We start from the raw sequence: 50,772 nt of genomic DNA on the forward strand, positions 1-50,772 counted from the left end.
CGTCACCTCGCCGAGGATGTGGAACTTGTCGGTGAGATGATCCTTCTCGGACGGCTCCTCGCCGCTCTCCCATTGGAACAGCACGACCTGGCGCGGCCGGGCCATGGTCGGATGGGAAACGGACTGGATCAGTTCGCCGTCGCGGCCGGGGACGGGAGCCGGCGTCACCACCACGCCGTCGCTGCGCAGCGCCATCAGCCAGGCGAGCTCGGACGCGATGGCGTTCCGCGAATGGTAGCCTTCGCGATGGACCCGCATTGCCCAGCGGCGATCGGAGCCGGCATCGTCGACCCGATAGGTCGCGTTCTCCGAGAGGTTGATCAGCGCCGGCGGCTCGCGCGCCGCGATGCCCCAGCTAGCGAGCGCCGCGGCGGCAAGATCCGCGAGGTGACGGAGCTGCTCCTCGTGGGGAAGATCGTCAAAGGGCGTCATCGGTCGCTCGCCGCGCGGCTTACGCCGCCTCGCGGCGGCCGTTTGAGGAACGGCGCGCCGGCCCGAGCAGCGTCGCGCGCGCCTGGCCGACGGCGGTATCGAGCCGGTTCAGTACGTCATCGCAAAGCGTCTTGTCGAGGAGGAGGCCCGGCTTGAACTGGAGGGCGCGGGGATCGAGCGCCGAATAGATCGCCCATATGCCGTTCGCGTAGCAGCTCCGCATGACCTCGACCGCGCCCTGCGGGTGATCGAATTCGAGCCCGAGGATCAGGCCGCGCTGGCGGATGCCGACGAAGAAATCCGGATGGTGGGCCTGGATGTCGTTGAGGCCCTGACGGAGGTAATGCGCGATGTAGTGGCACTGCGACCGGGTCTCGGGCCGCGAGACGATCTCCATCACCTTGTGGGCGGCGATGCAGCCGAGCTCGGCGCCGCCGAAGCTCGACATGTGGCCCCAGCCGTCCTCGTTGAGCCAGGCGGCCGACTTCTCGTTGGCGACCACCGCGGCGATCGGATAGATGCCGCCGGAGATGCCCTTGCCGGTAACCAGCATGTCGGGCACCACGCCATAGGTGTCGATGCACCACATCTCGCCGGACCGCATCAGCCCGGTCTGGACCTCGTCGGCGATGAACAGCGTGCCGACCTTCTCGCACATCTCCTTGATCGCCTTGAGGTAGCCGGGGATCGGCATCGGGAAGCCGTAGGTCGCCGGGATCGACTCGATGATCACGCAGGCGGCGTCGCCCTTCATGATCTCGGCCTCCATGGCGTCGAGATCGTTGAACGGCACCTTGGTGACCTCGTCCTCGGTCGCCTCGGAGAGGAAGAGCTTGGAGAAACGGTCGTCGCCGACCTTGACCGCGAGGCCGGTATGGCCGTGATAGCAGCGCTGCAGGCAGATGATGCGCTTGCGCTGGGTCGCGTGGCGGGCGCTCTTCAGCGCGATGTCGATCGCCTCGCCACCACCCGAGGCATACATCGAGTAATGCAGCCCCTCGGGGGTGTGCTTGGCCAGCATCTCGGCGAGCTTGGTTCGCATCAGCGCCGGGAAGTGGTGGTTGCCGATGTCGAAATGCTCCATCCCCTCCTTGACGGCGGCGATGACCTCGGGATTGCGGTGCCCGAGGCTGTAGATGCCGCCGTTGAGGTGAAGATCGATCAGGCGGCGGCCATCCATGTCGTAGAGGTAATAGGCCTCGCGGCGATCGATGACGAGATCGACCCCGACGCGCTGCCATTCCAGCGTCTTGCCGGGATTCCAGTATTGCATGGTCCTGGCGATGAAGTCGTCCTTGGCCTTGCTCACGACGCCATCTCCCGTTCGGTTGTCGCCCGCACCAGGCGCGCGGGCCTCTCCACGCCATGGACACTAGGCCCCCCTCCCCGCACCGACTTGACACAAGCGGGGAAGGAATTGACACCAAGGGAGAGGGTTTCGGGGCACCCCGGAAAACGGAAGGAAAGACCATGATTCTCGAGGGACGGGTTGCGATCGTAACCGGCGCCGGCTCGGGCATCGGCCGCGCCGGTGCCCTGTTGATGGCCCGTGAAGGCGCGGCGATCGTCGTCGCCGATCGCAACACCGAAGCCGGCGAGGCGACAGCTCGCGCGATCACCGAATCCGGCGGGCGTTCGCTCGCCGTCACGACGGATGCCGGCAAGGACGCCGACCAGGAGCGGCTGGTCTCCGAAGCGATGGAGGTCTATGGCCGCATCGACATCCTCCACAGCCATGCCGGCGTACAGGTCGAGGGACCGCTCGAGGAGGTCGATCCGGAAGGCATGGACCTCTCCTGGCAGATCAACGTGCGGGCCCATTTCCGGCTGATCCGGCTGGTCATGCCGATCATGCGGGAGGCCGGCAAGGGCTCGGTGATCGTCACCTCCTCGAATTCCGGCGTCCTCTACGACCACGAGATGATCGCCTATGCGACCTCGAAGCATGCGGCGGTGGCGATGGTGAAGCAGATCGCCATCGACTACGGGAAATACGGCGTGCGGGTCAACGCGCTTTGCCCGGGCTGGGTCGACACCCCCTTCAACGACGCCTTCACCCGCCAGATGGGCGGACGCGAGGCGCTGCAGGAATACATCCGGGGCCAGATTCCGCTAGGCCGCTTCGCGACGGTCGACGAGATCGCCGAGTCGATCCTCTACCTCGCCTCCGACCGGTCGTCCTTCATGACCGGCCACGCGCTGGTCGTCGACGGCGGGGAATGCATCGCCTGACCTAGCTCGGCTTGAGCTCGGCCACCTGCGCGGCATCGAGGTAGCGGACGGCAAGCCCGCGGGTGATCATCGCAAGCCGGGCCGCCTCCTCCAGCTCCTCGATGGCGAAGACGGCGCGATCGAGATCGCCCGCCGAGACCACCGGACCGTGATTGCCGAGGAGCACGGCGGCGCTCGGCGCCGTTCCCTTGATCAGCGTGATCACGTCGCTCGAACCCGGCCGCGTATAGGGCACGACGGGGACGCGTCCGACCCGCATGACGACATAGGGCGTCATCGGCGGCAGGGCATCCTCCGGATCGACATCGGCGAGGCAGGAGAGCGCGGTCGCATACGTGGAATGGAGGTGGACCACGGCCCGGGCCGAGGGACGCGACTCGTAGAAGGAGAAATGCAGCGGCAGTTCCTTGGTCGGCTTGTCACCGGAAACCGGATCGCCATTCAGGTCGAGCTTGGAGAGCCGATCCGGATCGAGGAAGCCGAGGCAGGAATTGGTCGGCGTGAAGATATAGCCGTCGTCGAGCCGGGCCGAGATGTTGCCGGACGAGCCGCCGGTCAGCCCGCGCTCGAACATCGAGCGGCCCCATTTGACGATACCGGCGCGGATCGCAGCTTCGCTCATGGGGTCTCCATCGCCCTGAGGGCCTTGTCGAAGAAGTCGGGAGCGCCGAAATTGCCGCTCTTCAGGGCGAGCCCAAGCACAGGATCACCGTCGCTGACGAGGGCCGGGACGCCGGGATCGATCTCGCCGCCTATCCGCAGGCTGTCGAGATGGAGCGCGGTGATGACCGCGCCGGACGTTTCGCCGCCACCCACGGCGATCCTGCTTACGCCACGCGCGACGAGCTGGCTCGCGAGCTCGCCGAAGAAGCTTTCGACCGCTTCCGCCACCCTGGCGCGTCCGAAACGCTCCTGCACCGCCGCCACCGCCTCCGGCTCGGCGGTCGAGGTGACGATCGGCTGCTCGGCCAAATGGCTCTCGACAAAATCGAGAGCGCCGGCCACCGTCGTCCGACCCTCCACCAGGTCTTCGGGAAGGACCGTGAGGGCCGGATGGCTCTCCGCGTAGCGGGCGACCTGCCCGCGCGTCGCGGTCGAACACGAGCCGGAGAGCACGCAGCCGGGCCCGGCCACCGCCGGAACCCTGGTCGCGGTCCCGCCAAGCAGCCCGCGTTGCGCGAAATTTCGCGGCAGGCCAAGCGCTATCCCCGACCCGCCAGTGATCAGCTTCGCGCCATCGAGCGCCTCGCCAAGCGCGAAGAGGTCGTCGTCGACGATCGCGTCGGCGACGGCAAGCCGACGGCCCTCCGCCGCTTCCGCCGCGAGTGCCGAACGGATGGCGCCGGCGCCGGCTCGTACCGCCGGATAGGGCACGAGGCCGACCCCGAGGCTTGTCTGACGCCCCAGCCAGCGAACAAGATCCGGGTCGGTCATCGGATTGAGCGGGTGCGTCTCCATGCCGGATTCACTGAGGAGCCGGCCGTTGACGAAGAGATGACCCTGGTAGAGCGTGCGGCCTGTGGTCGGAAAGGCCGGACACACCACCGCGACATCCCCACCGAGCGCCTCGAGCAGGGCCTCCGCCACCGGGCCGATATTGCCCTCGGGCGTCGAATCGAAGGTCGAGCAATACTTGAACAGGAACTGCTCGCAGCCCTGCGCCTTCAACCATTCGAGCGCGGCAAGCGACTGGGCCACCGCCTCGTCCGCCGCGATCGAGCGCGTCTTGAGGGCAACGACTCCGGCTTCGCAGTCCTGCGGCGCCGGCCTCGTCGGCACGCCGACGAACTGGATCGTCACCATCCCGCCCTTGGCGAGGGTATTGGCGATGTCGCTTGCGCCGGTGAAATCGTCGGCAATCACGCCCAGTAGCATTTCGTCCCCCCTGCGACGGCCGCTTGGTGCGCCTGCACCGGCCCTCCCCTCATTTCCCTCAAGTACCCCGGGCGTTCCACCAGGAAACGCAGGACTTCCACTATCCGCGGCGCAACCGTCATTCCATCTCCCCTCTTGTCGGACCCTCTCCGTCTCCGAAATCCGGCAGCCGGTGCAGGTGTCTGGCTATCACGAACCCAACCGGCTCCGATAGATTGAGCGGCGATCCCGTCCGCATCGGCCCCGATCGCAAACGGGATGTATCCCGCGACTGGCGGCCCGGCGATCGTTCGCTATATTTCTCCGTAGAGACCCTGCCCCGGCCGGCCGATGCTACGGGCGAGTTCCCCGCAGTAAGCTGGCAAACCCCCGAGGAGACTGTAATGAAGCGCTCATCTGCAAAGACCAAACGCGCGGCCCCCCTGCGCACGCCATCCGGACTCGGCGCCAACGCCACCAGGGACATCGCCGCCGCCCTGACGACGCTGCTCGCGGACGTCTTCACCCTCTACATCAAGACAAAGAATTTTCATTGGCACCTTTCCGGCCCCCGCTTCCGGGATCTTCATTTGCTTTTTGACGAACACGGCACCCAGATATTTGCGATGACCGACGACATCGCCGAGCGGGCCCGCAAGGTCGGCGGGCCGACGCTGAAGTCGGTCGGCCAGATCAGCAAGCTGCAGCGCCTCCCCGACAACGACGCCGACTTCGTCACGGCGAAGGACATGGTCGCCGAGCTCCGCGATGACAACATGCAGCTGGCGACCTTCCTGCGCGAGACCCACGCGGTCTGCGACGAGCTAGGCGACGTGGCGACCGCGAGCCTGATCGAGAACTGGATCGACGAGACCGAGCGCCGCATCTGGTTCCTCTTCGAGATCAGCCGCGACGCGGCCGATTGAACAGGCAGCCGGCGCCGCTGCAAGTCAGGGAGTGTGCGATGACGAAGGTGACCTACGAGATCGTCGAACATGATGGTGGCTGGGCCTACAAGGTCGGCGATGTCTTCTCCGAAACCTTCCAGACCCGCGACGATGCGCTCGATGCCGCCCGCCAGGCGGCGATGGAGCAGCGGATGCCGGGCAACACGACCGGTATTTCCTGGGAAGACAAGGAAGGCAAGTGGCACGACGAGCTGGCGGCCGGCAATGATCGGCCCGAGACGGAGGTCAAGGACTAGACGGAGAGCCGGGCCCGCGCATCAGGCGGCCGCCCGGCTCATGTTTTGAGCCTTGCCAACAGGAGCTCCGCCGCGCGCTCGGCAAAGGCATTCGCATTGATGTCGAGGTCCATTTCGACGACCTCGACATTGCCGTGGAGCTCCGCTTTCAGGGCGTCGAACAGCGCTTCGTCCGCGGCCGGGTCGTGGAAGGGCTGTCCTTCGACGTCGATCAGCGAGACGCCCTTCTTCGGCACCATGACAACCGTCGGCCCCTTGGCGCGGGCGAGCTTTCCACCGATGATCCGGCCGAGTTCGGCATTCTCCTCGACGGTCGTGCGCATCAGCGTGACCTGCGGGTTGTGGCGATAGAAGGTCCGGTCCCTGAACGTGTCGGGGATAGTCTCCGGCGCCCCGAAATTGACCATGTCGAGCGCGCCGAGCGAAACGACCTGCGGGACGCCGGCGGCGCCAGCCGCCTCGAGCCTTCGAGGGCCGGCGCTGAGCACGCCGCCAACCAGCTCGTCCGCCAGTTCGGTCGTCGTCAGGTCAAGGACTCCGGCGATGAAACCCGCGCTGACCAGCTCTTCCATGCTGCGTCCGCCGGTCCCCGTCGCATGGAAGACCAGCACCTCGTAGCCGGCCTCCTCCAGCACCTCCCGCGCCCGTGTCACGCAAGGGGTGGTGACGCCGAACATGGTGGCTGCGATCAGCGGCTTGTCGTGGAGGCCGGAGGGGGCTTCGGCCTTCACCATCCCGGCGATGGCCCCGGCGGCGTTGGTCAGGATCCGCATCGACAGGCGATTGATGCCGGCAATGTCGACCACCGACGGCATCATGGTGATGTCCTTGGCGCCGACATAGGCGCTGACGTCGCCGGAGGCGAGAGTCGAGATCATCAGCTTGGGCACGCCGACCGGAAGCGCCCGCATCGCCGCGGTGCCGACCGCCGTACCGCCGCCGCCGCCCATCGAGACGATGCCGTCGATCCGGCCTTCGTCATACAGCCGTGCGACGATCGCCGCGGCGCCCTCGCTCATCACCGTGACGGCGCGGCCCCGGTCCCGTTCCTCCACCAGCCGCGCAAGGTCGGCGCCGCCGGCTTCCGCCACCTCCGCCGCCCGGATATCGGGGCTGAACGAGGGAGAGCCGAGAATGCCGGCATCGATCACCAGGGTCGAGACGCCCTGCGTTTCGATCCGCTGCTTCAGGAAGGCGAATTCCTCGCCCTTGGTGTCGAGCGTCCCGAGAATTGCGACGACCTTGTGCGTCATGGCACCATCCCTCCCTCTTTCGAATCCCAACCTAACAGAGAGACGCCGTGAACCACCTCTTTGATCAGATTCGCGATCGCATGCCCGAGCCGGCGAAACCGTTCATGGACGTCTTCGGCCGGGGCGTTCTCAGCTACGGCGACATGCTTGCCGACACCGCCCGCCTTGCCAATGCGCTCGTCGAGGCCGGGGTCGAACCGGGTGACCGGGTCGCGGCCCGGGTCGCCAAGAGCCCGGAGGCAATCCTGCTCTACCTCGGCTGCGTCCGCGCCGGCGCGGCCTTCCTGCCTCTCAATACCGGCTATACCCTCAGCGAACTCGGCTATTTCTTCGGCGACGCCGAACCGCGTCTCATCGTCTGCGATCCCGAGATGGCGAAGGATATCCGTTCGGTCGCGCCGACCACGACGGTGGAGACCCTCGACGCCGCCGGCCAGGGATCGCTGACCAGACGCGCCGCCCAGTTGTCTCCCGACTTCGCGGACGCCGCCCGCGGCCCCGACGACCTGGCCGCCATCCTCTACACCTCGGGCACCACCGGCCGGTCCAAGGGGGCGATGCTCACCCACGAGAACCTCGCCTCCAATGCCCGGACGCTGGTCGACTACTGGCGTTTCACCGGCGAGGACGTGCTGATCCACGCCCTGCCGGTCTTCCACACCCACGGCCTCTTCGTCGCCACCAATACGATCCTCTTCGCGGCCGCGTCGATGATCTACCTGCCGCGTTTCGATGCCGATCAGATTCTCGCGGCGATGCCGCGGGCGACCAGCCTGATGGGCGTTCCGACCTTCTACGTCCGGTTGCTGCAGCAGCCGGGCCTGACCCGTGAAACGGCAGCGCATATGCGGCTCTTCGTCTCCGGTTCCGCACCGCTGCTGGCCGACACGCACGCCGCCTGGCGGGAGAGGACCGGCCACGCCATCCTCGAGCGCTACGGCATGACCGAGACCAACATGAACACGTCGAACCCCTATGACGGAGAGCGGGTCGCGGGCACGGTCGGCTTTCCGCTCCCCGACGTCGCGCTGCGCGTCACCGATCCGGAGACCGGCGCGCCACTCGCCGATGGCGAGATCGGCATGATCGAGGTGAAGGGGCCCAACGTCTTCGCCGGCTATTGGCGGATGCCCGAGAAGACCCGCGCCGAATTTCGAGACGACGGCTTCTTCATCACCGGCGACCTCGGCCGGATCGACGACAGGGGCTATGTGTCGATCGTCGGGCGCGGCAAGGATCTCGTCATCAGCGGCGGCTTCAACGTCTATCCGAAGGAGGTCGAATCCGAGATCGACCAGATCGACGGCGTGGTCGAGAGCGCCGTGATCGGCTTGCCCCATCCCGATTTCGGCGAGGCCGTCACGGCGGTCGTCGTGCGGGAAACCGGCGTCGATCTGGAGGAAGCCGATGTCTGCGCGCCGCTGGCCGAACGGCTCGCCCGCTACAAGCAGCCCAAGCGGGTGATCTTCGTCGATGAATTGCCGCGAAACACCATGGGCAAGGTCCAGAAGAACCTGCTGCGCGACCGCCTCGCCGATCTCTACGCCGCATCCGCTTCGTAGTCGGGCAGCGCGATGTTGTCCCTGAGCCCCCGGCCGATGGCGAGATGGGCGATGAACGGAATGCCCAGCATCTTCGATATCTGGTTGCGAAGGAACAGCCCGAGCTCCGAACTCGGCGCAAACGCGCCAGCGAAGCCCCTGGCCGCCTTCTGCTTCTCGAGGATGAATGGGCGCATCAGCGCCTCGTAGCGTGAGAAGGCCGCGACGTGGTCGTCGTCGGCGCGGTGAAGCTCCCCGGCAAGGACGTAGGCGGCGATCATCGCCAGCGCCGATCCCTCGCCGGCAAGCAAGGACGCACAAAAGGCGGCGTCGCCGGCCAGCGCCACACGGTCCGAATGCCAGCCATCCATCCGGATCTGGCTGACCCTGTCGAAATAGAGCGAGTCCGCCGCATCGAGGGCGGCAAGGATCGGCCCGCACTCCCAGGCGCCGTCGGCGAAACGGGCCGCGATTGCCGCCTTCTGATCGTCGACATCGGCCGGCATTTGCCGATCCTCGTCAATGTAGACGAAGAGGATCAGCGTATTGTCGCCACGCATCGCGAACCGCGCCACCTGACGCCCGACCTCGGTGTACATGACATAGACGAGTTCGTCGCGCGGCCGGTAGCCGGGAACCTCGAAGGCCGCGACCTTGTAGCCGAGATAATCCTCGAACCGGTCCTGGGGTCCGAAGGCGAGCTCGCGCACCCTCGAATGCAGGCCGTCGGCGCCGATCACCAGATCGAAACGACGTGGCGCGCTCCGGGCGAAGGAGACATCGACGCCCTCCGGCGTCTCTTCGATCGCGGCGATGCTGTCACCGAAGACCGCCTCGACCTTGCCGTCGATGGTTCCGTAGATGGCGGAGGCCAGGTCGCCGCGGCGCAGGCTGACATAACGGTCGCGGGTCGCCTCGCTGAAGACCTCGGCGGAGAAACCGCCGCTCCGCCGGCCCTCACCGTCGACGAAACGGACCTCCTCGACGAAATAGCCGATGTCGCGAAGATGAGGCGTCAGCCCCATCTTCCCGGCAATGTCGTAGCCGGCGCCCCAGAAGTCGATGACATAGCCGCCTGTCCGCAGGTTCGATGCATGCTCGACAAGCGTCGGCTCATGTCCGTAGCGCAGAAGCCAGTATGCGAGTGTCGGCCCGGCAATGCCGGCGCCGCTGATCAGTATCTTCACTGCGGTATCTCACGGCCTTCGGTCAGGTCGCGAAGTGTCTCGCGATATCGATGCGCCTGGCAAGCTCGCCCTCCTCCTCGACGCGATATCCCGGCCGTCAGCTCGACATCCGCGAGAATTTCAGGTTCCAGATCGCCGACAGGACCCTTGCCGTATCTTCGGCTGTGGGCCGCGGCGGATCGACCGTCTCGGGCAAGGCAGCGATGTCCGAGGTATCGAAAAGCTCATCACTGTCGAAGCAGGCCCGGGCCAGCGCGCGATTGCCGGCCTCGAAATGCGAAAGGAACGTTTCCGCCTCCGCCCGGCTGACCGGCTTGCCCCGCCCCGGAAAAAGCTCGCCGGCGAGCGCGCCCGTTCCCCTGAGGCCGGCCTTCTCATAGCCATGCTGCCCCCAGGCAAGGTTGAATTGCCGCAGGACCTCGAGGGCGATCGGATCGAGCGACGCGTTCTCCGCCTCGATCCTGAAGGCCTCCGCTGCTGCCTGTTCGAACAGGCCGGAACGGGACAGGAAGTCGACGACCACGTCGCCGGAGAGCAATGCCGACCGATCGAAGCGATGGATGTGGAACGACTCCATCGGGAAGACCGATGTCCACAGCCGGAATATCCGATGGAAGTCGAAAGCCAGGAAGTCGCGCCCTCCTTCCTCGAAAGGCGGGAAGACATTCTCCCTGATCCCGCCGACCTTGATGACGGTCGAATACATGCTGCGCATCAGCAGGTCCTGCCGCCGGATGTAGAAGTGGATGTCGATCGCCTCGAAGAAACGCTCGATAAATGCCTTCAGCCGCTCGACCTCGGCGGCATTCTGGAGCCGCGACAGATGCTCGTTGACGATGACGACCGTTCCTGTTCGCTTGCGGCAGGTCTCCATCTCCTTCGCGAAGTCGCGGCGGAAGCCCTTGCGGAACTTCTCGATTGCCGCGTCGTCAGTCAGGCCGAGCCGGCGCTTGCGGATGTCGAGCCGGTCATTGTCCATCGCGAAGCAGGAAATCTTGACGTGCCTCTGGCCGTGGAAGAGCTCCGGATAATGGATCTTCCGGGCGGCGAGCAGGCCGCCATTCTTCGTCAGCGAACGCTGGATCGAGGTCGTGCCCGTCTTCTCGGCGCCGATGTGAAGAACGCATCTCATTCCGCGTCGCGCCCCGATCACTCAGCCCATGCCCGACACGCCACGCTCGATCGCCGCGCCAAGCGCGGCGATTTCCGGAACGATGGCGAGCCAGCGCCTGTCGACGTCGTCGAGATAGGCGATCGCCGTCTCGTCGCCGACCAGCGACCAGTAGTCATTCGGGTCGGCGGCGAAAGGCGGAGACGCCTCCATGGATGCGATCTCGCGCGCGGTGGCGACGATCCGGCGGGCCTCCATGCTTCGAACGGCTTCCGAGCACAACCGCCTGACCGGGGAACGCTGGCGGATCGCGGCAAGCGGCAACCGGGGAAACACCAGTCGCGAACGTGGCCGCGTCGAGAAGTTGACGACCATCGTCCCCGCCGCGAGGCCGTAGGCGAAGAGGCGGGCGCTCTTGGCCTCCAGGCTGCGGAGGGTGAGGTTGCCGCGCAGCGGATCGGCCTCCCCCTTCCCGTAGAAATGCGTCTCCTTGTCGTCGTAGATCATGTCGCAGGCATAGAAGCCGACCATCGCGGGCGTCAAATACCGCACCGCCCAGTAACCGGCGTTGAAGGCCATCGTCGACCCCGAGAAGAGCAGTCCGCCGGCACTTCTGACATGCTTGAGGTAGTTCACCTCGCGGACCAGGTCCGCCGGATAGTCCTGCGGCGGGCGATTCTCATCGGGAAAATTCCGCGGGAAGACGACATAGTCGAAGTCGCTCCTGATCCGCCAGGCATTGTTGATCGCCACCCTCACCAGGCCGTCGAGATCGACATCGGCGAGCGCTGCCGCTTCCGGCGCGCTGCCGGCGAGCAGCACGACACGGCGACGCGTCAGGGCCGACCAGAGCCGCGGCCCCGAGGTCGACGGGAAGACGGCGTCGGCGCGCGATGCTGCGGGCTTTCCCATCAGGCGGCGGACTGGCGCCGTGCGATCGCCTGCAACTGGCGATAGATCGCATATTCGGGCTCGAGCGCCGCCTTTACCCTGGCGATTTCGTCCTCGTCCATCACCGATGTGATGCTTCGCGGCGACACCTTGGAGACGTGGACCTTGGAATAGAGCTTGTCCGCCATCGCCGGCTCGACGTTACACACCGAGCAGATTTCACCGAGGAAGGCGTCGGTGTCATCGATTTCCCTGACCACGCCGATATTCTTCTCGATCCGGTCGACATAGTCGGGCGACTGGAAATAGTAGACGTAGTTCCAGCGCAGATGCCGGATACCGGCATAGGCGAACAGCGCGGCCGACTTGAGCCTCTCGTCGTCGGAGACGAGGGCCCGCAGCAGTTGCTGCGGCTCGCTGAAAAATGAAAAGGAGATCGCCTCCGGCGTGTTCCAGATGTGGTTGCGGCGTGGTCGCCCCATCCGCATCCGGCTCAGGAACCCGCTGACCATGCGCTCGACCGGATCGCGGATCACCACATGAATGCTGATCTCGGGAAATTGCTGGAGAATATGCTCGACGGTCCAGGGATGATTGAACTTGGTCGGAACCTTCTCCGCGCCGATCGTCTGCGTCAGCTTGTTGAGGAACTGGCCGATCCCCGAGCCTCCGGTTTTCGGGATATGAAGATAGCCACTCCGCTTCGAGCGAGCCGCTTGCAGCCGCAGATTCTTCTCGTAGCTTTTCTTCATTAAGATCAACACCTTGGCGCAAGAGACCCGGCTCACTCGCGGCTGCAATCTGCCAAACTCGCCGTGGCGTTACAAGGCGGGAGGCGTCGGGCTCGTGCCTGTTCCCGCGGATTCCGCTGGAAGCAGTGGCGGAAATCCGACCCGCACCGATTGCACATGGCAGGGCGCCGGAATACGAAGGCCCGTCGGCCGCCGCCTCCATTCCGGCCGACGGCCAGCCCAGAACAAGACACCCGGTTCGATGATCGTCAGCTACGAGAAGAATTTCATCTTCATCAAGACCCGCAAGACGGGCGGAACCAGCGTGGAAATAGCGCTGACGCCGTCATGCGGCCCCGACGACATCCTCTCGCTTATCACCCTCGAGGACGAGCATCTGCGGCTTCAGGACGGACGGGTCGCGGCGCGCAACTATGTCGGAGACCGGGGCCTCGAAACCAGAATCGAGCGGGCCATCCTGAAACGGAAGCCGGGCCGGTTCCGGAAGCTGCGGAAGCAGGCGATCGGCCAGGGGGCGCTGACCAACCATTCCTCCGCCTCGAAGATCAGGAACGCCATACCGCGGGAATTCTGGGACAAGGCCTTCAAGTTCACGATCGAACGCCACCCTTACGAGAAAGTCGTCTCCGGGGTCTATTGGGGCAGCCGCCACCAGACCGAGAAGAACATGGTCGAGCTGCTCGACGAGAAGGTGGCGATCCGGCCCGAGGATCTCCGCCTTTACTCGATCGACGGCGAGGTCGTTGTCGACGAGATCCTGCGGCAGGAGACACTGGCCGAAGACCTCATGCGCATTTCCGACAGGCTCGGCCTCGACCTCCCGGCGACGCTGCCAAACGCCAAGGGCGCGCATCGCGCGGACCGCCGTTCGGCGCATGACATCCTCAGCCCCGCACAGAAGAAGGTGATCTACGAGCGTCACCGCCGGACGTTCGACCTACTTGGCTATCAGCCCTAGCAGCCCGCGCTTCCTGCCGCGACGCTCCGCCGGCCGGCCCTTTCGGAGGGCCTTCTTCTGCTCCTTCGCCCCCCGGACAAACGCCGCCGCGGCCATCGCGACCGCCGCCTCCGCCACCGCGCCGTCGTCGAGGCTTTCGGTCGGGGCGGCGGAAGCGGAGGATTCGAATATCTCCCGGCCATCGAAGAAGTCGGCCGACAGGTTCCGGATCTCGTCGGCAAGCGCTCCATGGAGGTCCGCCAGCTGTCCGGCGCTCAGCCGCTCGCCCTTTCCGGCAAATCGCTTCGATACGTAGGTCCGGAAAAACACCGGCCGCCGCTCTTCCCGCGCCGCGTAGTGCCGGTTGATCCTGAGCAGCAGGGCCTGACCGAGCGGAGAGATCGAGCGATTGGCGGAAACGACACGCTGATCGGCACTCGCCGAGACATCCATGTCGAGGAAGGTGGCGCAAAAGTCCTCGACAACATCACCGCCGCGAAGCCGCTTGCGGCTGAATTCGCGGAGGTCGACCGAATCCGGGCCGAAGGCATTGCGCCACGCCGCGAGTTTCGTCCAGTAGGAAAGCGTCGGGCCGAGTGCCGCGACGAATTCGTCGAGGGATTTCGTACCGCCCATCTTCAGGTGCTGCGAATACGCGCTTTCCGCGAAGCTCGCCGGGTCCCGCACATAGGCGACGACCCGGACATGGTCGAAATAGCGGTCGAGAAGCGCCTTCAGCTCCCTTATCTGGTCGTCCTTCAGAAAGATGTAGAGTGCCTCGTCGGAAATGACGATCTGCCGGGCCTTGGTCTGCCGCAACTCGCTATCGAATTCCTCGAGGAACCGATCCCGGAAACGCTCCCGCTCCTCGCGGGACTTGAGACCGAGGATGCGATCGAAGCCGGTCATGGATCGATCGACCGGCAGTATCGAGAGCGTCAGCCCGACATGGCGCACCACCACCCGCTCGCCATGCACCCGCCCCGCACGAGGATACAGAACCCCATGCTCCATCAGCCGGGCGTCATGATTGGCCAGGAATTTCTGGATCGAAGAGGTTCCCGTCTTCGTCGTCCCGATATGCAGAACCAGTTCCAAAATCACCCTCGTCGCCACCACGCAAACCGCAATACAAGCCGTCTTGCCGTGTTTCGCAACCTGCCCTGCCCTCCGATGGTTTGATAAGGGTCGCGATTCTTCGTAAGAGCAGCCTTTCCCGGCCACCAAGTGTCGTCATGCTCGTTTCGCATCGATATCGCTTCATTCTGATCAAGACCCGCAAGACGGCGGGTTCGAGCCTCGAAGGCCTGCTTGAGCCGCTTTGCGTGCCCGAAGGCCATGTCGTCCAGCATGCCGTCGACGAGATCGTCACGCCCGCCGGCATTGTCGGCGCAAGGGCAAGCGGCAAGGGCGGACGGTCGTTCACCGCCCACATGTCGGCGAAGCGCATCAAGAAGGCGCTGCCGCGAGGCGTTTTCGACTCCTACACGAAGATTCTTCCGGTCCGTGACCCCTTCGACAAGGTGGTCTCGTGGTACTGGCACGTCATGCCGGACGAGACGAAGGAGCGTGTCGCGAACGACTTCGCCGATGCCCGTTCGCTGTTTCGCGACTGGATCAAGATGCGTCCGTCACTCAACACCGACGAGGGCTTCTATCAGATCAGGGGCCAGAGGATCGACTGTCTGCTCGTTCGCTACGAAGAGCTGGCCGAAGGCGTCGCGGCGGTGTCGGAAGCCATCGGCGTGCCGCTCGACCTGAATTCGCTCCCCAGGTGGAAGTCCGGATCGCGACTGCACAAGGAGCATGCCGCCGCCGACTATTACGACAAGCGGGCGGCCGACATCGTGCGCGCCAGGTTCACCTTCGACTTCGAGAATTTCGGCTACGACCCGAACAGCGTCTGCCCGTCCTGATCGGCGGGGCAAACCGGAGCCCACCGCTTGACGCTCCCCAAGGGATAAACGATAGCAGGTCCCTGAACAGGGTTCTTTTGCAATGCCACTCTTCAGGGTCTTCGACCGCCTGGTTCTTTTCGTCCATATCCCGAAGGCGGGCGGGACGAGCGTCGAGCGCTTCCTCTCCGCCGCCGGCGAAACAGCGCTGCTGCACGGACGGAAGATCCGTGGGATGAGCATGACCCCGCAGCATATCCACGCCGACATCTACGAGAAGATCCTCCCGGAAAGCTTCTACGACTACTCCTTCTGCATCGTCCGCAATCCCTTCGACCGGCTGGCCAGCGAATACATCATGCGAACCGGGTCGGAAGAGGATTTCGACCGATGGGTCGAGCGGATATTCTCCGAATATCCGGCGGACCAGTTCGTCCACGACAACCACATCCGGCCGCAGACGGAGTTCATCCTGCCCGGCATCGAGGTGTTCCGCTTCGAGGAAGGCATCCGGAATATCATCGGCCGGGTGGCCGCCCGCCTCGACATCGAGCCGCCGAAGGAGGATGTCCATCAGCGCAAGAGCCCACCGATCGAGATCAGCGCGACCGAGCGCACGCTGCAGCGCATAGAGGAATTCTACGCCAGCGACTTCGAAGCCTTCGGCTACGCACGGGACGATTCGAGCCGTTTCGGACGCGGCCAGAAGGGGAAGAAACGATCGACCTCCGGCGCCTCGCTGCCGACCCGGGTCGTCAGCGACAAACCCTTGTCGATAGCGCTTTTCGTCCCCTGGATCACAAAGGGCCGCGGCGGCACGGAGAGCATTGGCGCGATGGTCGCGAACGGAATGGCCGAAAGGGGGCATTCCGTGAATATCCACACCTTCGACGACAATCGCGGCGAGCCGACATGGCCCCTGCGCCCCGAGATCACCATCAGCTGGCATCCGGAGACCGACACGGAATCCTCGGACAGCCAGCTCCTGATGGAATTGACCCTCCAATCGCCCGACGTGATCGTCGGGCTCCATATGAACCGCATCTGCTTTCGCTACGTATATTGTGGCTACAAGCTGAATTGCCCGGTCCTGCTGTCGGAGCATACCGATCCGGATTTCGCCGACGAGACCGGAGCCCTGCTCCGCGGCGAACGCGAACGGATATTTGCCAGCGCCGACCACATCCACCTCCTGACCGACGGATTCCGGAACGACCTGCCCTCTTACCTGAGGTCGAAGGCGACGGTGATCCCCAACACGGTCGCCCCGGCGGCGCATCAGGCCGATCCGGCGGGACACGATGCCGCGCGGAAGACGATCCTCTGCGTTGCCCGGCTGGTGCCACGCAAGAATGTCGACACGCTGGTTGCCGCCTTCGGCAAGGCGACGACGCCCGACGACGGCTGGTGCCTCAGGATCGTCGGCTATGGCTCGCTCCTCGATCAGCTCCGCGCCCAGGCGGAGATGCTGGGCCTCGGCTCGAAAGTCATTTTCGAGGGTCGTAAGGAAGACGCCTATCCGTTCTACGAGAAGGCACAGCTCGTGGTCCTGCCGTCCTATGCGGAAGGGCTGCCGCTTGTTCCGCTCGAGGCAATGGCGCACGGCCTCCCCTGCATCGGCTTCAGCGACTGCAGCGGCATCCCGATCCTCATCGAAAACGGCGTCACCGGACTGCATGTCGAGCGCGAAGACCAGGTCGACAGCCTCGCCGATGCCATCCGCAAGCTGATGTCCGACCCGAACCTCCGGGCGTCGATGGGGAAGGCGGCGAAGGCGCGCTACGATTCCATGTTCGCGCCGGAACTGATCCTCGATCGCTGGGAGGCGCTGATCCAGCGCGCCGCCCTCACCCACCCGCAGTCGAGGCATCTTCGCGAGATTGCCGGGTCGGTGGTATCGCGGGTGGCGATCCGCTCGGCCCTGGAGAATGGGCCAAGCTCCTATTTCGCCCGCAGGAGCCCCGAAGGCGAGGCCTAGCTGGTCTAGACCGGCTGGACAGGGCGCCGTCCCTATCCCCGCAAGAGCAGCATGATGCGGTCCCGCGCCGGCATGTTGGCCCGCAGGACGCCTCGCCCGTGTCGCCTGAGCACATAGGCGAGAATCCGGCGCTTGCTGAGGCGCTTGCCCGCCACTTCCTTCTTCACGACTTCGAGCTTGCGCGGATCGACATGCCCCTCGGCGAGCAGCAGGCCGACCGCGACGATCTGTGAATTGGGGAGATTCCGGATGGCCTCGAGCCGCTTTTCGATTCGCCGGCCGTCGATCTCCACGAAGCCGGCCGAACGGTCGCCGCCGGGACCGCGCTGACCGACGAGCACGGGCGCCTCACGGTCCGCCGGCGCCACGGAGGCGGCGGCCGCCTGATCGACGCCAGGGTCGGTCGGCAGCCCCGGCCTGGCAATCTCGTTATAGGCGGCGACGATCGCCGCCACTTCCTCGGCGCGCAGTTCCGGGCCCTGGTCGCCGTTGGCCGGATCGATGTCGGTTTCCGAGAACAGCGCATCCCTGTTCAGGAACTCCCTGGCGATCCAGGCATTGCCCTCGCTCGCACTGTCGAGGATCGCACGACGCTGCTGCGGAGTCAGGATCGAGGCATTGTATGACCGGTCGCTCGGCATCTCGCTCTCGGCGAAGATGTCATGCGCCTTCTGGACGAAAGCCAGATACGCGGCATCGTCGGGGAAAGGCAGGTCGTTGAACGACCGGAGCGTTTCGACCTGGGCCTTGGTCAGCTTCAATTCGTTGCGCATCGCCGCCGTCGGCTCGACCAATCCGGATTTCTCGATCCCGAGTTCACTGATGAACTCGTCGAGGATCACGCCCTGCCGGATGCCGCTGCGCTCGACGGCACGGACATGAACCCTTTCCTTGGGCAGTTTCTCGAGCCAGCGACGAAGGAAGCTCTCGTAGTCCAGGCGTTCCTGCGTCCAGCGGGTCGCCAGCCAGTCCGCCGGCATTGACGAGATGCGACCGAGAGCACCACCGCCGGCGAATTCGGCATATTGGGAATTCGCCCAGTCGTCCTGACGCCGGAAGAACACCAGCAGCTCGGGATTGAAGTCGCGCAGATAGTCGACGAGCGCCTCGGTCCCGCCAGACAGGAAACTGCCTTCACTGCTGATGACGATCGTGTGGATGCCGGTCCCCAGCAGCGCGAGCCCGTTCTCGAGGGCGAGCCGCATCTCCGGCTGGTCCCGTCGCGCGGCTTTGAAGAACTGGCTGTGCCCGCCGATCTTGTGCGGTCGTCCCGGCTGCCGGTAGACGCCGAATTCCGGTGCCCAGACGCCCCGACGAATCAGGGCCGGCCGGTTCTGGTCGAGGAAATGCTGGATATAGCTGCTGCCGGTCTTGGATGCCCCGGCGTGAATGATCAGCCGCAGGGAAGGATTGCGTGGCTGCCTCGCCTTCGCCGGCGGCTGGGGCAGCGTCGGCCGGTGCTGGGCGTAGCGGTTGACCGCCGCGACGAGCAGCGGATCGTCGTCGCTCAGAAACATCCCGTAGACCGTCTCGGCGGCCAGGGGCCTGCCTTCGGCCGCGGCGGCGACCAGATCGAGCCGCCCGTGGCGCAGCCCCTCGACGATCAGGCCGTAGACCCCCTCGTCGAAAAGGACGTTGTCGACCGCTTCGGGATCCTTGATCAGGTCCGCGCTCGTCAGGCCGCTTTCCCGGACGATGTCGGCCCACCGCGACATGAACTTGTCGCGCGTCATCCGGTCGCCTTGCGACACGGTCGCAAAGGGGAAGCCGAGGAAGACGTACTGGATATACTGGGAGAAGGTGAAGCGGTAATGGTGGTTCAGCGGATTGTCGCGACGGGCCGCCCCCTTCTCCCGGAAGAGGCCGATGACCTCGCTGAAGTTCCGCGTATGGTTCTCGACATCGCCGACCGACTTCGCCCGCCGCGCGGTCGACCCGACGCGGACCCGGTAGACGAGCCCCCTGTCGGGCGACGTCGAAATCGACGAGGCATTGAGCAGCGCCTTCAGAAGGAACGGACGTTCCTCCCACTGCGTCATGGTGAAGCGGATGTCGTGGTCGTCGAGGAAATCGCGGCGATAGAGAAAATTCCAGAAGTGCCGATTGTGCAGGATCTCCGCATGATCGACGAAGGTGACGCCGTGCAGCGCATCACCGAAATATTTCTCCACCTTGTCCTGCCTTTGGCGGACCGGCGCACCGTTCTCCTTCTCCACCTGTTCGAAGGACTTGCCCGCCCGCACCATGTCGGCCTTGTCCTCACGGGCGAGGGATACCAGCCGGCTGAGCAGGTCGGGGTCCTGGAGATAGTCGTCGCCGTCGACAAACAGCACATAGGTGCCCCGCGCCGCCTCGAGCGCCCGGTTGCGGGCAAAGCCCTGGCCGACATTCTGGCGCAGCGTGATAGGCCGGATGCGCGGATCGTCCGCGGCCAGCTGATCGATGATGTCCTGGGAATCGTCCGGGCTGGAATCGTTGACCGGAATGATCTCGATATTGCGCAGCGTCTGCGACTGGATCGACCCGATGCACTCCTCGATGAAGGATTCGACCCCGTAGACGGGGATGATGACCGAAACCTCGGGGGTATCGGTCTCCACGATCGGATTGGGCTGATGCGAGCGGTGGCGCACGATGTAATCCAGGACTTGTTCAACCGAAGCTTCGTCGGCGGAATCCGGCGTAAAGTAGCGCGTGTACCAGATATAGAAGTAGTGGAAAAACTCGACGATCGTTCGGCTTCGATGGCGATGCGGAACCGGCTGGCGATCGTCGGTGAAGCCCCAGCCCGAGTAGATCGGCGTTCCGAAGCACACGACGTCCTTGCCGGCCATCGCCGCCTCGAAGCCCATCTGGCTGCTGGCGACGTAGACCTTGTCGACGACGTCGAAGATGACAAAGGGATTGACCGGTCGCCGCAGGAACCGGACCCGGCCGGTATCGACCATCCCGGAATAGAATCCCTCCCGCTTGCCTCTCTGCTCAAGCGAATCCGGGTGGGTCTTGACGATGATCTCGGCGTCCGGGTTCTCACGGATCGCGGCGAGCAGCATTTCCTGGAAGATGTCTTCATCCGCGTGGCCGTAAATGGTGGACGCGTCCGCGAATGACTGGTCGACGACCAGCACGCGACGGCTGAAGGCCGACGAGAAGACGGGCAGGTTGAACGGCTGATTGTTGTACTTGGATATCTTCTCGGCGAGGATTCGCTCGATCGACCGCTGCGCCCGCTCCTCCTCGGCATGGGAGAGCTCGGCCGGCGAATTCAGCTTGCGCGCGATCCGGCCGGGGTAATCGCTCATGAAATAGTGGGCGATGTCGTCATAGACATAGCCGAGGCAGGCGTGGCGGGGGTCCTGCCCGCGAAACGACGCCGTCCAGGACGCGACCGAAGCCAGATAGCCGGTATCCATCAGCAGGACCGAGCTGTAGCCCTCGATCGTCTGGAAGACGCGGGCGCAGCCCGGATGCGAATGGTAACCGGGCGGCAGGATCGATCCACCGACGACGAAGTGGTCGGCATCCTCCCAGCCCGCTTCGTCCATCGCCGTCGCCGATGGGAACATGCGCAGCAGGCTGGTTCCGAAGGTGACCTTCAGATAGTTCTCGGGAAAGCCGATCGAGACCGGTTTCGACCGCCATTGGTCGACATAGTCGCGGATATCGAGATCTTCCGGCGCATAGGTCTGCCGCCGGCGCACATAGCCGATGAATTTCTTGTAGACCGCCTCTTCGCCGAACGTCGCTTCCGTTCGCTCGGCCGTGCCGTTGTCGGTCGTTTGGAACGTCATTCAATCCAGCCGTGCTTAGTGGTCGAACCTGCGTCTCTCGCCGGGTCAACTGCCCGGAGCGACCTTTTAGGACGGACATGCCGACGGCCACAAGGGCCGCCATGCCCGGCTTGACACGGGCCCGCCGCGAAGCGGATGTAGCGGCCTCCAACGTCGACCATGATCGAGGGACAGACCTGTTGCGTCCGGACAAACGAAAAGCCAAAGCGGGCATGTCCAACCCGCCCGAAATACCGGAAATGCCGGAATTGCTCGCCACCAGCGACACCCGCGGACCGGATTTCATCTGCATCGGGGCCCAGAAGGGCGGCACACGCTGGCTCTTCGACCAGTTGGACCACCATCCCCAGTTCTGGATGCCGCCGATCAAGGAGTTGCATTATTTCGACCGGAGCAACCGGTTCCTCAAGAAGGCCGGGCCGCTTTACCAGCGCGCAAGCGCGAGCCTCGCCGAGGCCAATCGACGCCGGGAGCGCGCCTACGAGCGCCGCCTCGAGGCTGTCGACGTCGAATGGCTGGCCGCGCGAATCTGGCTCCACGGCAGGCCGATCGACTTCGACCGCTACGCCCGCCTGTTCAATCCGCGCTCGAATCGCCTCGCCGGCGACATCTGCCCGCCATATGCGATCATCCCGGACGAGCGGGCAAAGGCGATCCGGGAGCGGTTTCCCGCCGCCCGCATCGTCTATCTGGTTCGCGAGCCGATTGCCCGCTTCTGGTCGCAATACTGCATGCTCCTGCGCCGAAACGAGCGGGCGGACCCGGCGGGAATCGAGCAGGTCCGGTCTTTTGCAACCTCCGGCAACGGCCTCCGCCATTCGAGCATCCGGGAGGTCGTCGCGCGCTGGCGGACGTCGGAGGACGACGACCGCTTCCGGGTCTTCTTCTTCGACGACCTCAAGACCGATCCGGTTTCCCTGCGCAGCCGGATCCTCGCATTTCTCGGAGCCGACGCGGATCGCGAAAGCGGCGGCCTGGCGACCGACTTCAACCGCAAGAAGGAACAGGCGAAGGTCGAGATGACCGACGAGGTCCGGGACTATCTGATTCCCCTCTTCGCCGACGAGATTCGCGGCGCCGCCGACACTCTTGGCGGCCCCGCCCTCGAATGGCCCGGGAAATACGGCCTCTGAACGATGCGACCGCCGCCTCGTCAGGCGGCTCGCCAGGCGTCCGGTACCCTGTCGCCGAACTCCGCGAAGATGACGTCATAGATGTCGGCGAAGGCCTCCCGGACCTTGTTCCACTCCGCCTTGTCGGGCCGCCGCAGGTCGGCGCTCTTGTTGGGATTGGCCTCGGCATCGAAGGCGAAGGCGTCGAAGCCCAGGAACGCCGCGAGGCGCGCCACCTCCGCGTCGTCGAACAGCGTCTCGTAGAAGCCGAAGAAGGTGTCGTCCGAGCCGAATGAGGCCAGGAGATTCCTCACGGTGGCGCCGTAACCCGTCCGTTCCACATATTTGCGGCGCTCGATGCTCTTGCTGAAGAGCGCATAGGCGTCGCCGGTGCCGCCGCGCCCGGTCGCCTTCTTCGCCTGCATCTTCGATTGCGACCAGATTCTCTCGACCGGGTCGCGCATCAGGAAGACCGCCTTCGTCGGCCAGGGGATGACGGTCCTGATGTAGCGGAATTCCTCGGTGGACAGGATCGAATAGGAGGGGCTGATCTCGCCGAGCACGCGGTGCTTCGGCCTGAGCCGCGACCGGAAGAAGGCGAGGTAATAGTCCTCGCCGCAATCCATCGCGACACGCTCGAATTCCTGATCGGCGACGATCCGGTCTCCATGCTGCTTCAGAAGCCGGCGCAGGATCGTCCGGGTGTCGCGGGGCTTGAAGAAGTCGGGATGGAAGCGGCGATCCCAGTAGTGAAGCTCCTTGATCGGCGACATCATGATCTCGGGATGGGCCGCGAGCTGCTCGTAGAGCCAGCTCGTCCCGCATTTCTGCGCGCCCACGCCAAGCAGGAATATCGGCTCATCCGCCATGTCGGGAAGTCTCCTTGCCGCTTCGGAAGCCGCCATCGAGCCAGCGCCGGACGAACTGCTTCGGCCGATGCCGGAAGGCGCGCCAGAGATAGCCCCGGCGGCGGCCGAGGTCGCCATTGCTTGCCGCGAAGCGCGCGGCGTGGATTTCCATGTTGTAGAGCTGCACGCGGGTGAATTTCGGTCCGTAGCGCGTGTAGAGCACCCGGTGCTTGTCGAAGATGCGGGTATGGCAGGCGCGCACCTGCGCGGCGTCCCGGCCGATATCCGACTTGTGATAGACGCAAAGGCTCTCCGCCGATTCCGGCATATGGAGCCGGCCGCCCTTCATCAGGAAACGCAGGAAGAAGTCGAGATCCTGGAGCCGGGGCAGCGTCTCGTCGAACCAGCCGACATCGCGAAAGGTCCGCGTCGGCCCGAGAATCGTCCACAGATAGGCGCGAAGGTCCTTGCCCCGCAACAGGCCCATCACCTGGTCCTGATCGACGGCCTGGCGGCGTTGCGACGACTCGTCGCCGGACCACTTCCAGTCGAAATTGCAGGTGATCCAGAACGGTTCGGCACTCTCGGCTCCGCCGAGCGACAGGGCCTTGTCGACCTGCAGCGCCGTCTTCCGCGGATACCACTCGTCGCCGGCGTCGAGCCACGCGGTGAACGGGCTCTCGGTCGCATCGAGCAGCACGTTGCGCGTATAGGGCCGTCCCCGGTTCGATCCGTTCTCGACAAGCACGACCGGCCGCTCGCGCGAATCGAGCAGCGCGCGCAAGGCCGCGACCGTATCCGGCGACGACCCGTCATCGGCGACGATCACCCGCAGCGCGCCGCCATAAGCCTGCGCGTCGATCGAGCGAAGGGTCAGGGCGAGCGCGTCGACCGCCTCGAAATGCGGCACCAGCACGTCGATCGCGGGAAGCGCGTCAGCGCCGGTCGAGACAGCGTTCAATGAGCTCGACCCAGGCATCTGCAAAATGCTCCTCAGTGAAGGTCGCCACGCTGGCCGGACCGTTGTCGCCGAGGCGCTGGCGAAGCGCCCCGTCGACAATCAGGCGGTCGAGAGCCGCGGCAAGCGCCTCTGCCCCGCCCGCCCTGTCGGCCATGATGCCGTTGACGCCGTCGGCGACGAACTGGTTGACGCCCGGACAGTCGGCGAAGGCAACGACCGGCATCTTTAGCGCCAGGGCTTCGGCCGGAGCAAGACCGAAGCCCTCGAACTCGGCCGGATGGCAGAAGATCGCGGCATGGGCATAGACCTCCCCCATGTCGGAACGGGACCCGCCGAGGAGGAAGGAGCCGCCGAGGCCCAGTTCCTCGATCCGTGCCGCGAGCTTCTCCCGCTGCGGTCCGTCGCCATAGACGACGACCCGCCAATCGGGATGCTTCGCAGCCAGCAGCGCCCAGGCCTCGATCAGCGCCATGAAATTCTTCACCGGCGCCAGCCGGCCGACGCCGATGATCAGATTTTCGCGCTCGCCCGGCCGATGGCGCAGCACGTCGTGCGAGACATAGTTGGGGACGACCACGATCTTCGACTGCAGCGCGTCGGGGAACCATTTGCCGAAATCGGGAAACAGGACGTGGATCGCCGCCGCATGGCGCAGCGCCTTCAGCCGGAGGACCCGGTCATGGGGATTGGTGCTCCACCGCGTCGGGTCGAGATAGTCGCGGGCCGGAACATTGTGGTTGGTCGGGATCACCTTGACGCCCGTCCCGATGCTCGCCAGCAGCGTCAGCGTATTGGCCGGCGGCAGGAAGCTGATCGCCACATCCGGTCGCGTATGGCGGAAATAGTCCCGCAGCAGCCTGATGACCGGGTCCTTCTTGAGGTGCCATTCAGACGGTTGCCGTATCCGGTCCGGCAGCCGCTTCGAATTGAGCATGTTCCACGGCCAGCGGCGCTCCGACCTGAACCGCGGAAAGACGTTGATCAGCTCGACCCGGCGATCGAGCGGATAGAAGGGCTTGCCTTCCTCCGCCTCGAAATGGATGCAGGTGACCTCGTAGCCGCGTGCGACCAGCATATTGGCGAGTTCGACAAAGATCCGCTCGGCGCCGCCACTGCGATTGGCCAGATTGGCGATGACCAGTGCGACCCGGGTCCGCGGCGCGCCGAAGCGGGCGGCATTGTCACCGATCCCTTCGCGGCTTCCCGCTGCCGCCGTCACAGGAAGATTTCCGCGGTCAGTTCCGCGAAACGGTGCACCGACATGCCCTCATATTCGTCCAGCTCGGCAATCGGAGCGGCCTCCAGCGACGGAAATATCGGCGCCGGATGATCGCTCGCGAAGTCCCGCCGCAGCGCCTCGTTCTCTGCGTCGAAGGACGCGCAGAATGCCTCCATGTCCTGGCGCGATATCCAGTCGATATGATCCCGGAGCCCGCCTGTAGCCGCGCGTTTGTCGAGCAGGTCGGCAACATGGGCGAGCTTGCCCTTGCCGGCCCTGGTCGCGTTGAGCAGGCGCTTGTATTCGACGAGCTCGATCGGCAGCGAACGGTTCTCGGCCGCATTCCGGCCGAGATCGGACACGTCGATTCCGAGATGCGCGAAGAAGGCATCGATCAGGCCGCGCTGCCGGAGGTCCTCGTAGATCAGCAGATCGACGCCGCCGAAGACCGCCGCGAAGACCGAAAGCTGCCGGTGGTATTCGAATTCGTGCCGCTGCTCGACGAGGAACTGGCGGAACCGCGCGGCGTATTTCCGCGACTTGATCTTCTCCTGATACAGCGAGCGGGCGAACCCGTCCTGGCGCCGGAATACGGCGAGCACGGTCACGTCGTCCGTGCCGATCATCTCCTTCAGCCGCGCGACATAGGCCTCGCGCTGGGCCCAATAATCGTCGGGGCCCTTGAGCACGTGGCGGTAGATCGGCTCGGCGCTGAGCAGCACCGTCTCGCCCTTCCTCCGCCCGCGCCGCACCGCCGCCGAGAAGCGCTCCGCATCCCCGATATCGAACTTGCCCCGCGCCGCGTCGGCGATGGCATGGGCAAAGTGGTGATGCGCATAATGCTCCGGGAGGCCGATCTCATCATAGGACGGATACCAGAGCCCGCGCTCGCGAAGGATCGCGCGATGCGCGGCCGCGAACCGCTGGACCGCGGTCGTTCCGGTCTTGTGGCTTCCGATGTGAAGAACGAGGGTCATGCGCGCGCAGGCGTCACGTCAGATCCAACTCCAGGGCAGACTGGCGCGGAAAGAACGCCGGGCGGCCCGAACAATCCGACATGCAAGTCCGTGGGCGAGTGGATATCATGGGCAACCGCAGAAGCTCAAGGCGAGTCGATTAAATGCCGTATGACCTGATTTTGAGGAATGGCCGGATCCTGGACCCCTCGCAGGATCTGGACAAGACAGCAGACATTGCGTTCGCCGGCGGCCGGGTGGCCGCGATTGGCGACAATCTCGTTCCCGATTCCGCGACCGATGTCCGCGACGTATCGGGGAAGATCGTCTCGCCCGGCTTCATCGATCTGCATACCCATGTCTATTGGGGCGGCACGTCCCTTGGTATCGACGCCGACGCGGTTGCGCGGACCAGCGGCGTCACGACCTCCGTCGACGCCGGCAGCGCCGGCGCGGGCAATTTCGCGGGATTCCGCAAGCACGTCATCGAGCCGAGCGAAACCCGGATCCTCGCCTATCTGCACATCTCCTTTGCCGGCATCTACGCCTTTTCGAATCGGATCATGGTCGGGGAAAGCGATGACATGCGCCTGATGGCGCCCGCCGACGCGCTCGAGGTTGTCGAGGAAAACCGCGACGTGCTGGTCGGCATCAAGGTGCGCGTCGGCCGCCACGCCAGTGGCGACTCCGGCATCGCGCCGCTCGACATCGCCCTGCAGCTCGCGGAAGAGGTGAACATGCCGCTGATGGCGCATATCGACGAGCCGCCACCCACCTATGACGAGGTGCTCGCGAAACTCAGGCCGGACGACGTTCTCACCCACTGCTTCCGCCCCTTCCCGAATACCCCGGTGACCGGACAGGGAGCGGTGAAGGACTCCGTCATCGCAGCCCGCGAACGCGGCGTCCGTTTCGATGTCGGCCATGGCATGGGTTCTTTCGCCTTCGCAACCGCGCGGGCGATGCTCGCCGGAGGCTTCATGCCGGACACCATCTCGTCGGACCTGCACAAGCTCTGCCTCGAGGGGCCGGCGATCGACCAGGCCGTGACCATGTCGAAATTCCTCTGCCTCGGCGTGCCGCTCGAAGAGGTCATCCGCGCCTCGACCATCAATGCGGCGAAGATCATGCGGCGTGACGACCTCGGCACGCTGCGTCCGGGCGCTCTCGGCGACGCCACCATCTATACCGTCGAGGAAGGGCGCTTCGACTATCATGACGTGGTCGGCGAGGTGCTGACCGGCGACCGGAAGATCGCGTCGAGCGGAATCGTGCTCGACGGCCGCTGGTGGCACCCGACCTGAACCATCCTCGGGCGCCCCACCGGCAAGCGCCGGGATTTTCGGTTGCGGCCTGACGTCCCGTGGTCTTGAACGATTTGCGCAGTCCGGGGAGAAGAAAGATGAGCGGCATCTATTCCGACATTCTCGGCACCGTCGGCAACACGCCGGTGGTGAGGATCAACAAGCTGGCGCCGGAGGGAATCGACCTCTTCGCCAAGATCGAGGCCTTCAACCCGATGGGCTCGGTCAAGGACCGCCTGGCCCTTGGCGTCATCGAGGCGGCGGAACGCGACGGTTCGCTGAAGCCCGGCCAGACCGTCATCGAGGCGACGAGCGGCAATACCGGCATCGGCCTCGCGATGGTCTGCGCCCGGAAGGGCTATCCGCTTGTCGTGACCATGGCGGAGAATTTCAGCGTCGAGCGCCGCAGGCTGATGCGCTTCCTTGGCGCCAGGGTCATCCTGACGCCGGCCTCCGAAAAGGGGTCCGGCATGCTGGCCAAGGCGGTCGAGCTCGCCACGAAGCACGGCTGGTTCCTCTGCCGCCAGTTCGAGAACGAAGCGAATGCCGACATGCATTCGCGGACGACCGCGCCCGAGATCCTGCGCGATTTCGACGGCCGGCGGCTGGACTACTGGGTGACCGGCACGGGCACCGCCGGGACCCTGAAGGGCGTCTCGCGGGTCCTCAAGAAGGAGCGGCCGGACATCAGGATCGTGGTCTGCGAACCGGACAATGCGCCGATCATCGCCAGCGGCATCCCCCAGCAATTCGCGCCGGACGGTTCGCCCGCGGTCAGCCATCCCCATTTCCGCCCCCACCTGATGCAGGGCTGGACGCCGGATTTCATCCCCAGGCTCGCCAACGACACCATCGCCGCGGGTCTCATCGACGAGGTCGCACCGATCAAGGGCAACGATGCCCTTAAATACGCCAGGTTGCTCGCGACCGAGGAAGGCATCTTCTGCGGCATCTCGGCCGGCGCCACCTTCGCCGGTGCGATGCAGATCGCGGAGAAGGCGCCGAAGGGCACCGCAATCCTCTGCATGCTTCCCGACACTGGCGAACGCTATCTCTCGACGCCCCTTTTCGAGGACATCCCCGTCGAGATGACCGAGGAGGAGATGGATATCGCGGCGTCGACTCCGCGGTTCCGGTTCGACATGCAGGCGCCCGCCGCCGCCCGGCCCGAGGCCGCCCGGCTCGACGAGCCTTCCACCGACGCGACGGAGTTCGTCGAAAAGGTGGTCGGCTCGAACGAACAGCCGGTCGTGCTGTTTGCACTGGAGTGGTGCGAATTCTCGTGGTCGATCCGCAAGATGTTCGCGGAGATGGACATCCCCTACCGGTCGGTCGACCTCGATTCGGTGGAGTACCAGAAGGACAATCGCGGCGGCGACATCCGTGCCGCACTTCGCGAGCGCATCGCGACACCCACCATCCCGCAGATATTCGTCGGCGGCGAGCATATCGGCGGATGCACCGAGACGCTCGACGCCTTCAACAAGGGGTATCTTCAGGACCTGCTGACCAGGAACGGCATCGCATTCAAGGCAATGGAGGTCGACGCCTATTCCTATCTGCCGAAATGGGTCCATCCACGCTGAGGCGTGTCAGCCGCCCTTTCAGCCACCACGAAGCCCCGCCAGCCGGTCGAGCGCGCCCTGGAGGATGTAGGCGGCGGCCATCTTGTCGACGACCGCGTCGCGGCGCTTGCGGCTGGCATCAGCCTCGAGCAGGGTGCGGGTCACCGCGGCCGTCGACAGCCGCTCGTCCCACAGGGCGACCGGCAGGTCGGTGATCGGGCCGAGGTTGCGGACGAAGGCGCGCGTCGCCTGCGCCCGCGGGCCCTCCGAGCCATCCATGTTGACCGGGAGCCCGAGGACCAGCGCGACCGGCGCGAAAGGCGCGATCCGCTCCATCATCTCGCGCGCATCGGCAGTGAATTTCGTCCGCCTGACGACCGACAGCGGCGTCGCGATCCGGCGCCCCGGATCGGAGGTGGCGATCCCGATGGTCTTGGTGCCAAGATCGAGACCGACCAGCGCGCCGGCAGGCGGAAGGATCGTGGCGAGCTCTTCGATCGCAAGGGGGCCGGAGGGAGTGACCATCCCGGTCTATTATCGTGCCCCTTTCGACTTGTCGCTCCCCGATTGGCGGGCGGTCGGAGCGGCACCGCCTCGGGAAATATGGAGCAGACGATGAAACTCACCTGGTTCGGCCATTCGGCCTTTCGCATCGATATCGACGGCGCGGCGATCATGATCGACCCGTTCCTCGCCAACCCGACCTTCACGGGCGACCACCCGACCGCCTATCGCGGTGCGACGCATGTGGTCCTCACCCATGGCCATGACGACCATACCGGCTCGACGGTCGAAATCTGCCAGGCGACCGGCGCGATGCTGATCGCGAATTTCGAGCTCTGCAACTATCTCGCCGACAAGGGCGTTGCCGGGGTCAGCCCGATGAATACCGGCGGCACGGTGGATTTCGGCGCCTTTTCGGTGTCATTCGTGCCCGCTTGGCACTCGTCGGGAACCGTCGTGGACGGCAGGCCGATCTATCTCGGCAATCCCTGCGGTGTGGTGATCGCGGCGCCGGGAGAGAAGACCCTCCTCCATATGGGCGATACCGATATCTTCACCGACATGGCGCTGACCAACGAAATCTACGGGCCGAAGATCGGCATCGTTCCGATCGGCGACCGCTTCACGATGGGGCCGAAGCTGGCGGCGATGGCCTGCCAGCGCTTTTTCAGCTTCGAGACGGTGATCCCCTGCCACTACGGAACCTTTCCGCTGCTCCACGGAACAGCCGGGGACTTCGTTGCCCGCATGGAGGATTCGACGACCGAGGTCGTCGTCCCGGAGCGTGGGGTAGCGATTGAATTATAAGGGAAGTTGGCGCGGCGGTCAGAACGGCTGCCGCGCCCGGAATCGGCTTATCCAGGCCGATATTGCTGAATGCGCGTCGTCCGCAGGCCGGCAAGGCCATGGTCGTCGATCGACTGCTGCCAGGAGAGGAACTCCTCGACGGTCAGGGTATAGCGGCTGCAGGCTTCCTCGAGACTGAGAAGGCCGCCGCGCACGGCTGCGACAACTTCCGCCTTACGGCGAATTACCCAGCGTTTTGTGTCTCGCGGCGGAAGATCTGCGATCGTCAGTGGGCTCCCATCGGGCCCGATCACGTACTTCACACGCGGACGAAGCTGTTCGGTCATTCTACTCTCACACTTGATCCTGACCCGTCCAGCAGCCAGACTAGGCGCGCGGCTTTAAAATTTGGCTAAGTGGCAGGCAACAAATCGGTAAGATTTGTAAAGGCTTGGGAAAAACGACCGGGCGTCTTGCGCCGCGATGCCTTGAAGATGGCACGATCGCGACTATAGTCCGGTATTCTTGAACGCGGCGCCGGCGGTTGCGCGTCCGCCAACGCAAGCAGACAGATGCGTACAAGCCTTGACCTTCCCGGCAGCCCGGACCGGACCCGCGTTGTCGTCGCGATGTCCGGTGGCGTCGATTCATCGGTTGTCGCCGGCCTCCTGAAGAAGGCGGGCTACGACGTCGTCGGCGTGACGCTGCAGCTCTACGACCACGGCGAGGCGACCCATCGCAAGGGTGCCTGCTGCGCCGGCCAGGACATCCACGATGCCCGGCGGGTGGCTGAAACGCTGGGTATTCCGCATTACGTGCTCGACTACGAAGAGCGGTTCAAGGAAGCGGTGATCGACCCCTTCGCCGACAGCTATGCGGCCGGCGAGACGCCGGTGCCCTGCATCGCCTGTAACCAGACGGTGAAGTTCGCGGACCTCCTCGGCACCGCGGAACGGCTGGGCGCCGACGCACTGGCGACGGGCCACTATGTGCGTTCCGAGCAGCACGGCGACCATCGCGCCCTTTACCGCCCGGTCGATCTCGACCGCGACCAGAGCTATTTCCTGTTCGCCACCACCCCCGCGCAACTCGACTTTCTGCGCTTCCCGCTCGGCAACATGACCAAGGCCGAGACCCGCGAGGCGGCACGTTCCTTCGATCTGCCGATCGCGGAGAAGTCAGACAGCCAGGACATCTGCTTCGTCCCGAGCGGCGGCTATGCCGACGTGATCCGCAAGCTCAAGCCCGGCGCCGCCGAGCCCGGAGAGATCGTCCATATCGACGGTCGCGTGCTCGGTCGCCACGAAGGCATCATCAATTACACGATCGGCCAGCGCCGCGGCATCGGCATCGCGCTCGGCAAGCCGCTCTATGTCGTTCATCTCGACCCCGAGGGACGGCGGGTCATCGTTGGCCCGCGCGAAGCCCTGGAGACGGGCCGCCTCCATCTGCGTGGGGTCAACTGGCTGGGCGACACGCCGCTCGCGGAAATCCCCGCCGGGGGGATCGAGCTCCATGCCCGCGTTCGCTCCACCAGGCCGCCAATGCCCGCCCGGCTCTTCATCGAGGACGGCAAGGTCCATGTCGATCTCGTCGCCGGCGAAGCCGGCGTCGCGCCGGGCCAGGCCTGCGTCTTCTACGACAGCGACGGCGCTGGCGCCCGCGTGCTGGGTGGTGGATGGATCGAACGCTCCGAACACGACGCGGAATCCGAAACCGCCCTGAGGAAGCTCGTCAGCCGGGATCGGGCCGTCGCCGCGCTCTAGGGGGAGAGGGGAAGCATGGCCGAGTCATTGCCCGATTCCGGACGATCCGGCGGCCAGCAATCGGCCGGCGCGGCCCTCGCCGACCTTCAGGATTCGCACATCATCGCCGCCTATGCGCGCTGGGCGCCGTTCTATGATCGCTTCTTCGGCGCCTTCACTGCCAGCACCTGTCGGATCACGCTGGCCGAGATGAACCGCCTGCCGCCAAGCCGCGTGCTGGAGGTGGGGGTCGGCACCGGCATTTCCCTGCCCCGCTACGACCGCAAGCACCGGATCGTCGGCATCGACCTGAGCCGCGACATGCTCGACCGCGGCCGCAAGCGGGTCGCCGAGGAGAAGCTCGACAATGTCGAGGCGCTGATCGAGATGGACGCCGAGAATCTGAGCTTCGACGCGGGCTCCTTCGACGCGGCGATGGCGATGTTCGTGATGAGCGTCGTGCCGGATCCCGACCGCGTGCTCTCCGAGATCGCCCGAGTGGTGCGGCCCGGCGGGCATGTCATTCTCGTCAACCATTTCTCGGCCGAAAAGGGGCCGCGCGCCTGGGTCGAGCGCTGGATGTCGCGTTTCTCGGCGCGGCTCGGCTGGCGGCCGGAATTCCCGATCGAGCAGGTCCTCGGCCGGCCGGAACTGAAACTGGTCGGCCGGCGCCCCGCCAAGGCCTTCGACCTGTTCACGCTGCTTGTCTTCGAACGGATCTAGCTCGGCGCGGACCGCTGGTCGCTAGTGGATCTCCGGCTCGGGCGTCGGCGTGGTGCCGGCCAGGAAGTCGAAGTCGCAGCCCTTGTCGGCTTGCTGGATATGATCGGCGAAAAGCCGGTTATAGCCGCGCTGATAGGTGCGGTCCGGAGGCACCCATTCCCCCAGGCGACGGGCGATTTCCGATTCCCGGACCTCGAGCTCCAGCGACCGCCGCTCGACATCGACGCTGATCAGGTCGCCGTTGCGGACCGCCGCCAGCGGCCCGCCGACATAGGCTTCCGGAGCAACGTGCAGGATGCAGGCTCCGTAGCTCGTGCCGCTCATCCGGCCATCGGAGATCCTCAGCATGTCGCGCACGCCCTGCTTGAGGAGCTTGCGCGGAATCGGCAGCATCCCCCATTCCGGCATGCCCGGCCCGCCGACCGGCCCGGCATTCTGCAGGACCAGGACATGGTCGGGCGTGACGTCGAGGTCGTCCCGGTCGATCGCCGCCGCCATCTCGTTATAGTCGCGGAAGACGAGCGCCGGTCCGGAATGCTTGAGGAGCCGTGGCTCGGCCGCCGCCGGCTTCATGACCGCGCCGCCGGGCGCCAGGTTGCCGCGCAGCACCGCCATCCCGAGTTGCGACGAGACCGGACTGTCCAGCGGACGGATCACGTCGGAATTGTAGACCCTGGCACCGGCGATGCCGGTGCCGAGATCGGCGCCGGTCACGGTCAATGCCGAAAGGTCCAGCTTGCCGCGCAATTCGGCGAGCAACGCCGGCAGGCCACCCGCATAGTAGAAATCCTCCATCAGGAACTCGCCTGACGGCCGGATATTGGCGAGCACCGGAACCTCCCGCGCGGCCTTGTCGAAATCCTCGAGATCCAGATCGATACCGGCCCGCCCCGCCATGGCGACGAGATGGATGATCGCGTTGGTCGAGCCGGCCAGCGCCATCTGCACGACCAGAGCGTTGTCGAATGACGCGCGGCTGAGGATGTCGGACGGCTTGAGGTCTTCGCCGATCATCTCGACGATCCGCCGGCCGCAGGCCGTCGCCATCCGGGCGTGGCCGGCATCCGCCGCCGGAATCGACGACGCGCCCGGCAGGGTCATGCCCAGGCTCTCGGCCAGCGACATCATGGTCGAGGCGGTGCCCATGGTCATGCAGGTGCCGAAGCTGCGGGCGATGCCCGCCTCCATCGACCGCCATTCGTCCTCGGTGATCTTGCCCGCCTGCTTCTCCGCCCAGTATTTCCAGACGTCGCTGCCCGAACCGAGAACCTGTCCCTGATAGTTGCCGCGCAGCATCGGGCCGGCGGGCATGAAGATCGTCGGCAGATCCATGCTGATCGCGCCCATCAGGGTTCCCGGCGTGGTCTTGTCGCAGCCGCCCATCAGCACGACGCCATCGACCGGATGCGACCGCAACAGCTCCTCGACCTCCATCGCGAGCAGGTTGCGATAGAGCATCGTCGTCGGCTTGACGAAGGTCTCCGACAGCGACAGCGCCGGAAGCTCGACCGGAAAACCGCCGGCCTGCCACACGCCGCGCTTCACCTCCTCGGCGCGCTCGCGAAAATGGGCATGGCAGGGCTGAAGGTCCGACCATGTGTTGATGATGGCGACCACCGGCTTGCCCATGAAATCCTCATAGGCATAGCCCATCTGCAGCGTCCGCGAGCGATGGCCGAAGGCGCGAAGGTCGCTCGCCCCGAACCAGCGCGCGCTGCGCAGGCCGCCGTGTTTCTTCTCCTCACTCATGTCGGACGCCCATCCTGCCTCAGGAGTCGCTCGACCGCTGCCAGATGTTGATCCCGCCGTCGGTCGCCAGCTTGTCGATCTCAGCCAGTTCCTCGGCACTGAAAGCGGAATTGTCGAGTCCCTTGACGAGGTCGGTGATCTGCTCCGGCCGGCTCGCGCCGATCAGCGCGGTGGTGACCCGCGGATCACGCAGGACCCAGGCGATCGCCATTTGCGCCAGTGACTGGCCGCGCCGCTCGGCGACCTTGGCCAGGCCGCGGATCGCGGCCAGGTTCTGGTCGCTGAGGAAGCCCTCGCGCCACGACGCGGCGCCCTTCCCGGCCCGGCTCTCTTCCGGGATGCCGGAGAGATATTTGTTGGTCAGCAATCCCTGGGCGAGCGGCGAGAAGCAGATGCAGCCGATGCCTTCCCGTTCCAGCATATCGAGCAGGCCATCCGCCTCGATCCATCGGTTCAGCATCGAATAGCTCGGCTGGTGGATCAGGCACGGCGTGCCGAGATCGCGGAGGATCTTCGCCGCCTCGGCGGTCCGCTTCGCATTGTAGGACGAGATGCCGGCATAGAGGGCCTTGCCCTGGCGTACGGCCGTATCGAGCGCGCCCATCGTTTCTTCGAGCGGCGTGTCGGGATCGACCCGATGCGAATAGAAGATGTCGACATAGTCGAGCTTCATCCGCTTGAGGCTCTGGTCGAGGCTCGACAGCAGGTATTTGCGGCTGCCCCACTCGCCATAGGGCCCCGGCCACATCAGGTAGCCGGCCTTGGTCGAGATCACCAGCTCGTCGCGATAGCCGCGGAAGTCGGTGGCGAGGATTTCGCCGAAATGCTCCTCGGCGGAGCCGGGAGGCGGCCCATAATTGTTGGCGAGATCGAAGTGGGTGATGCCGTTGTCGAAGGCGGTGCGGCACATCGCGCGCGCGTTCCCGGCAAGGGCGTCGTGACCGAAATTGTGCCAGAGGCCGAAAGAGATCTCCGGAAGTTGCAGGCCGCTGCGGCCGGTGTGCCGGTATTTCATCCGCTCATAGCGGTCTTCCGACGGTTGATAGCTCATGGTTTCCCCCGGGATGGTTTCTTCGGGCAGGCCCGTCCGTGTGAAGGGACAGGTATGGCGGCATTGGCAGGCACTCGGCAATAGCCACGGTGTGCCGGACACCGTTTTCGTGACGGTCGCTGCCGGACCGCCCCGAGAGTTGACGCTTGCCGGCGCCTTTCGGATAAGGACGCCACCATTATGGCGCGCCGCGACCGGCGCCCGCAACGTTGCTGGGGGATTGCATGAGTTCAATGTTTGACCTGACCGGCCGGATCGCGCTGGTGACCGGATCGAGCAAGGGCATCGGGCTCGCCCTTGCCGAGGCAGTGGCCGGGGCCGGGGCCGAGGTCGTCGTCAATTCGCGGAACCCCGACGAGCTCGAGGCGACCCGCGTCAAGCTCGCCGACGCCGGCCACAAGGCCCACGCCTATGCCTTCGACGTCACCGACCAGGACGCGGTCGTCGACAATATCGAGCGGATCGAGGCCGAGGTCGGTCCGATCGACATCCTCTTCAACAACGCCGGCATCCAGTACCGGTCGCCGCTCGAGGATTTCCCGGCCGAGGCGTGGCGAATGGTGATGAGCGCCAATCTCGACAGCGTCTTCTTCGTCGGCCAGGCGGTGGCGAAGCACATGATCCCGCGCGGCCGCGGCAAGATCATCAACACCTGCTCGCTCGGCAGCGAGATCGCCCGCGGCACCATCGCGCCCTACACCGCGGCCAAGGGCGGCGTGAAGATGCTGACCAAGGGGATGTGCGTCGACTGGGCGAAGCACGGCCTGCAGGTCAACGGCATCGGCCCGGGCTACTTCAAGACCGAGCTCAACCGCGCTCTCTACGAGGATCCGAAGTTCGACGCCTGGGTCAAGCAGCGCACGCCGGCCGCCCGCTGGGGCGAGCTCGACGAGCTCAAGGGCGTCGCCGTCTTCCTCGCCTCGGACGCGGCCGGCTTCGTCAATGGCCACATCGTCTATGTCGACGGTGGCCTGGTCAGCGCCCTCTAGAACGAATTTCCCCGACGGCTCCGGCCGCCCTCACGCCGACCGCTGGAAGATGAGGACGCCGGCAAGGACAAGCAGGATGGCGACGATCCGCATCGGATCGAAGCTGTGGCCCTGATAGCCGGCGAGCCCGGTCCAGTCGATGACCGTCGCCATGATCATCTGCCCGGCGATCACCGCGCCGAACAGCGTCGCCGCGCCGAGCGCCGGGGCGATCCACAACGTGCCGATGACGAAGAGAAATCCGATCGAGCCGCCGATCCACAGATACCAGGGCATGGCTCCGATCACCGCCCATTGGATGGTCGGCCGGTTGAACACGACGTAGAGGGAGCAAAGCAGGAAGGACACCATGATCGACAGGAAGGCGGCGACCACCGGGCTGCCGAGCCGCCGCGCGACTTCCGCGTTGAGGATCGGCTGAAGGGCCACGGTGCCGCCAACGCCGAGCGCAGCCAGCAGAAACGGGATTTTGTGCAAAGAAAGACCTCCTGCGGACAGGCTCCGGCTCATCGCCAGCCGACGACGCCCTGTTGTTTCATGCTTTCGATTTCGTCCTCGGGATAGCCGACTTCGAGGAGAATGGCACGGGTATGTTCGCCGAGGAGCGGTGACGCCCGGTCATAGTCAAGCGGCGACTCCGACATCGTGATCGGCGTGCGGACGGACGGCACCGTTCCGCCGCCGCCATGCGGCAGGTCGAGACGCATCGCCCTGTGGACGACTTGCGGGTCGTCGAATACCTGCTCGATCGTGTTGATCGGTCCGGCAGGCACGCCGACCGCCTCGAGTTCGTGGATCAGCGCGTCGGAGGTATGCCTGGCCGTAAGGGCCGCGAGGATCGCCACCAGGGCCTCGCGATGGGCGACCCGGGCCGGATTGCTCGCATAGTCGGGATCGTCGGCCAGGTCCTCGGCGCCGAGCATCGCGACGAAGTTCCTGAATTGCACGTCATTGCCGACCGCCACGATGACGTGCCCGTCGCTTGTCGGAAAGGTCTGATAGGGCACGATATTCGGATGGGCGTTGCCAAGCCGGCGCGGCGAGACGCCCGAAACCAGATAGTTCATCGCCTGGTTGGCGAGCACGCCGACCTGGCTGTCGAGCAGCGCCATGTCGAGATATTGCCCCCTGCCGGTCTTTTCGCGATGGGCGAGCGCCGCCTGGATTCCGATCACCGTGTAGAGCCCGGTGAAGATATCCGCGAAGGCGACGCCGCACTTGACCGGCCCGCCATCCGCCTCCCCGGTCAGGGCCATGACGCCGCCCATCCCCTGGATGATGAAATCATAGCCGGGCCGGTTGGCGTAAGGGCCGTCCTGGCCGAAGCCGGTAATCGAGCAATAGACGAGGCGCGGATTGATCCGGCTGAGCGAGCCGTAGTCCAGGCCGTATTTCGCCAGCCCCCCGACCTTGAAATTCTCGATGACGACATCCGCCTGCTTGACCAGCCGGCGAACGGCTTCGACTCCCGCCGGCATCCGGAAATCGATGACGATCGACCGCTTGCCGCGGTTGGTCGAATGGAAATAGGCGGCGTCGGTCGTCCCGTCGGCATTCTCGACGACGGGCGGCCCCCAGCGCCGCGTCTCATCGCCGGCCGGGCTCTCGACCTTGATGACGTCGGCGCCGAGATCGGCGAAGAGCTGCCCGGCGAAGGGGCCGGCGAGGACGCGAGCCAGTTCGACGACCTTCAATCCGGCTAACGGCGGCGCCATCGTCAGCCCCGCCGGTCAGGAGAATGCCTGGATACCGGTCTGCGCCCGTCCGAGGATGAGCGCATGGATGTCATGCGTCCCCTCATAGGTGTTGACCGTCTCGAGGTTCAGCATGTGGCGGATGACGTGGAATTCGTCGGCAATGCCGTTGCCGCCGTGCATGTCGCGCGCAAGCCGGGCGATCTCCAGCGCCTTGCCGGCGTTGTTGCGTTTGACCAGGCTGATCATCTCGGGCGCCATGCGGCCCGCGTCGAACAGCCGTCCGACGCGGAGAACCGCCTGCAGACCGAGCGCGATTTCGGTCTGCATATCCGCGAGCTTCTTCTGGACAAGCTGGTTGGCGGCCAGCGGCCGGCCGAACTGCTTGCGGTCGAGCACATACTGGCGCGCCCTGTGCCAGCAGTCCTCGGCCGCGCCCATCGCCCCCCAGGCGATGCCGAAGCGCGCCCGGTTGAGGCAGCCGAAGGGACCGCCGAGACCGGACGCATCGGGCAGCAGATTGGCCTCGGGAAGCTCGACACCGTCCATGACGATCTCGCCGGTGATCGAGGCACGCAGCGACGCCTTGCCCTCGATCTTCGGCGTCGACAATCCCTTCATGCCGCGCTCGAGCAGGAAGCCGCGAATTCGGCCGCCATGGGCTTCGGACTTCGCCCAGACCACCAGCACATCCGCGATCGGCGAATTGGTGATCCAGGTCTTCGTGCCGAAGAGACGGTAGCCGCCATCGACCTTCTCCGCCCGCGACTCCATCGCGCCGGGATCGGAACCGTGGTTCGGTTCGGTCAGGCCGAAGGCGCCGACGATCTCTCCCGATGCGAGGCGCGGCAGGAACCGCTGACGCTGCTCCTCGCTGCCATAGGCATGGATCGGATGCATGACCAGCGACGACTGGACGCTGAGCGCGGACCGGTAGCCTGAATCGACCCGTTCGACCTCGCGTGCGATCACTCCGTAGGACACGTAGCTCGCGCCGGCACCGCCGTAATCGACCGGAATCGTCGCCCCGAGCAGGCCGAGTTCTCCCATTTCGCTGATGATTTCGCGATCGAAACGTTCGTCGCGAAACGCGCTCAGCACCCGCGGCAGGAGCTTCTCCCGCGCGTATGCACGCGCCGTGTCCTGCACCAGCCGCTCCTCCTGATCGAGTTCGCTGTCGAGGGAAAGCGGATCGGCCCAATCGAAGGCGGGCTTGCTCTCGGAAATGTCCATCTTGTCGGAAATGCTTCTCTCAGAGTGGCCGGGATCGGGGAATCGTAGCGAAAAGCGTCCCTGCCCGCTCGTGCCCATTTTCCCCGGCCAGACCCATAGCACTCCCCTGCCCCATCGGAAACCGGCGTCTCATCCGCGCACTCCGGGGACAGATTGGACTTATCCCGGAGCAATACCTTAGACAGGTTCTAAATATATGATTTTACTTGCATAAATGCCTGACGCTCCATATCTCGAATAGTGTGAACACAGTCGGCCGGCCTTGAACCGGCACGAAGTGAGGAGAATCCCCTATGTCCCCTGTCGCGCCGATCTGGCGTCGGTTCCTTGTCGCCTGCCTTGCCCTTGCTCCGACCGCGGCCCTGGCCGATGGCGAGGTCAATCTCTACACCACCCGCGAGCCCGGCCTCGTGCGGCCGCTCCTGGACGCCTTCACCAGGGAAACCGGAGTCGCGGTCAATACGGTCTTCGTCAATACCGGCCTGCCGGAGCGCCTGCTGGCGGAAGGCGAAAACTCGCCCGCCGACGTGTTGATGACCGTCGATTTCGGCAACCTCGCCGACCTCGTCGAAGCCGGCGTCACGCAACCGATCGCCTCGGCCGTGCTCGACAGCGTGGTTCCCGGGAACCTGCGCGATCCGGAAAAGCGCTGGTATGCGCTGTCGCTGAGGGCGCGCGTCCTCTACGCCTCGAAGGACCGCACCGACATCGAAAGCTTCACCTATGAGGACCTCGCCGACCCGCGATGGGCCGGCAAGGTCTGCATTCGCTCGGGGCAGCACCCCTACAACATCGCGCTGATCGCCGCCTATATCGCCCATCACGGCGAAGAGGCGGCCCGTACCTGGCTCGAGGGCGTCAAGGCCAACCTCGCGCGCCAGCCCGGCGGCGGCGATCGCGACGTCGCGCGGGATATCCTCGGCGAGATCTGCGATATCGGCGTCGGCAATTCCTACTATGTTGGCCTGATGCGCAGCGGCGCCGGAGGCCCCGATCAGGAAGAATGGGGCAATGCCATCCACGTCGTTCTGCCGACATTCGAGGATGGCGGCACCCATGTGAACATCTCCGGGGCGGCGATCGCCAAACATGCACCCAACCAGGAAAACGCGATCCGCCTGCTCGAATTTCTCGTCTCCGAAGAGGCCCAGGAAATTTACGCCCAGGCGAATTTCGAATACCCGGTGAGGGCCGGCGCGGCCGTCGACCCGATCATCGCGGCGCTCGGCACGCTCTCTCCCGACGAGACCCCGGTCAGCGAGATCGCTTCACACCGCAAGGCGGCGAGCGAACTGGTCGACGAGGTCGGCTTCAACGACTGAGGAAGGCAAGACGGCCGGTGTCCGCCACAGCCGCCACGTTCGGGCATTCCGCCGCCGCGCTGAAGCGCGGCGGCGCGCGTGGCTGGCTGATCGCATCGGCTGTCGCGGCGGTGCTGGTCGCCGCGCCGATCATCGCCCTCGTGGCGATCGCCACGCGGGGATCGGGCGACGTGTGGGTCCATCTCCTGACCCACGTATTGCCGACCGCCACGCTGAACACCATGCTGCTGCTGGCCGGGGTCGGCGCGTTTGTCGTCTTCATCGGCGCCGGCGCCGCCTGGCTGGTGACCGCCTACGACTTCCCCGGGCGCCGGATCCTCGACTGGGCGCTGCTCCTGCCGCTCGCCGTACCGACCTACATCGTCGCTTACGCCTATCTCGACCTCCTCCATCCGATCGGGCCGATCCAGTCGGCGATCCGCGCGGTCCTCGGCTTCACCAGCCCCAGCCAGCTCCGCCTCCCCGAGATCCGATCGATCGGCGGCGCGATCATCCTGCTCGGCTTCGTGCTCTATCCCTATGTCTACCTGTCGACCCGCGCGTTGTTCCTGATGCAGGCGGCCGGACTGCTCGACGCGGCGCGGACGCTCGGCGCCGGGAGATACGGGGTCTTCTTCCGAGTCGCCCTTCCCCTCGCGCGGCCGGCGATCGCCATCGGCGCGAGCCTCGCGCTGATGGAGACGCTCAACGACGTCGGCGCCTCCGAGTTCCTCGGCGTCCGCACCCTGACGCTCTCGATCTATTCCACCTGGATCAACCAGTCGAACCTGCCGGGCGCGGCGCAACTCGCACTGGTCATGCTGGCGGTTGTCGTCCTGCTCGTCGTGATCGAACGCCGGGCCCGGCGCGGACAGCGCTTTGCCGGCCGCTCACAGCGCACCGCGCCGGCCGCCCGCCAGCGTCTCACCGGTGCAAAGGCCGCCCTCGCGCTGATCCTCGGCCTCATTCCGGTTCTCATCGGCTTCGGCGCGCCGGCGATCCACCTCCTCATCCGGGCGATCCATCGCATCGACTTCGCCGGGTTGTCGGGGACCATCGTCAACGAGGCGGCCAACACGGTTGGCGTCTCGGCTGCCGCCACCGCCATCGCGGTCGGGCTTGGACTCGTGGTTGCCTATGGCGCGCGGCTTGACCCCGGACGCCTCGGCGGCGTGCTCCTTCGCGTGGCAAGTCTCGGCTACGCCCTTCCCGGTACCGTCATCGCCATCGGCCTGCTGTCGCCGCTGGCCGGGCTCGACAATCTCGTCGATGGCATCAGCCGCGGCATGCTTGGTGTCTCGACCGGACTTCTCCTCTCCGGCTCGGCGGCGGCACTGATCTATGCCTATGTCACGCGTTTCCTTGCCGTTTCGGCCGGGGGCGCGGATGCCGGCCTCAGCAAGGTCTCCGTCACCCTCGACCACAGCGCCCGCACGCTGGGCGAGACCGCGACGGGGACGCTTCGACGGATCCACCTGCCACTGATCCGACCGGCGCTCGGGGCCGCGGCCATCCTCGTCTTCGTCGATTGCATGAAGGAACTGCCGGCGACGCTGCTGCTGCGCCCGCTCAATTTCGAGACGCTCGCCACCCATCTCTATGGCGAGGCGGCGCGCGGCACTTACGAGGACGGCGCGGTGGCAGCGCTTGCCATCGTCCTGGTCGGCCTCCTTCCCGTCATCCTCCTGGCGCGGCTCAGCGGCCCGACCATCCTCCGGCAAGGAAGGCTTGACAGTTGACCTCGATCAATGCTCCGGCCCATCACAGGCCCGACGGACGTATTGCACCGGAGGCGGCCGAATGGCCGAGGGAGCCGGCTGGACAGGTTATCGCGCTGAGGAAACCCTCCGCAAAGATGGATCAGGCGCTGCGCCAGGAACAGGCGGACACGGAGCGGCTTGCCGATCCCGATCGCTCGTCGCTGCCGACGCCCGCGGCGCGGCCGGCACTGCTTGTCGACGACCTGTCGCTTGCCTTCGGGGCGATCAGGGCGGTGGATTCGGTGTCATTCTCGGCCGCGCCAGGCGAGATCGTCGCCCTGGTCGGCCATTCCGGCTCCGGCAAGTCGACGCTGCTGCGGTTGATCGCCGGGCTCGACCGCCCCGATGCCGGCCGGGTGGTGATCGACGGGCGCGAAGTGTCGGGACCCGATGCATTCGTGCCGCCGGAAGCCCGCGGTATCGGCATGATGTTCCAGGACTATGCCCTCTTCCCGCACCTCAGCGTGTTGAAGAACGTGCTCTTCGGACTGCGCCGTCTGCGCGCGGAGGAGGCGATGGCACGGGCGCGGACGGCGCTCGACCGGGTCGGGCTTCGCCACCGCGAGAACGACTTCCCCCACATGCTGTCGGGCGGCGAGCAGCAGCGCGTGGCGCTCGCCCGCGCGATGGTGCCGGGACCGGGCCTCCTGATGATGGACGAGCCATTCTCCAACCTCGACCGGCGGACCCGCGACGTCATCCGGGAGGAAACCTCCGGGGTCTTGCGGGAAAGCGGTACGACGACGCTTGTCGTCACCCATGACGCCGACGACGCGATGCGTATCGCCGACCGCATCATGATGATGCAGGGCGGAAGGATCGTGCAGAGCGGCAATGCCGAGGATCTCTACAAGCACCCGCGATCGCTGCAGGTCGCCCGCTTCTTCTGCGAGCTCAACGAGATATCCGGCACCTGCGGAAACGGCGTCGTTTCGACACCGCTCGGCGACGTTTCGGCGCCGGAGATCGCCGAGGGCGCCGCCGCGACGGTCTGCCTGCGTCCGAAGGAAATCCGCCTCTTCGCGCCGTCGCCCGGCGATCGGACCGGCACTGTCATCTCCGGCCAGTGCCTCGGAGATTCCGTCCTGGTTCACCTCGCGGTGCCGGAGCTGGATCGGCCGCTGCGCGTCGTGGTGCCGGCGACGGACGCACCGGCGCCCGGCCAGACCGTCGGCTTCGCGGCCGGGAACGTGCTGGTCTTCCCCGCGAACTAGCGCGGCTCGGCCGCGGCTATGCTGCCGATCTCACGACCGAATTCGCCGAGATATTTGCGGAACCATACCGAGTAGCGCCCGGGCTCCGCGGCGATGTCCTCCCGGATCTCCTCGGGACCGAGCCAGCGCCAGTCCTCGACCTCGCCGGGATTCGGATGCGGTTCGCCTTCGTACCGGCCGCCGAAGACATGGACGAGCTCGTTCTCGATCAGGCCGTTGGAGACCTCCGCCCGATAGTGGACGGTGAAGAGCGCCGTCAGCGGACAGGTAATGCCCATCTCCTCCTCGAGGCGGCGGACGGCGGCGAATTCGACCGCCTCGCCCGGACGCGGGTGGCTGCAGCAGGTATTGGTCCACAGCCCGCCCGAATGATACTTCGCGGCCGCGCGCTTCTGGAGGAGAAGGCTGCCGTCGGCGCGCGCGACGATGACCGACAGCGCGCGATGGAGCCTCCCGGCGCGATGGGCGTCGAGCTTGTCGAAGGTTCCGATCTCCCGGTCGGTCTCATCGACCAGGATGACGCGATCGCTGTCGGTGGAAACCATGTGTCCCCGTGATCAATTCGCAGGAAGGCTGACGACCCATGCCACGCCGAGGATGCCGGCGAGCACGGCGCTTATATACCAGCCGCGGCGAAGTGCAGCCGCGGAATGGCTGATGAGCCGATCAATGATCGTCGCGGCGAGCAATACCGCGCCGATCGCGATGCCCGGAAAGAGCAGCTTCGGATCGTTGCCGAGATAGACCGGCGTCAGGGCCAGCAGCACGATCGTCACCGCGAAGCATATCCACGTCACGGCCAGCGACCGGTCTACGCCGAGCTGATGGGCGAGTCCCTTGATCCCGAAGGCGGTATCGCCCTCGATGTCGGGGATGGTGTTGGCGAGGTTGAGGGCGAGCGCGATCAGCACGCCGAGCGGAAAGCTGACCAGCAGCACGGGCGTGAAGCTGCCCGCCGCGAGAAAGCCCCAGACCGGCAGGGCGGGGATGCCGACGCCATAGGGCGCCCAGCTGAACAGCGTGTCCTTGAGCCAGAGATCATAGGCAAGCCCGACCGCCAGCACCAGAAGCGCGACCAGCATCACCGGCTGGCCGAAGAGCGCGGACAGGACGACACCGGCCACCGCCGCGACCGCCGAGATGACGAACGCCGTTCGCGGCGCGAGATCGCCCCGGACGAGAGGCTTCTCGGGCCGCGACGTCCGGTCGAGCTCGACATCGAGGAAATCGTTCATGCCACCGACGGCGGCCGACACGAGGAAGATCGACAGGGCGAGCAGCAGCGCGGGCCAGATTTCCCAGGCGCGCGCGGCGATCAGGTAGAAGACGAAGCCGGCCGCCGCATTCATCACCGCCGGGAAGAGATGGATGACGAAGACCGCGCCCCTCGCCCTCCGGCGAAGCGGCGACAACTCCGAATTGCGGCTTTCCGCCTCATGCATCCGGCTGCCCCCGATCCGTCCGATCGCCGCCGAGACACCGTTGTTTTTCAGGCATTTGCCGATCCATCCCCGTGAGATAGTGTGCGCGACAGCGCGCCCGGGGAATCACCGATGATCCCCGCCACGACAAAGGGAAAGACAGTAATCCGCAGCATGGCAAGCATCGTCTCGGTCGGCACCGCCGTCCCGCCTCACCTCATGCCCCAGGACATGGCGAAGCATCTCGCAGGTGAACATTTTCGCCCGCACATAGCCAACGTCGAAAAATACCTCGCCGTCTTCACCTCCGCGCTCGTCGATCAGCGCTATTTCTGCGTCGAGGCGGACTGGTTCGGCCGCGACCACACCCTCGCCGACAAGAACCGGCTCTATCTCGCCTGGGCCGAACGCCTCGCCATCGAGGCGATCGAAAAGGCCATCGCCGGATCCGACGTCGACCTCGGCGATATCGATCATTTCATCTTCGTCTCCTCGAGCGGCATCGCGACGCCGAGCCTCGACGTCCTGATCATGAACAAGCTCGGCTTCCACCCCAATGTCCGGCGCATGCCGCTCTTCGGGCTCGGCTGCGGCGGTGGCGCCGCCGGCCTGGCGCTCGGCGCCAGGATGGCCGGCGACGACGACAAGACGACCGTGCTCCTCGTCGCGGTCGAGCTCAATTCCCTGACCTTCCAGCGCGACGACTTCGCCAAGTCGAACCTGGTGGCGGCGAGCCTGTTCGGCGACGGCGCCGCGGCGGTGCTGATCCGCGGCGGAGCCGACGGGCCGATCAACGTCCTGAAGAGCACGACGCTGCTTCGTCCGCGCACCAACAACCTGATGGGTTGGGAATTCGTCGACAGCGGCTTCCGCGTCGTCTTCTCGCGAAGGGTTCCCGATACGATCCGCAACATGATGCCGGAATCGATCGAGAACACGCTGGCCGACGCCAGTGTCGGGATCGACGACATCGCGAGCTTCGTCTTCCACCCCGGCGGCACCCGCATTCTGGAGGCTTACCAGAAGGAACTCGGCCGCGGGCCGACCGATTTCCGGGCGAGCTATGCCGTGCTCAGCCAGTTCGGCAACATGTCGAGTGCGACGGTGCTCTTCGTCCTCGACGACGAAATCCGCAACAGCCCGCACAAATCCGGCGACTACGGGCTGCTCGCCGCCTTCGGCCCCGGCTTTTCCGCAGAGACAAGCCTCTTGCACTGGGCATAGAGGGGCAGGCAAAGCTATCCTGCGCCGGGGCATCCATCCGGCCGAGGGAGGCAGCATGAGCAAGGTATTCGTCATCGCCCAGGGGGGCGGTCCGACCGCAGTGATCAACCAGACGGTGGCCGGCGCCGCGCTCGCCGCCCGCGAGCGCTATCCCGGCTCCCGGATACTGGGCGCCCGCCACGGCGTCCGCGGCATCGACCGCGACGACTATGTCGACCTGTCGACGATTTCCGAGACCGAGCTGATGCGCTTCGCCAACACGCCGAATTCCGGCCTCGGCTCGACGCGCGACAAGCCCGACGCCACCTATTGCCAGCGCGTGCTCGCCGGGCTCGACAAGGTGGGCGCCAGCGCCTTCATCTATATCGGCGGCAACGACACCTCGGGCACGCTCGACCTGCTCGACAAGTCCGCCGGCGACCATATCCATTTCATCCATGCGCCGAAGACGATCGACAACGATCTCGTCGAGAACGACCATACGCCCGGCTTCATGTCCGCGGCGCTCTTCGTCGCCAATGCCTTCCTCTCCGTCGACCTCGACTTCCGCGCCATGCGCGGCGTCTATGTCGGCATCGTGATGGGGCGCCATGCCGGCTTCCTGACCGCCTCGGCGGCCGCCTGGCGGCGCGACGAGACCGACGGGCCGCACCTCGTCTATGTCCCGGAAGTGCCCTTCACCGAAGGGCGGCTGATCGACGACATCCGCGCCACCCTCGACAAGCATGGGCGCTGCGTCATCGCCATGTCGGAGGGGGTCCAGACCGCCGACCACAAGCCGCTCGCCGAGAGCCTGATCCCGGCCCATCTCCACGAGCGCGACGCCCACGGCAACCTGCAGCTTTCCGGCGGCGATCTCGGCCTCGCCCTCCAGGAGGCGATCAAGGACGACCTGCCGGGGGTCCGCGCCCGGGTCGACACCTTCGGCTACCTGCCGCGCGGCTTCATCGGCGCGATCAGCGCGATCGACCAGGCCGAGGCTTTCGCGATCGGCCGTTTCGCCGTGGAGAGCCACGAGGCCGGAAGCGGCTCCGTCGCCCAGACATACGAGGACGGCCGCACGGTCCTGAGGATGGTGCCGCTCGCCGCGGTGGCCAACAGGACCAAGACCATGCCCGCCGACTTCCTGACGGCGGAGGGCAACCACCTGACCGAGACCGGCCTCGCCTATTTCCGCCGCCTGCTGCCGCCCCGCCCCGACGCCTGGACGCCCTTCGTCTGAAGGGGGCCGCATTCGGCCGGACGTCACCACTTTCCAATCCGGCGAGGACGATCCCTCAGCCGCTCGTCCCCGCGCAAGCGGGGACCCAGGCTGGGTTCATTGCAGGCGGAGGCTGGATGGTCTTCTGCACCTGCCTCCTCGCCGGCCGACGCCGCCGCCGTCTAGACCGGCGGGCAGATGTAGTTGATGAAGGCCGTCGCGTCGAAGCGGGAATCGAGCATGCCGTATGTGGTTCGCCACGGCTTGCCGAGCCGGGTCTCGAGGAAGGCATCGGCGATCACCGCGGGGAAGCGGCGGCGGAGCGAGGCGGCCGCGACCGTCATCGCCAGCTGCTCGGTGAGGATGCGCGCCGAGCCCTCGTCGGCGAGCGCCACGGCGGCGGCGGCGCGCAGCACGTTGAGCGTCGACTTGGCGGTGCCGCCAAGCGCATCCTCGATATTGGCAAGCACCGCCTCCAGCGGCTCGGAGGACTTCCGCATCACCCCCATCACCTCGAGGCACATGAGGTTGCCCGGCCCTTCCCAGACGGCGTGGAAAGGCGCCTCGCGATAGACGCGCGGCAGCTTGCTTTCCTCGACATAGCCATTGCCGCCGAGGCATTCCATCGCCTCGGCGATCAGCGCCGGCGCGATCTTGGCGACCCAGTATTTGGCGGCTGGCGTCATCAGCCGGGCGAAGGCCGCCTCGGCCGGGTCGTTGGCGGCGCGATCGTAGGATTCGGCGAGGCGGAAGGCGAGCGCCGCCGCGGCAACCGCGTCGAGCGCCATATCCGCGATGACCCGGTTCATCAGGGGCTGTTCGAGCAGCACCTCGCCGAAGGCCTCGCGATAGCGGGCGTGGTGGACCGCCTCGGCGAGGGCGATGCGGATCAGCCCGGCCGAAACCACCGTGCAGTCAAGGCGGATCAGGGTCTGCATGTCCTGGATCGCGGCGAGGCCGCGGCCAAGCTCGCCGATCAGCAAGCCGGTCGCGCCGTCGATCTCGGCCTCGGCGGTGGCGCTGGAACGGTTGCCGAGCTTGTCCTTGAGCCGCATCAGCCGGATACGGTTGCGGGCCCCGCCGGGCAGGGCGCGCGGCACCAGGAAGCACGAGACCCCCTCGCGGGTCCTGGCCAGGGTGACGAAGGCGTCGCTCATCGGCGCCGACAGGAACCACTTGTGCCCGGATATCCGCCAGGTGCCGTCTCCGACATCCTCCGCCCGGCTGGTCGTCGCCAGCAGGTCGCTGCCGCCCTGCTTCTCGGTCAGCGCGACACCGATGCCGACGCCCTTCTTCTCCTGCATGGGGCGGGCCGAGGAATCGTACTGGCGGGACCGGATCCTGGGCAGCCACTCGCCGGCAATGTCCGGCGCATGGGCGAGCGCGGCGACCGAGGCATTGGTCATGATCGGCGAAACCAGATGGCCGGCCTCCGCCTCGGCGGTCATGTACAGGCGCGCCGCGCGGGCAAGCGAGCGGACGCTCGATTCGGCGTTGGTCGCGTCCCAGATCGAGGCATGCATGCCGGCGGCGATGCTGCGCCGCATCAGCGCGTGATAGGCGGGATGGAATTCCACCGAATCGATCCGCACGCCATTCGGATCGAAGGCCTTGAGGAGCGGCGGATTGGCATTGGCGATCCGGCCGAGCTCGAAGGTCTCGGGCGTACCCCAGGTCTGGCCGTGGGCGGCGAGCTCGTCGAGGATGGAATTCGGCATCCCCTCGACCAGGGCCGAGAGCGCCGGGTCGGACGTGAACAGGTTGACGCCGAGCAAGGGCGGCGCCTGGTTGACGACATCATGCGTGCCGACGGCCGAATTCAATGGAAACTCCCGCGCCCCGCAGCGGCAAGCCGCGATTCTCTGTGGCTACACTATCACGACGCCGCGAACCAAGCTTGCCCGGGCGGCCGACTCTGCCTATAGGAATGGCTTTAATGAACGCGCCCCCGCCCCCCACCGCGATTGCCCTTCCGAGCCGGCATCTGTTGGGAATCGAGGGGATGTCGGCCGACCAGATCGTCGGCCTGCTCGACCTCGCCGAGGAGGCGGTCGAGGTCAGCCGCCAGATCGAGAAGAAGAAGTCGGTCCTCAGGGGCCGCACCCAGATCAACCTCTTCTTCGAGGCCTCGACCCGCACCCAGTCCTCCTTCGAGCTCGCCGGCAAGCGGCTCGGCGCCGACGTCATGAACATGGCGGTCGCCAATTCCGCCCTCAAGAAGGGCGAGACCCTGATCGACACGGCGATGACGCTGAACGCGATGCGGCCGGATATCCTCGTCGTCCGCCACCACGCCGCGGGCGCGGTCGAGCTGCTCGCCCAGAAGGTCTCCTGCTCGGTGATCAATGCCGGCGACGGGGTCCACGAGCACCCGACCCAGGCGCTCCTCGACGCGCTGACCATCCGCCGCCACAAGGGCGCGATCGACAAGCTGACCGTGGCGATCTGCGGCGACATCGCCCATAGCCGCGTCGCCCGCTCCAACATCATCCTGCTCAATACGCTGGGCGCCCGGGTCCGCGTCGTCGGCCCCTCCACCCTCTTGCCGACCGGGATCGAGCGGATGGGCGTCGACGTCCATACCGACATGCGCTCCGGCCTCGCCGGCGCGGATATCGTGATGATGCTCCGCCTCCAGCGCGAGCGGATGGAGGGCAGCTTCGTCCCCTCGGTGCGGGAATATTTCCACTATTTCGGCCTCGACGAGGAGAAGCTCTCCTTCGCCGGGCCGGACGCGCTGGTCATGCATCCCGGCCCGATGAACCGGGGGGTCGAGATCGACTCGGCGGTCGCCGACGGCAGGCACAGCCTGATCGGCGAGCAGGTCGAGATGGGCGTCGCGGTGCGGATGGCGGTTCTCGAGGCGCTCGCCGCGCACCTGCCCGATGCGTGAGGCGGCGTCCAACACGTTGCTGGCTCAGCGCGGCGGTGACGACCGCCCGGTCGTCTTCACCAATGCCCGGGTGATTGACCCCTCGCGCGATCTCGACGCGGCCGGCGTCGTGGTGGTCGCCGACCGGCGGATCATCGCCGCCGGCCCCGACGCGCGGACCGCCCGCCCGGCCGACGCCGAGATCGTCGACTGCAGGGGCGCGATCGTCGCGCCCGGCATCGTCGACATGCGGGTCTTCGTCGGCGAGCCGGGGGCCGAGCA

45 protein-coding genes and 1 pseudogene are annotated in these 50,772 nt (G+C 65.9%); 21 read left to right on the forward strand and 25 right to left on the reverse strand.

Features of this window, described 5'->3' with window-relative positions; all coding sequences use genetic code 11:
- Positions 1-432 (reverse strand): phosphotransferase enzyme family protein (locus tag KDJ86_RS09150; protein WP_367116782.1); only part of this gene is annotated, 432 nt, incomplete at its 3' end.
- Positions 433-451: 19 nt separating this feature from the next.
- On the reverse strand, positions 452-1,741 hold the full coding sequence (locus KDJ86_RS09155; RefSeq protein ID WP_291744888.1) for a class-III pyridoxal-phosphate-dependent aminotransferase: 1,290 nt from the start codon (positions 1,739-1,741) through the stop codon (positions 452-454).
- 161 nt (positions 1,742-1,902) lie between these two features.
- On the opposite strand from KDJ86_RS09155, the gene KDJ86_RS09160 reads away from it, so the two are divergent.
- Positions 1,903-2,664 carry an SDR family NAD(P)-dependent oxidoreductase gene (locus KDJ86_RS09160; protein ID WP_291744889.1) on the forward strand — a complete coding sequence of 254 codons (762 nt, stop codon included), beginning with the start codon at positions 1,903-1,905 and terminating at the stop codon, positions 2,662-2,664.
- Between the two features lies 1 nt (position 2,665).
- On the opposite strand, the gene otnC is transcribed toward KDJ86_RS09160, so the two are convergent.
- Together otnC and otnK are read right to left on the reverse strand one after the other, a co-directional pair.
- A complete protein-coding gene (otnC, locus tag KDJ86_RS09165) occupies positions 2,666-3,286 on the reverse strand; it encodes a 3-oxo-tetronate 4-phosphate decarboxylase (protein WP_291744890.1) in 621 nt (206 codons plus the stop codon).
- Entirely contained in the window at positions 3,283-4,539 is a 1,257-nt protein-coding gene (otnK, locus tag KDJ86_RS09170; protein WP_291744893.1) for a 3-oxo-tetronate kinase, read from the reverse strand. Before otnK ends, otnC begins: the two co-directional genes overlap by 4 nt.
- Before the next feature lie 383 nt (positions 4,540-4,922).
- On the opposite strand from otnK, the gene KDJ86_RS09175 reads away from it, so the two are divergent.
- Both KDJ86_RS09175 and KDJ86_RS09180 read left to right on the forward strand, forming a co-directional pair.
- Positions 4,923-5,444 (forward strand): Dps family protein, encoded by a 522-nt coding sequence (locus KDJ86_RS09175; RefSeq protein ID WP_291744895.1) that lies wholly within the window; start codon positions 4,923-4,925, stop codon positions 5,442-5,444.
- 38 nt (positions 5,445-5,482) lie between these two features.
- Positions 5,483-5,722 carry a DUF2188 domain-containing protein gene (locus KDJ86_RS09180; protein ID WP_291744897.1) on the forward strand — a complete coding sequence of 80 codons (240 nt, stop codon included), beginning with the start codon at positions 5,483-5,485 and terminating at the stop codon, positions 5,720-5,722.
- A gap of 38 nt (positions 5,723-5,760) precedes the next feature.
- Here the strand turns inward: KDJ86_RS09180 and KDJ86_RS09185 are convergent, their stop codons facing one another.
- Positions 5,761-6,975 (reverse strand): Tm-1-like ATP-binding domain-containing protein, encoded by a 1,215-nt coding sequence (locus KDJ86_RS09185; RefSeq protein ID WP_291744899.1) that lies wholly within the window; start codon positions 6,973-6,975, stop codon positions 5,761-5,763.
- Positions 6,976-7,055: 80 nt separating this feature from the next.
- Between KDJ86_RS09185 and KDJ86_RS09190 the strand changes: the two genes are divergently transcribed.
- Positions 7,056-8,537, forward strand: a complete 1,482-nt coding sequence (locus KDJ86_RS09190) for a malonate--CoA ligase (protein ID WP_291744957.1) — start codon at positions 7,056-7,058, stop codon at positions 8,535-8,537.
- On the opposite strand, the gene KDJ86_RS09195 is transcribed toward KDJ86_RS09190, so the two are convergent.
- The 4 genes from KDJ86_RS09195 to KDJ86_RS09210 all read right to left on the reverse strand — a co-directional run bounded on the left by KDJ86_RS09195 (position 8,516) and on the right by KDJ86_RS09210 (position 12,457).
- Entirely contained in the window at positions 8,516-9,703 is a 1,188-nt protein-coding gene (locus KDJ86_RS09195; protein ID WP_291744900.1) for an FAD-binding domain, read from the reverse strand. The two genes, KDJ86_RS09190 and KDJ86_RS09195, sit on opposite strands and share 22 nt — an antisense overlap.
- A 97-nt stretch (positions 9,704-9,800) precedes the next feature.
- The gene (locus KDJ86_RS09200) at positions 9,801-10,835 is read right to left on the reverse strand and encodes a hypothetical protein (RefSeq protein ID WP_291744902.1); all 1,035 of its coding nucleotides are present in this window, start codon (positions 10,833-10,835) and stop codon (positions 9,801-9,803) included.
- 21 nt (positions 10,836-10,856) lie between these two features.
- Complete coding sequence (locus tag KDJ86_RS09205) at positions 10,857-11,726, reverse strand: hypothetical protein (RefSeq protein ID WP_291744904.1); 870 nt, start codon at positions 11,724-11,726, stop codon at positions 10,857-10,859.
- Complete coding sequence (locus tag KDJ86_RS09210; RefSeq protein ID WP_291744905.1) at positions 11,726-12,457, reverse strand: sulfotransferase family 2 domain-containing protein; 732 nt, start codon at positions 12,455-12,457, stop codon at positions 11,726-11,728. The genes KDJ86_RS09205 and KDJ86_RS09210 overlap by 1 nt, the downstream gene beginning before the upstream one ends.
- A gap of 241 nt (positions 12,458-12,698) precedes the next feature.
- Here KDJ86_RS09210 and KDJ86_RS09215 point away from each other — a divergent pair, with 241 nt between their 5' ends.
- Positions 12,699-13,415: a hypothetical protein gene (locus KDJ86_RS09215; RefSeq protein WP_291744907.1), complete on the forward strand. Its 717-nt coding sequence runs from the start codon at positions 12,699-12,701 to the stop codon at positions 13,413-13,415.
- On the opposite strand, the gene KDJ86_RS09220 is transcribed toward KDJ86_RS09215, so the two are convergent.
- A complete protein-coding gene (locus KDJ86_RS09220; protein WP_291744909.1) occupies positions 13,395-14,492 on the reverse strand; it encodes a hypothetical protein in 1,098 nt (365 codons plus the stop codon). The two genes, KDJ86_RS09215 and KDJ86_RS09220, sit on opposite strands and share 21 nt — an antisense overlap.
- Positions 14,493-14,629: 137 nt before the next feature.
- Here KDJ86_RS09220 and KDJ86_RS09225 point away from each other — a divergent pair, with 137 nt between their 5' ends.
- Positions 14,630-15,310 carry a sulfotransferase family 2 domain-containing protein gene (locus tag KDJ86_RS09225; protein WP_291744911.1) on the forward strand — a complete coding sequence of 227 codons (681 nt, stop codon included), beginning with the start codon at positions 14,630-14,632 and terminating at the stop codon, positions 15,308-15,310.
- Positions 15,311-15,392: 82 nt separating this feature from the next.
- Entirely contained in the window at positions 15,393-17,267 is a 1,875-nt protein-coding gene (locus KDJ86_RS09230; protein ID WP_291744912.1) for a glycosyltransferase, read from the forward strand.
- Between the two features lie 32 nt (positions 17,268-17,299).
- On the opposite strand, the gene KDJ86_RS09235 is transcribed toward KDJ86_RS09230, so the two are convergent.
- Positions 17,300-21,058: a glycosyltransferase gene (locus tag KDJ86_RS09235; RefSeq protein WP_291744914.1), complete on the reverse strand. Its 3,759-nt coding sequence runs from the start codon at positions 21,056-21,058 to the stop codon at positions 17,300-17,302.
- 212 nt (positions 21,059-21,270) lie between these two features.
- Here KDJ86_RS09235 and KDJ86_RS09240 point away from each other — a divergent pair, with 212 nt between their 5' ends.
- The gene (locus tag KDJ86_RS09240) at positions 21,271-22,191 is read left to right on the forward strand and encodes a sulfotransferase (protein ID WP_291744915.1); all 921 of its coding nucleotides are present in this window, start codon (positions 21,271-21,273) and stop codon (positions 22,189-22,191) included.
- 20 nt (positions 22,192-22,211) lie between these two features.
- Here KDJ86_RS09240 and KDJ86_RS09245 read toward each other — a convergent pair whose 3' ends face one another.
- Genes KDJ86_RS09245 through KDJ86_RS09260 form a run of 4 tightly spaced genes read right to left on the reverse strand, consistent with a single transcriptional unit; the run spans position 22,212 to position 26,175 of the window.
- Positions 22,212-23,039, reverse strand: coding sequence for a sulfotransferase (locus tag KDJ86_RS09245; protein ID WP_291744917.1), 828 nt, complete (start codon positions 23,037-23,039; stop codon positions 22,212-22,214).
- Positions 23,029-23,979: a glycosyltransferase family A protein gene (locus tag KDJ86_RS09250; RefSeq protein WP_291744919.1), complete on the reverse strand. Its 951-nt coding sequence runs from the start codon at positions 23,977-23,979 to the stop codon at positions 23,029-23,031. Before KDJ86_RS09250 ends, KDJ86_RS09245 begins: the two co-directional genes overlap by 11 nt.
- The gene (locus KDJ86_RS09255) at positions 23,954-25,198 is read right to left on the reverse strand and encodes a glycosyltransferase (RefSeq protein ID WP_291744920.1); all 1,245 of its coding nucleotides are present in this window, start codon (positions 25,196-25,198) and stop codon (positions 23,954-23,956) included. Before KDJ86_RS09255 ends, KDJ86_RS09250 begins: the two co-directional genes overlap by 26 nt.
- Complete coding sequence (locus tag KDJ86_RS09260; protein WP_291744922.1) at positions 25,195-26,175, reverse strand: hypothetical protein; 981 nt, start codon at positions 26,173-26,175, stop codon at positions 25,195-25,197. The genes KDJ86_RS09255 and KDJ86_RS09260 overlap by 4 nt, the downstream gene beginning before the upstream one ends.
- Before the next feature lie 143 nt (positions 26,176-26,318).
- Between KDJ86_RS09260 and KDJ86_RS09265 the strand changes: the two genes are divergently transcribed.
- Both KDJ86_RS09265 and cysK read left to right on the forward strand, forming a co-directional pair.
- Entirely contained in the window at positions 26,319-27,458 is a 1,140-nt protein-coding gene (locus tag KDJ86_RS09265) for an amidohydrolase/deacetylase family metallohydrolase (RefSeq protein WP_291744924.1), read from the forward strand.
- 98 nt (positions 27,459-27,556) lie between these two features.
- Positions 27,557-29,044, forward strand: a complete 1,488-nt coding sequence (gene cysK / locus KDJ86_RS09270; protein WP_291744926.1) for a cysteine synthase A — start codon at positions 27,557-27,559, stop codon at positions 29,042-29,044.
- A gap of 18 nt (positions 29,045-29,062) precedes the next feature.
- Here cysK and ruvX read toward each other — a convergent pair whose 3' ends face one another.
- Positions 29,063-29,548, reverse strand: a complete 486-nt coding sequence (gene ruvX / locus KDJ86_RS09275; protein WP_291744928.1) for a Holliday junction resolvase RuvX — start codon at positions 29,546-29,548, stop codon at positions 29,063-29,065.
- Positions 29,549-29,638: 90 nt separating this feature from the next.
- Between ruvX and KDJ86_RS09280 the strand changes: the two genes are divergently transcribed.
- Positions 29,639-30,334 (forward strand): metal-dependent hydrolase, encoded by a 696-nt coding sequence (locus tag KDJ86_RS09280; protein WP_291744930.1) that lies wholly within the window; start codon positions 29,639-29,641, stop codon positions 30,332-30,334.
- 47 nt (positions 30,335-30,381) lie between these two features.
- Here the strand turns inward: KDJ86_RS09280 and sciP are convergent, their stop codons facing one another.
- Positions 30,382-30,660, reverse strand: a complete 279-nt coding sequence (gene sciP, locus KDJ86_RS09285; protein ID WP_291744931.1) for a CtrA inhibitor SciP — start codon at positions 30,658-30,660, stop codon at positions 30,382-30,384.
- 225 nt (positions 30,661-30,885) lie between these two features.
- Between sciP and mnmA the strand changes: the two genes are divergently transcribed.
- A complete protein-coding gene (gene mnmA, locus KDJ86_RS09290; protein WP_291744933.1) occupies positions 30,886-32,079 on the forward strand; it encodes a tRNA 2-thiouridine(34) synthase MnmA in 1,194 nt (397 codons plus the stop codon).
- Between the two features lie 15 nt (positions 32,080-32,094).
- On the forward strand, positions 32,095-32,781 hold the full coding sequence (locus KDJ86_RS09295) for a class I SAM-dependent methyltransferase (protein WP_291744934.1): 687 nt from the start codon (positions 32,095-32,097) through the stop codon (positions 32,779-32,781).
- Positions 32,782-32,802: 21 nt separating this feature from the next.
- On the opposite strand, the gene araD is transcribed toward KDJ86_RS09295, so the two are convergent.
- Positions 32,803-34,530, reverse strand: coding sequence for an L-arabinonate dehydratase (gene araD, locus KDJ86_RS09300; protein ID WP_291744936.1), 1,728 nt, complete (start codon positions 34,528-34,530; stop codon positions 32,803-32,805).
- Positions 34,531-34,549: 19 nt separating this feature from the next.
- Positions 34,550-35,581, reverse strand: coding sequence for an L-glyceraldehyde 3-phosphate reductase (gene mgrA, locus KDJ86_RS09305; RefSeq protein ID WP_291744938.1), 1,032 nt, complete (start codon positions 35,579-35,581; stop codon positions 34,550-34,552).
- A 224-nt stretch (positions 35,582-35,805) separates the two neighbouring features.
- Here mgrA and KDJ86_RS09310 point away from each other — a divergent pair, with 224 nt between their 5' ends.
- Positions 35,806-36,570 carry an SDR family oxidoreductase gene (locus KDJ86_RS09310; RefSeq protein WP_291744940.1) on the forward strand — a complete coding sequence of 255 codons (765 nt, stop codon included), beginning with the start codon at positions 35,806-35,808 and terminating at the stop codon, positions 36,568-36,570.
- Positions 36,571-36,600: 30 nt separating this feature from the next.
- Here KDJ86_RS09310 and KDJ86_RS09315 read toward each other — a convergent pair whose 3' ends face one another.
- The 3 genes from KDJ86_RS09315 to KDJ86_RS09325 are packed head-to-tail and all read right to left on the reverse strand — an operon-like array spanning position 36,601 to position 39,497.
- The gene (locus tag KDJ86_RS09315; RefSeq protein ID WP_291744942.1) at positions 36,601-37,047 is read right to left on the reverse strand and encodes a DMT family transporter; all 447 of its coding nucleotides are present in this window, start codon (positions 37,045-37,047) and stop codon (positions 36,601-36,603) included.
- 29 nt (positions 37,048-37,076) lie between these two features.
- Positions 37,077-38,285: a CaiB/BaiF CoA transferase family protein gene (locus tag KDJ86_RS09320; protein ID WP_291744944.1), complete on the reverse strand. Its 1,209-nt coding sequence runs from the start codon at positions 38,283-38,285 to the stop codon at positions 37,077-37,079.
- 15 nt (positions 38,286-38,300) lie between these two features.
- Positions 38,301-39,497 carry an acyl-CoA dehydrogenase gene (locus KDJ86_RS09325; protein ID WP_291744945.1) on the reverse strand — a complete coding sequence of 399 codons (1,197 nt, stop codon included), beginning with the start codon at positions 39,495-39,497 and terminating at the stop codon, positions 38,301-38,303.
- 293 nt (positions 39,498-39,790) lie between these two features.
- Here KDJ86_RS09325 and KDJ86_RS09330 point away from each other — a divergent pair, with 293 nt between their 5' ends.
- From KDJ86_RS09330 to KDJ86_RS09340, 3 genes are all read left to right on the forward strand, one after another.
- Positions 39,791-40,819: a Fe(3+) ABC transporter substrate-binding protein gene (locus KDJ86_RS09330; RefSeq protein ID WP_291744946.1), complete on the forward strand. Its 1,029-nt coding sequence runs from the start codon at positions 39,791-39,793 to the stop codon at positions 40,817-40,819.
- Positions 40,820-40,878: 59 nt separating this feature from the next.
- A complete protein-coding gene (locus tag KDJ86_RS09335) occupies positions 40,879-42,537 on the forward strand; it encodes an ABC transporter permease (protein WP_521085275.1) in 1,659 nt (552 codons plus the stop codon).
- A gap of 116 nt (positions 42,538-42,653) precedes the next feature.
- The gene (locus tag KDJ86_RS09340; protein WP_291744947.1) at positions 42,654-43,772 is read left to right on the forward strand and encodes an ABC transporter ATP-binding protein; all 1,119 of its coding nucleotides are present in this window, start codon (positions 42,654-42,656) and stop codon (positions 43,770-43,772) included.
- Here KDJ86_RS09340 and idi read toward each other — a convergent pair.
- Both idi and KDJ86_RS09350 read right to left on the reverse strand, forming a co-directional pair.
- Positions 43,769-44,317 carry an isopentenyl-diphosphate Delta-isomerase gene (gene idi / locus KDJ86_RS09345; protein WP_291744949.1) on the reverse strand — a complete coding sequence of 183 codons (549 nt, stop codon included), beginning with the start codon at positions 44,315-44,317 and terminating at the stop codon, positions 43,769-43,771. The genes KDJ86_RS09340 and idi overlap by 4 nt on opposite strands.
- Before the next feature lie 12 nt (positions 44,318-44,329).
- Positions 44,330-45,214, reverse strand: a complete 885-nt coding sequence (locus KDJ86_RS09350) for a UbiA family prenyltransferase (protein ID WP_291744950.1) — start codon at positions 45,212-45,214, stop codon at positions 44,330-44,332.
- 153 nt (positions 45,215-45,367) lie between these two features.
- Between KDJ86_RS09350 and KDJ86_RS09355 the strand changes: the two genes are divergently transcribed.
- Entirely contained in the window at positions 45,368-46,417 is a 1,050-nt protein-coding gene (locus KDJ86_RS09355) for a type III polyketide synthase (RefSeq protein ID WP_291744952.1), read from the forward strand.
- Positions 46,418-46,472: 55 nt separating this feature from the next.
- A complete protein-coding gene (locus KDJ86_RS09360; RefSeq protein WP_291744954.1) occupies positions 46,473-47,639 on the forward strand; it encodes a diphosphate--fructose-6-phosphate 1-phosphotransferase in 1,167 nt (388 codons plus the stop codon).
- A gap of 161 nt (positions 47,640-47,800) precedes the next feature.
- Here the strand turns inward: KDJ86_RS09360 and KDJ86_RS09365 are convergent, their stop codons facing one another.
- Complete coding sequence (locus KDJ86_RS09365) at positions 47,801-49,441, reverse strand: acyl-CoA dehydrogenase family protein (RefSeq protein WP_291744955.1); 1,641 nt, start codon at positions 49,439-49,441, stop codon at positions 47,801-47,803.
- Positions 49,442-49,554: 113 nt separating this feature from the next.
- Here KDJ86_RS09365 and KDJ86_RS09370 point away from each other — a divergent pair, with 113 nt between their 5' ends.
- Together KDJ86_RS09370 and KDJ86_RS09375 are read left to right on the forward strand one after the other, a co-directional pair.
- On the forward strand, positions 49,555-50,511 hold the full coding sequence (locus KDJ86_RS09370; RefSeq protein WP_291744956.1) for an aspartate carbamoyltransferase catalytic subunit: 957 nt from the start codon (positions 49,555-49,557) through the stop codon (positions 50,509-50,511).
- Positions 50,504-50,772 (forward strand): annotated as a pseudogene (locus KDJ86_RS09375) (hypothetical protein); the annotation flags it as partial. The gene KDJ86_RS09370 and the pseudogene KDJ86_RS09375, both read left to right, overlap by 8 nt.

This window comes from Bauldia sp. (assembly GCF_020442045.1).
Classification (GTDB): Bacteria; Pseudomonadota; Alphaproteobacteria; order Rhizobiales; family Kaistiaceae; genus Bauldia.

What these genes read in the sequence shown, in the direction of transcription:
- KDJ86_RS09205 (WP_291744904.1), bottom strand. Translation starts at nt 11,726, where the DNA reads ATGGGAAAGCCCGCAGCATCGCGCGCCGACGCCGTCTTCCCGTCGACC.
- KDJ86_RS09190 (WP_291744957.1), top strand. Translation starts at nt 7,056, where the DNA reads ATGCCCGAGCCGGCGAAACCGTTCATGGACGTCTTCGGCCGGGGCGTT.
- idi (WP_291744949.1), bottom strand. Translation starts at nt 44,317, where the DNA reads ATGGTTTCCACCGACAGCGATCGCGTCATCCTGGTCGATGAGACCGAC.
- KDJ86_RS09340 (WP_291744947.1), top strand. Translation starts at nt 42,654, where the DNA reads ATGGATCAGGCGCTGCGCCAGGAACAGGCGGACACGGAGCGGCTTGCC.
- KDJ86_RS09225 (WP_291744911.1), top strand. Translation starts at nt 14,630, where the DNA reads ATGCTCGTTTCGCATCGATATCGCTTCATTCTGATCAAGACCCGCAAG.
- mnmA (WP_291744933.1), top strand. Translation starts at nt 30,886, where the DNA reads ATGCGTACAAGCCTTGACCTTCCCGGCAGCCCGGACCGGACCCGCGTT.
- KDJ86_RS09310 (WP_291744940.1), top strand. Translation starts at nt 35,806, where the DNA reads ATGAGTTCAATGTTTGACCTGACCGGCCGGATCGCGCTGGTGACCGGA.
- KDJ86_RS09210 (WP_291744905.1), bottom strand. Translation starts at nt 12,457, where the DNA reads ATGAAGAAAAGCTACGAGAAGAATCTGCGGCTGCAAGCGGCTCGCTCG.
- KDJ86_RS09230 (WP_291744912.1), top strand. Translation starts at nt 15,393, where the DNA reads ATGCCACTCTTCAGGGTCTTCGACCGCCTGGTTCTTTTCGTCCATATC.
- KDJ86_RS09185 (WP_291744899.1), bottom strand. Translation starts at nt 6,975, where the DNA reads ATGACGCACAAGGTCGTCGCAATTCTCGGGACGCTCGACACCAAGGGC.
- KDJ86_RS09350 (WP_291744950.1), bottom strand. Translation starts at nt 45,214, where the DNA reads ATGCATGAGGCGGAAAGCCGCAATTCGGAGTTGTCGCCGCTTCGCCGG.
- KDJ86_RS09355 (WP_291744952.1), top strand. Translation starts at nt 45,368, where the DNA reads ATGGCAAGCATCGTCTCGGTCGGCACCGCCGTCCCGCCTCACCTCATG.
- mgrA (WP_291744938.1), bottom strand. Translation starts at nt 35,581, where the DNA reads ATGAGCTATCAACCGTCGGAAGACCGCTATGAGCGGATGAAATACCGG.
- otnC (WP_291744890.1), bottom strand. Translation starts at nt 3,286, where the DNA reads ATGAGCGAAGCTGCGATCCGCGCCGGTATCGTCAAATGGGGCCGCTCG.
- KDJ86_RS09265 (WP_291744924.1), top strand. Translation starts at nt 26,319, where the DNA reads ATGCCGTATGACCTGATTTTGAGGAATGGCCGGATCCTGGACCCCTCG.
- ruvX (WP_291744928.1), bottom strand. Translation starts at nt 29,548, where the DNA reads ATGGTCACTCCCTCCGGCCCCCTTGCGATCGAAGAGCTCGCCACGATC.
- sciP (WP_291744931.1), bottom strand. Translation starts at nt 30,660, where the DNA reads ATGACCGAACAGCTTCGTCCGCGTGTGAAGTACGTGATCGGGCCCGAT.
- KDJ86_RS09180 (WP_291744897.1), top strand. Translation starts at nt 5,483, where the DNA reads ATGACGAAGGTGACCTACGAGATCGTCGAACATGATGGTGGCTGGGCC.
- KDJ86_RS09200 (WP_291744902.1), bottom strand. Translation starts at nt 10,835, where the DNA reads ATGAGATGCGTTCTTCACATCGGCGCCGAGAAGACGGGCACGACCTCG.
- otnK (WP_291744893.1), bottom strand. Translation starts at nt 4,539, where the DNA reads ATGCTACTGGGCGTGATTGCCGACGATTTCACCGGCGCAAGCGACATC.
- KDJ86_RS09320 (WP_291744944.1), bottom strand. Translation starts at nt 38,285, where the DNA reads ATGGCGCCGCCGTTAGCCGGATTGAAGGTCGTCGAACTGGCTCGCGTC.
- KDJ86_RS09280 (WP_291744930.1), top strand. Translation starts at nt 29,639, where the DNA reads ATGAAACTCACCTGGTTCGGCCATTCGGCCTTTCGCATCGATATCGAC.
- KDJ86_RS09360 (WP_291744954.1), top strand. Translation starts at nt 46,473, where the DNA reads ATGAGCAAGGTATTCGTCATCGCCCAGGGGGGCGGTCCGACCGCAGTG.
- KDJ86_RS09240 (WP_291744915.1), top strand. Translation starts at nt 21,271, where the DNA reads ATGTCCAACCCGCCCGAAATACCGGAAATGCCGGAATTGCTCGCCACC.
- KDJ86_RS09295 (WP_291744934.1), top strand. Translation starts at nt 32,095, where the DNA reads ATGGCCGAGTCATTGCCCGATTCCGGACGATCCGGCGGCCAGCAATCG.
- KDJ86_RS09175 (WP_291744895.1), top strand. Translation starts at nt 4,923, where the DNA reads ATGAAGCGCTCATCTGCAAAGACCAAACGCGCGGCCCCCCTGCGCACG.
- KDJ86_RS09370 (WP_291744956.1), top strand. Translation starts at nt 49,555, where the DNA reads ATGAACGCGCCCCCGCCCCCCACCGCGATTGCCCTTCCGAGCCGGCAT.
- KDJ86_RS09235 (WP_291744914.1), bottom strand. Translation starts at nt 21,058, where the DNA reads ATGACGTTCCAAACGACCGACAACGGCACGGCCGAGCGAACGGAAGCG.
- KDJ86_RS09330 (WP_291744946.1), top strand. Translation starts at nt 39,791, where the DNA reads ATGTCCCCTGTCGCGCCGATCTGGCGTCGGTTCCTTGTCGCCTGCCTT.
- KDJ86_RS09325 (WP_291744945.1), bottom strand. Translation starts at nt 39,497, where the DNA reads ATGGACATTTCCGAGAGCAAGCCCGCCTTCGATTGGGCCGATCCGCTT.
- cysK (WP_291744926.1), top strand. Translation starts at nt 27,557, where the DNA reads ATGAGCGGCATCTATTCCGACATTCTCGGCACCGTCGGCAACACGCCG.
- KDJ86_RS09160 (WP_291744889.1), top strand. Translation starts at nt 1,903, where the DNA reads ATGATTCTCGAGGGACGGGTTGCGATCGTAACCGGCGCCGGCTCGGGC.
- araD (WP_291744936.1), bottom strand. Translation starts at nt 34,530, where the DNA reads ATGAGTGAGGAGAAGAAACACGGCGGCCTGCGCAGCGCGCGCTGGTTC.
- KDJ86_RS09260 (WP_291744922.1), bottom strand. Translation starts at nt 26,175, where the DNA reads ATGACCCTCGTTCTTCACATCGGAAGCCACAAGACCGGAACGACCGCG.
- KDJ86_RS09215 (WP_291744907.1), top strand. Translation starts at nt 12,699, where the DNA reads ATGATCGTCAGCTACGAGAAGAATTTCATCTTCATCAAGACCCGCAAG.
- KDJ86_RS09245 (WP_291744917.1), bottom strand. Translation starts at nt 23,039, where the DNA reads ATGGCGGATGAGCCGATATTCCTGCTTGGCGTGGGCGCGCAGAAATGC.